Genomic DNA, 53,080 nt, shown 5'->3' on the forward strand with positions numbered 1-53,080 from the left:
GAAATCGAGGAGGCCCTCGACTTTTGTAGGATGGTGGGCATGACCAAACCGCTGCGCCGCGACGCGGCCCGCAATCGCGAGAAGCTGTTGCGCGAGGCGGCGGACGTGTTCACCGCCCAGGGGCTGGACGGCTCGCTGGAGGAGATCGCGCGGCGGGCCGGCGTCAGCATCGGCACGCTCTACAACCACTTCCCGCACCGCGACGCGCTCATCGAGGCGCTGCTGCCGCCGCGACTGGCGGCCATGGACGAGTTCGCCGCTCGCGCCGCGGCCGAACCGGACCCGTGGACGGCGTTCAGCGGATTCCTCGAGCAACTGCTCGAGCAGATGACCGCCGACCGCGGCCTGCTCGAGGCGTTCACCCGCGACCACCCCGCCGCCGCCCAGCTGACCGAGGCGTGTCACCGCGGCCTGTCGCATCTGTCGACCCTGCTGGATCGCGCTCGCCGGGCGGGCGCCGTGCGCGCCGACGCCACCGACGACGACGTGGTGCATCTGGTGTGGGCCCTGTCGCTGCTCGGCGAGGCGACCGGCTCCCCCGCATGGCGGCGCTCGCTGGAGCTGGTCCTCGACGGCCTGCGTCCCACCCACCGATCCGACCGATAGGAACGACACGTGCCATTCGCCAAGGCAGCCAACGGAGTTCGCCTCGCCTACCAGACGGCGGGCAGGGGCCCCGCGCTCGTGCTGCTCGCCGGCCAGGCCAACAACCATCACTGGTGGGACGGCATTCGCGAGGACTTCGAGTCGCGCTACCAGACCGTCACCCTCGACTGGCGCGGCACCGGGGACAGCGACAAGCCCGACGAGCCTTACAGCACAACCGGTTTCGCCGACGATGTGATCGCGGTGCTCGACGATCTCGGCGTCGATCGGGCCGCGGTGTACGGCACGTCCATGGGCGGCCGGGTCGCGCAGTGGCTCGGCGCGCGCCATGCCGAACGAGTGCGCGCCCTGATCCTCGGCTGCACCTCCCCCGGCGGCAGACACGGCATCGAACGCGGGCCGGAGATACGGCAGTCCCTCATCGACCCCGACCCGGCCACGGCGCGGCAGGCCCTGCTGGAACTGATGTACACCCCGGAGTGGTTGGCGCACAACGCCGGTCCGTTCCACACCCTCGGCGACCCGGACATGCCCGCCTACGCCAAACGCCGCCACCTCATGGCCAGCAACCGGCACGACGCCTGGGATGCGCTGCCGGACATCGCGTCTCCCACCTTGATCGTGCACGGCACCGAGGACCGGTTCAACCCGGCGGCGAACGCGCCGCTGCTCGCCGAGCGCATCCCGGGCGCGCGCACCCGGCTGATCCCCGGCGCCCGGCACGCCTACTTCGAGGAGTTCCGGTCGGTCGCAGGCCCGCTGGTCCTGGACTTCCTCGACGAAACGCACCACTAGCCACCACCGAATTGGCGAATTCCCGCCAAAGGGTCTTGACGCGAACGACTTCCCGGGGTTAGTATTTCCCCAGAGGAAAACATTCGAAGTGGTTGTCACCTGAACCCGAAATTCGAATGCCTATTGTGCTGCGCCGATTCTGCGAGTAACTTGAGACGTTGCGCTGGCTGCCTCCTGTCCGACCCCCTCACAAACCTCATCTCGTGCATCACCACCGAAACGTGGTGAGCCTTCTTGCGGTGTGCGGAGTTTCGTTCGGTAGGTGACCACCCGCAATTCATCAGCAGTGTGAGGTCGCGGAAGGACGCACCGTGTCAGTCTCGTCCCAAAAAGTCACCACTACAGCCCAGGAAGTCGCCCCTATCCCGGGCGCCCCGAAGCGGGTGTCCTTCGCCAGAATTCGTGAACCCCTCGACGTGCCGGGCCTGCTCGACGTGCAGACCGACTCGTTCGAGTGGTTGATCGGCGCACCGCAGTGGCAGGCCCGCGCCGCCGCGCGCGGCGAGAGCGGCAGGGCGGGCGGCCTCGAAGAGGTGCTCGCCGAGCTGTCCCCCATCGAAGACTTCGCGGGCACCATGTCGCTGTCCCTGTCCGATCCTCGGTTCGAAGAGGTCAAGGCCTCGATCGACGAGTGCAAAGACAAGGACATGACCTACGCGGCGCCGCTGTTCGTCACCGCGGAGTTCATCAACAACAACACCGGTGAGATCAAGAGCCAGACGGTCTTCATGGGAGATTTCCCGATGATGACCGACAAGGGCACCTTCATCATCAACGGCACCGAACGCGTCGTCGTCGCCCAGTTGGTTCGCTCCCCCGGCGTCTACTTCGATCAGTCCGTCGACAAGACCACCGAGAAGGATCTCTACAGCGCGCGCGTCATTCCGTCGCGCGGCGCGTGGCTCGAGTTCGACATCGACAAGCGCGACACCGTCGGCGTCCGCATCGACCGCAAGCGGCGTCAGCCAGTGACCGTGCTGCTCAAGGCCTTCGGCTGGAGCGTCGAGCAGATCGCCGAGCGCTTCGGGTTCTCCGAGATCATGATGTCGACCCTGGAGAAGGACCACACGGCAGGCCCCGACGAGGCGCTGCTCGACATCTACCGCAAGCTGCGCCCCGGCGAGCCGCCGACCAAGGAGTCCGCGCAGAACCTCCTGGAGAACCTGTTCTTCAAGGAGAAGCGCTACGACCTGGCGCGCGTCGGCCGCTACAAGATCAACAAGAAGCTGGGTCTGCAGATCGACTCCGCCACGCTGACCGAGGCGGATCTCGTCGCGATCATCGAGTACCTGGCGCACCTGCACCGCGGCGACAAGACCATGACCGCCGAGGGCGGGGCCGAGGTCCCGGTGGGCGTCGACGACATCGACCACTTCGGCAATCGCCGCGTCCGCACCGTCGGCGAGCTGATCCAGAACCAGCTCCGCATCGGCCTGTCGCGGATGGAGCGCGTGGTCCGCGAGCGGATGACCACCCAGGACATCGAGGCGATCACGCCGCAGACGCTGATCAACATCCGCCCGGTCAGCGCCTCCATCAAAGAGTTCTTCGGCACCTCGCAGCTGTCGCAGTTCATGATGCAGGACAACCCGCTCGCCGGCCTCACCCACAAGCGCCGGCTCTCCGCGCTCGGCCCCGGCGGCCTGTCCCGGGAACGCGCCAGCATCGAGGTCCGCGATATCCACTTCAGCCATTACGGGCGGATGTGCCCGATCGAGACGCCGGAAGGCCCGAGCATCGGCCTGATCGGCTACCTCTCGGTGTTCGCGCGGGTCAACCCGTTCGGGTTCATCGAGACGCCGTACCGCACCGTGGTCGACGGCCGGGTCACCGACGAGGTGGTCTACATGACCGCCGACGAGGAGGAGCGGTATATCCGCGCCCAGGCCAACTCGCCGGTCGACGCCGAGGGGCGGCTGCTGGAGAGCAAGGTCCTCGCCCGGCGCTTCGGCGACGAGGTCGAGTTCGTCTCGCCCGACGAGGTCGACCTGATGGATGTCTCGCCGCGCCAGATGGTCTCGGTGGCCAGCGCGATGATCCCGTTCCTCGAGCACGACGACGCCAACCGCGCCCTGATGGGCGCGAACATGCAGCGCCAGGCCGTGCCGCTGATCCGCTCCGAGGCTCCCGTCGTGGGCACCGGCATGGAGCTGCGCGCGGCCATCGACGCGGGCGATATCGTGGTCAACGAGAAAGCCGGTGTGGTGGAAGAGGTTTCGGCCGACTTCATCACGGTGATGGCCGACGACGGCGGCCGCAAGAGTTACCGTCTGCGCAAGTTCGCCCGGTCGAATCAGGGCAACTGCTTCAACCAGAAGCCGATCGTCGACGAAGGTGTGCGGGTGGCGGCGGGGCAGGTCCTGGCCGACGGCCCCTGCACCGAGAACGGTGAGATGGCGCTGGGCAAGAATTTGCTCGTCGCGATCATGCCGTGGGAGGGCCACAACTACGAGGACGCGATCATCCTGTCGCAGCGCCTCGTGGAGGAGGACGTCCTCACCTCGATCCACATCGAGGAGCACGAAATCGACGCGCGGGACACGAAATTGGGCGCGGAGGAGATCACCCGCGATATTCCGAACGTCTCCGACGACGTGCTGGCCGACCTCGATGAGCGCGGAATCATCCGGATCGGCGCGGAGGTTCGCGACGGCGACATCCTGGTCGGCAAGGTCACCCCGAAGGGCGAGACCGAGCTGACTCCCGAAGAACGTTTGCTGCGAGCGATTTTCGGGGAGAAGGCGCGCGAGGTGCGCGACACCTCGCTCAAGGTCCCGCACGGTCAGTCCGGCAAAGTGATCGGCATCCGGGTCTTCTCGCGCGAGGACGACGACGACCTGTCGCCGGGCGTGAACGAGCTGGTGCGCGTGTACGTGGCGCAGAAGCGCAAGATCCAGGACGGCGACAAGCTCGCAGGCCGCCACGGCAACAAGGGTGTCATCGGCAAGATCCTGCCGACCGAGGACATGCCCTTCATGCCGGACGGCACCCCGGTCGACATCATCCTCAACACCCACGGCGTGCCGCGTCGGATGAACATCGGCCAGATCCTGGAGACCCACCTCGGGTGGATCGGCAAGGCCGGCTGGAAGGTCGAGGGCTCGCCCGACTGGGCGGCGACGCTACCGGAGGAGCTGCTCTCCGCGCCCGCCGACAGCAATATCGCGACCCCGGTGTTCGACGGCGCGCGCGACGAGGAACTTACCGGGTTGCTCGGGTCCACGCTGCCCAACCGCGACGGCGAGACCATGGTCGGCGCGGACGGCAAGGCGACGCTGTTCGACGGCCGCTCCGGCGAGCCGTTCCCCTACCCGGTCGCGGTCGGCTACATGTACATCCTGAAGCTGCACCACCTGGTCGACGACAAGATCCACGCCCGTTCGACCGGCCCGTACTCGATGATCACCCAGCAGCCGCTCGGTGGTAAGGCGCAGTTCGGTGGTCAGCGCTTCGGCGAGATGGAGTGCTGGGCCATGCAGGCCTACGGCGCGGCCTACACGCTGCAGGAACTGCTGACGATCAAGTCCGACGACATCGTCGGGCGCGTCAAGGTCTACGAGGCGATCGTCAAGGGCGAGAACATTCCGGAGCCGGGCATTCCGGAGTCGTTCAAGGTGCTCCTCAAGGAACTCCAGTCGCTGTGCCTCAACGTCGAGGTGCTGTCCTCCGACGGCGCCGCGATCGAGATGCGCGACGGCGACGACGAGGACCTCGACCGCGCCGCGGCGAACCTGGGCATCAACCTGTCCAGGAACGAGTCGGCGACGATCGACGACCTGTCCAGCTGAGTCCGCGTGCGCCGAGATCGTCTGCCGGGCAGTCGATCTCGGCGCACACTCGGTCACACGTGTACCGCCGCCACGGCGTCGGCCAGCTCCGGGTTCTTCGGCTTGGTGCGCGGCAGGAAGAACGCCGGCACCAGGGTGAGCACGATCAGCACCAGCGCCACGATGTAGGTGTGACTGAAAGCCGTTGCGGCCTGGCTCAATCCGACCTCCACCACGCCGGGCGGCACCTTGCTCGCGAACTCCGGACTGACGTTGGCCGCGATCGCCGGCTTGGCGAACTCCTGGTTGTTCAGGAAGTTGGTCAGCACCACCGAGATGGTCGCGGTGCCGATGGAGCCCGCGGTCTGGTTGACGATGTTCATCAGCGTCGAGCCGCGCGCGACCTGCTGATGGCTCAGAGTCTGGATGGCCGCGGTCATGATCGGCATCATCGTGCAGCCCATGCCGAGGCCCATCACGAACAGCGCGCCGAGCATGGCCGGGTACGGGGTGTCCACGGCGAGCCGGGTGAAGAACACCGTGCTGAGCGCGATCAGCGTGATGCCGACGAGCACGATCTTGCCGGGGCCGATCTTGTCGACCAGCTTGCCCGCGATGGGCATGGTGATCATCGCGCCCAAACCCTGCGGGATGAGCAGCAATCCGGCGGTCAGCGCCGATTCACCGCGGACCTGCTGCAGGTAGGTCGGCAGCAGTAGGGCGCCGCCGAAGAACGCGATGGCGAACAACACCATGGTGAGGACCGCGGTGGTCAGCACGCGATTGCGGAACAGCCGCAGATCGATCAGCGGGTGTTCGGTGCGCAGCGCGTGGAAGACGAACGCGACCATGAGCACGGCGCCGATGATCGCGGGCAGCAGCACCTTCGTCGCGAGCACCGTGCCCTCGCCCGGAATGGAGGACACGCCGTAGAGGAACAGTGCCAGGCCGGGCGAGGCGAGCAGCATGCCGAGGAAGTCGAACGACTCGGTCGGCTCCGGCTTGTCCGCGGGGAACACGATGTAGGCCAAGACGAGCGCGATGGCGCCGATCGGCAGGTTGATCAGGAAGATCCACTGCCAGTGGAACTCGATCAGCCAGCCGCCGAGGATGGGGCCGCAGATCGGGCCGAGCAGCATCGGCACGCCGAGCACCGCCATCACCCGGCCGACGCGCTGCGGGCCGGCCGCGTGCGTCATGATCGTCATGCCCAGCGGCATGAGCATGCCGCCGCCGATGCCCTGGATCACGCGGAAAGCGATGAGCGACTCGATGTTCCACGCGGTGGCGCACAGCACCGAGCCGAGCACGAAGAACGTCAACGCCGCCATGTAGAGGCGTTTGGTGCCGAACCGGTCGGCCGCCCATCCGGTGAGCGGAATGACGGTGGCCAGCGCCAGCGTGTAGCCGGTGATCGTCCACGCCGCGATGGCGTAGCTGGTCTCGAATTCGGCCTGGAAGGTCGGGAGCGCGATATTGACGACGGTGATGTCGAGGATCGACATGATCGCGCCGAGCACGACCACGCCGGCCACCTTCAAGACCGCGGGGTCCAGTTTGTCGGCGGTCGGGTCAGGCGTCGTCGCCTGATTATCCGGAGGTTGAGTCACCGCTTCAGCGTTCCATCTCTTCGCCTCCTACACCAGCATTTTTGCTGGCAATTCGGCAGCACAATTTTCGAGCGCTGTTTTGGATTCGCGGTACTCCCGGTGCCCTCCGTGGTCACGCTCCGCTACCGCCTCCGGGCACGTCGCTCGCACCGCGGCGAGCGCGGCCGAGGTGGCGGCCTCGCTCGCGGGCAACAGCGGCAGCCGAACGGCCGGGCTGGGGATGCGGCCCTCGGCCGCGAGGACCGCCTTGATGACGGTCGGATTGGGCTCGGCGAACAGGGCGGTGGACAGCGCGGCGAGGCGGTGGCCGAGCGAGCGGGCCTGGTCGAGCGGGCCGTCGCGCCAGGCGGCGACGAGGGCGGCGAAGGCCGGGGTGGCCAGGGTCGCGGAGGCGAGGATGCCGCCCGCGGCGCCGAGGGCGAGCAGGGGCGCGAGGTAGAGGTCGTCGCCCGCTAGGACGGCGAAGTCGGCCGGGCGCGTGCGCATCAGCTCGATGGTCGTGTCGTCGACGCTGCCGACGGCGTGTTTGACGCCGACGATGTTCGGGTGTTCGGCGAGTCGGCGCAGCGTCTCCGCGCCGAGGGTGCGGCCCGTGCGATACGGAATGTTGTAGATGACCAGGGGCACGGGGCTCGCGTCGGCGAGGGCGCGGAAGTGGGCGAGCACGCCCGCCTCGGAGGGGCGCGTGTAGTACGGGACGACGGTGAGCGCCGCGGTGATGTGCGGGCTGAGGGCCGCGACCGCCTCGATCGAGTCGGCCGTGCAGTTGGAGCCGGCCCCAACGATCAAGGGGGCGTTGTGTTCTCGGCATGCCTCGGCGCAGATCTCCACCACGCGTGTGCGTTCCGCGGCGCTCAGCGTGGCGGTCTCGGCGGTGGTGCCGAGGGCGACGAGTCCGGTCGCGCCCTCGGTCAGGGCCGAGTGCGCCAGTCCGGACAACGCGTCGGCGGCCAGCCCGCCGTCGGCGGTGAACGGGGTGACGAGGGGGACGAATAAGCCTGCGAGCGTCATGACTACGAGCGTGACGCGATGGAATCGTCAGGTCCAGTTCACGTTTCTACAGTCGAGCATAAGATCTACTGATGCTCGATATCCGCAAGCTGCGGCTGCTGCGCGAGCTGGCGCATCGCGAGACCATCGCGGCGGTGGCCGACGCGCTCGCCTACACGCCCTCGGCCGTCTCGCAGCAGCTGAGCGCGCTCGAACGCGAGGCGGGCGTGCCGCTGCTCGAGCGGACCGGGCGCCGGGTCACCCTGACCCCGGCCGCGCGCACGCTGGTCGAGCACGCGGAGACCATCCTCGCGGTGCTCGAGCAGGCCGCCGCCGACCTGGCCACCTCGCGCGCCGAGCTGACCGGCACGCTGCGCATCGGGGCCTTCCCGACCGCGGTCCGCACGATCCTGTCCCCCGCGCTCGTCGCTTTGAGCCGGGACCACCCCGGGCTGGAACTGATGGTGACCGAGCTGGACCCGGCCACCGCGCCCGCCGCGCTGCGGGCCGAGACCCTGGACGTCGCGCTGGTGCAGGAGTACGACTACGTGCCCGTCGAGCCGGACCCCGCGCTGGACACCGAGCCGCTGCTCGAGGAGACCATCTATCTGGCAGCGCTTTCCGGCGCTCCCTTGGCGAGCCGACGCGAAACCTCCTGGATCGCGGGCACTCCGGACACCCTGTGCCACACCATGACCGTGCGCGCCTGTCAGGCAATGGGATTCACGCCGCGCATCCGGCATCACGCCGATGATTTCGGCACCGTGCTCGCGCTCGTCGCCGCGGGGCAGGGCGTCGCGCTCGTGCCGGAACTCGGCGCGCTGGACTGCCCGCCGGAGGTCACGCTCACGCCGCTGGCGACGCGGCGGCGGACGCTGCTGGCGTATCGGCGGGGTACGGGGGACCATCCTGCGGTGCAGGCGGCGCGGGCGGCGTTGCGCGCGTCGGTTGTTCAGCGTGGGCCGGTTACGTAGCGCGGGTCGGTCGCTCAGCGCGCGTCGGCCATCCAAACATGCGCCGGCCACCCAGTGTGCGTCGGTTGTTCAGCGCAGCAGGTAGCGGCTGGTGGGCACCACGTCGATGTCCCGGTCCGCGCCGAAGCTGCTGACGCTCCGCATCATTCGCTCGATACGGCGCGCGAGTTCGGCGTTGTCGCCCGCGCTGTCGTAGAAGGCGTGCGGGTCGGCCAGGGCCTCGATCGGGAACAGCTCCTCGACGATGGCCGCGACGTCCGGGGCGTCGTCGGTGAATCCTTCGAGCACGAGATTCTGGACGTAGCCGAAGGTTGCCTGGGTGGCGATGGCGACCTCGGTGTGCCGATCGCGCCAGCGGTGCAGCCATTCCTCGTGCGGGAGGTCGGCGGGTCTGCGTAGAAACGCCATATTGGCCAGGCCGGGGGCGCGCTCGCCGAGCGGGACCGAAGGCGGTTCGAGCGGGCGGGCCTCCTCGACGCGCCAGCCCGCGATCCGCGTCGCCACCGAGCCGAGGACATCGGCGACGGCGTCGGCCTCCCCTCGGCCCCGCGTCCACACGCTCACCACCGCCGCCACCGGCTCGTCGAAGGCGGTCAGCCGAAGCATCGCGTCGGCCACCGCCGCGTCGGCGATATTCGCCTGCACGGCAACGGCTCCGGCGTCGGCCAGCCGTGCCGTCAGCTCCTCGGCGAGCAGATCACCGATTCCCCACAGGGCGAACATCACCTTCATCGCGGCCACTTTCTGTAACAGGTTTCACCTCGGCGCAGCCTAGCCGGTCGGGGCGCGACATCGCGCTGAATATTCGCGGCCGCCTCGGGTAAACGGTCGGCACTGACCGAAGGCGGGTGGGCTGTGAAGACGATATCGACCGACATTCCGGCGCGACTGGATCGTTTGCCGTGGTCGCGCTGGCACTGGATGGTGGTGATCGGGCTCGGGTCCGTCTGGATCCTGGACGGGCTCGAGGTCACCGTCGTCGGCAGCGTGGCGAGCCGGCTCTCGGAGCCCGGCAGCGGCATAAGTATCACCGCCGCACAGGTTTCCGGGATCGCGGCGGCGATGTACGTCGCGGGGGCCGGGTGCGGCGCGCTGTTCTTCGGCTGGCTCACCGACAGATTCGGCCGCAAGAAGCTGTTCCTGATCACCCTGGCGGTGTATCTGTTCGCGACGGCGATGACCGCGCTGTCGTTCTCGATGTGGTGGTTCATCCTGTTCCGCTTCCTCACCGGCTTCGGCATCGGCGGCGAGTACGCGGCGATCAACTCCGCGATCGATGAGCTCATTCCGCGAAAGTATCGGGGGCGCATCGACATCGTGATCAACGGGACGTTCTGGCTCGGCGCCGTCGGCGGTTCGCTGCTGTCCATCCTGGCGTTGAACACCAACCTGTTCCCCGCGAACATCGGCTGGCGCTTGACCTTCGCGCTCGGCGCCGTGTTCGGCCTGATCATTCTCGTTGTGCGCAGGCATGTTCCGGAGAGCCCGCGGTGGATGTTCATCCACGAACGCGAGGACGGCGCCGAGCAGATCGTCGACGACATCGAGCGGCAGGTGCGCGAGGACACCGGCCGGGAACTCGAGGACGTGTCGGATCAGCGGATCGAGATCCATCAGCGGCGCACCATCAGCTTCCGCGAGATCGCCGAGGTGATGGTGAAGCACTATCCGCGCCGCGGCGTGCTCGGGCTGTCGCTGTTCATCGGGCAGGCGTTCCTGTACAACGCCATCACGTTCAATTACGCGCTCATCCTGTCGAAGTCGTTCCATGTGGCCGACGATCGGGTCGGCTACTACTTCGCGGTGATCTGTTTCGGCAATTTCCTCGGGCCGCTGCTGCTCGGCAAGCTGTTCGACACGATCGGGCGCAAGCCGATGAACACCGGCTGCTACATCGGGTCCGCGCTGCTGTTGTTCGGCACGGCATGGCTTTTCGCGGCCGGGGCGCTGTCCGCGGTGACACTGACCGCGTGCTGGACCGCGGTGCTGTTCGTCGCCTCGTGCGGCGCCAGCGCGGCGTATCTGACCGTGAGCGAGATCTTTCCGATGGAGACCCGCGCCATGGCCATCGCGTTCTTCTACGCCATCGGCACCGTCGCGGGCGGCGTGACCGGGCCGATGGTGTTCTCCAAGCTGGCCGCCGACGGCGATCCGGGCAAGACCGCGCTCGCCTTCGCCATCGGGGCCGCCGCGATGTTCGCCGCCGGGCTCGTCGAGCTGGCGTACGGCGTACGGGCGGAGGGTCGTTCGCTCGAGGACATCGCGAAACCGTTGAGCGCGACCGCGGCATAGGAGAGCCCACGCCTGCCTCGCCGACGAGCTGTCGGTGTGCGCGGGTAATCTATTCGACCGGAACGCGCTGCCCCAGACCCCGCCAGCCGACCGTTTTCGTGCATCTGACATCGGTCTAGGTTGGAGAGGGGCAGGTTGTTGGATCAGTCTGTGGATGTTCCCGGCGTCGAGCGGGGAGGCGATATACCCGAGTCGCCGGTCGGAGGCGATGTGGTTCGGCCGGTCGCGGAGGTACTCGGCTCGGGTCGGGCGCAGAGCGCGGGCACCTTTCGCTTCTGGCTCGCCGACCAGCGCTGGGAATGGTCCGACGAGGTCGCGCTCATCCACGGTTACCAGCCCGGGTCGATCCGCCCGTCCACCGAATTACTGCTGTCGCACAAACATCCCGAGGACCGCGAGCAGGTGGCGAACACCATCGCCAGAACCGTCGAGACCGGCGAGCCGTTCTGCAGTCGCCACCGGATCATCGACACCAAGGGGCGCCTGCACCACGTGCTGGTCGTCGGCGACGGCATGGTCGACGACGACGGCAGAGTGGTCGGCACCTCGGGGTATTACGTCGACATCACCGACGCGCTTGCCGAGGATCGGCGCCAGACCCTCGACGGCGCCCTGCCCGAGCTGTACTCCGCCCGTGCGGCGATCGAACAGGCCAAGGGCATCCTGATGCTCGTCTACGGGATCAATGCAGACCAGGCCTTCCGTGTTCTGAGCTGGCGGTCTCAGGAGACCGGGACGAAGCTGCGCTCCCTGGCAAACCAGATCGTCTCCGAGATAACCACTCTGGACGGCCCGATGGTCGAGCTGCGCACCCGCTTCGATCATCTCTTGCTCACCGTCCACGAGCGTCTCTGAGACGCGAAATCCGCACTCCTTGTTCAAGGAGCGCGGATTCCGGAAGATGTTGCGGCGCTGGGCCGTTCAGCGCGGGCGGGCGGCGAGGATCTCGGCCGGGCCGACGGTGCGGTCGACCACGGCGCGCGCCAGCTCGGGCAGGCGAATGCGGCTGCGGCGGGCGTGGGCGCGCAGAATCTCGAACGCGGCGTCGGGATCGAGGTCGCCGTGCGCGGCGAGCATGCCCTTGGCCTGCTCGATGACGATGCGACTCTCCAGGGCCGACTGCAATTGACCGTTGACCGCCTTGTGGTCGGCGAGCATGCGGGCCTGCAGAATGGCGATGCTGGCGATATCGGCGAGCGCCTGGCCGACCAGCAGGTCGTCCTCGGTCATGTGCTCCGCGCCGGTGCTGAACAGGTTCAGCGCGCCGACCCGGTCCGCGCGCAGGCGCAGCGGCAGCGCGTAGACCGATTGAAAGCCGTCCAGCAGAGCCTGTTTCGCGAACGCAGGCCACCGATCGCGGGCGGCCTCCAGATCCTCCACGACGACGCGCTCGCTGTCGCGGTAGGACTGCACGCACGGCCCGTCCTGGGCCTGGATCTGGAGCAACTCCAGCCACCGCGTCGCCTCGCTCGTCGACGCGAGCACCTTCAGCTCCCCGTCCTCGCGGGCCAATAGCACGGCGGCGGTATCGACGGGCAACAGATCGACCGCGCGATCCAGCAGCTGCTGCACCACGTCCACCGGGTCGTAGTCCTCCACCAGCGAGTCCGCCAACTGCACGAATGCCTCGACCAGTCGCCGCTCCCGACTCATCACCGTCGTCTCCTTCCAGGGCACCGGGGCCTCGAGGGCGCCCGGCATCTAAGGCCGGGAATGCCCGCACTGCTCGTCACCAATCGGCGCTCGCGGATGGAGCCTTGTCACATCGGGCATTTCGGGCAATCGATCGTGATCCCGCGCACGCTGGTTCGCGGCGCACCTCGATGCTCTGCCATCTCGTCCCCGAGGGCGTCACCGAACTCGACGCTGTCTTAACCGGCACGGAGGACGGTAAGACGGCGCAACTGGAAGTTGAGGAATGGGGCGAGCGACGCGCAGTAGCCCATACGTGGTCTGGCAGGAAACGCAATAGATGGTTTATTGACGCCAAGGCGGGGCGGAGCCAGCATGGGTGGATGCCGAACACCACCCGACTCGTTCAGCTGGTGGTGTTCGAGGGTTTCCAACTGCTGGACCTGTCCGGTCCGGCCGATGTGTTCCATGCCGCGGCCCTGCTCGGCGGCGAGCCGCTCTACGAGGTGGAGGTGGTGGCCACCCGGCGCGGACCGGTGCGGGCGATGAGCGGGCTGGAGGTCAACGCCGCTCGCGCGCTCGGCGAGGCGGACGCGGTGGACACCCTGATCGTCACCGGCGGACTGACCAGCGGTGCGGCCACGGCGGATACCGTGCTGCGCGACGGGATTCGGGAGACCGCGAGCCGGGCGCGCCGGGTCGGCTCGGTGTGCTCGGGCACGTTCCTGCTGGCCGAGGCCGGGCTGCTCGACGGCCGCCGCGCCACCACGCACTGGGCCGGCAGCAGCGGGCTGATCGAGCGGTATCCCGGGATCCTGGTGGAGCCCGATCGCATCTACGTCCGCGACGGCGACATCTGGACCTCGGCCGGCGTCACCGCGGGCATCGACCTCGCGATCGCCATGGTGGCCGACGACCACGGCGCCGACCTCGCCCGCGAGGTGTCCCGGTGGCTGGTGGTCTACCTGCATCGCCCCGGCGGCCAGAGTCAGTTCAGCGCGCCGATCGCCGCGGGGCCGCCACGCCGGGAACCGTTGCGGGCGTTGCAGGTCTGGATCGAGGAGAACCTCGCGGCCGACCTCACCCTAGAGGCGCTGGCCAAGCAGGCCGACATGAGCACGCGCAACTTCTCGCGGGTCTTCGCCGCCGAGTTCGGCACGACACCGGCCCGCTACGTGGAGCTGGTGCGGCTCGCGGCGGCGCGGCGTCTGCTCGAGACCACCGACTATCCGTTGCACCGCGTGGGCACCACGGTCGGCTTGCCGCGGCCCGAGACGCTCTACCGGACGTTTCAGCGCCAGCTCGGCATCTCCCCCGGCGAGTATCGGGGACGCTTCGCCCGTCCCCGATCGTCCTGACTGGCCGAGATCGCAATAAAAGTGTCGTAGCGCCGAGGGGAACGCCGACGCACGATGGCACGGAGGACGACTCGACCTCCACCTGCGGCAGGACCGGCCGGACACCACAAGGGGTGCACTCCATGCAGATTGCCTTCGTCACCTATCCCGGAATGACTGCGCTCGACGCGATAGGCCCGTACGAGATCCTGCGCACGCTGCCCGACGCCGAGGTGCGGTTCGTGTGGCACGAGACCGGGCCGATCGCGACCGACTCCGAGGTGCTGCTGCTCGGCGTCACCCACACGCTCGCCGAGACACCCCGCCCCGACATCGTCGTGGTGCCGGGTTCGGGCACGGCGACGGCGACGACGGCACGGGACGAGGCGCTACTGGACTGGCTGCGGTCGGTGGAGAAGACCGCGACGTGGACGGTGTCGGTGTGCAGCGGCTCGGTGATCCTGGGGGCGGCCGGTCTGCTGAATGGGAAAGACGCCACCTCGCACTGGCGCGCGCTGGACCTGCTCCGGCCCTTCGGCGCGCGGCCGCGGCCCGACGAGCGGGTGGTCCGTGTGGGGCACATCGTCACCGCGGCGGGCGTGTCGGCCGGGATCGACCTCGGGCTGTTCCTCACTGGCGAGATCGCGGGCAGGGAGTACGCGGAGGCCGTTCAGTTGTCCATCGAGTACGACCCGCAGCCGCCGTTCGATTCGGGGCATACGAGCAAGGCCACGACGGCGACCAAGGCGCGGGCGCACAAGATCATGATGCGGCACGGGATGTTCCGGCCTGCCGAGCTGTCCGCCGGTACCCGATTGCTGTGGGACGCGTCGCTTGATCGACTGCGGCAGAAGGGGTTTCAGCGTCACCGCGCTCGCGCCGGCTCGTGATCCCGGCGCCGGCGTGCTGTCCGTTCCCGCCGATTTCCGCCTGAGATCTTTTACTGCTTTCTTCTGCCGCTGACTCGTCGGTGAATTGCTCCCGCATGGCTAAGCTGGTTGCCGGCCCATGTCGCGCTGGTGATCCGATCGGAGAAGGGTGAGCATGATGGGTTCGACGACGGGGAATTCCACGACCGAACCACGCGCGGCGGGTGAATACGCCCTCGTCGAACCTCCGGACGAAGAGATCCGGGTGCTCGCGCTGAATACGTGGCACAGCGGCAGCAAGGTCGCCGGCGGCGTCGAGCTGCTCGCCGATCTCGTCCTCGCGACGCGGTCCTCGGTCGTGCTGCTCTCGGAGGCGACCGAGGCGACCACCACCGTCGCCGCCGAACTCGCGCGGCGAGGGCACGAGTACAACGCCGTGCCGTCGCACGACACCGGCGTCCTGTCGGTGTTCCCGATCGAGGACAGCGCGGATCTGCGCTGGATGGTCAAGGCGCGCTTGAACATCCACGGCAGGCGACTCACGGTCTACTCCGCGCACCTGGAGTTCCGTTGGTACGCCTCGAATCTGCCGCGCGGCTACGGACCCGGCACACCCGCGCCGGGCGAGTTCTCCGAGTACGGTTTCGAGAAGCTGCCCGGCGGGCCGGTCACCGAGCACGCGGCGATCCAGCGCGTGAACGCGGCCTCGGGCAGGCCGGACGTCATCAGCACCTTCCTCGCCGACGCGAAAGCCGAACTGGCGGAAGGGGCCTCGGTCATCATGGGCGGCGACCTGAACGAGCCGTCGCTGCTCGATTGGACGTCCGCGACCGCGAAGATGTTCGACCACAACGGCGTCGTGGTGCCGTGGGAGACCACCCGACGCCTGCACGAGGCCGGCTTCACCGACGCCTACCGAGCGATATACCCCGACCCCGCAACCCATCCCGGACTCACCTGGCCCTCCGACAACCCCGAGGTGGACGTCGCCGACCTCGCCTGGGCCCCCGAAGCCGACGAACGGGACCGCGTCGACTACATCTTCACCAACGCCCCCGCCCTACACCTCACCGACGTCGGCATCGTCGGACCCCGCGGCTCCATCGTCCGGGGCACCCGGCAGGAGGACATCACCGAGGACCATTTCGCCGCCACACCCCCGCGCTGGGGCAGCGACCACAAAGGCATTCTCGCCACCTATCGACTCGCCGACTAGTCAATTCCGCGCGGCGCGAATACGGGCGCTCTGCCGATGGGATTTGTTGTGGGTGCCGCACTGCGCCATGCTGCACCAGCGGCGTGAATTGTTCTTGGACGTGTCGTAGAAAAGCCAGCCGCAGGATCCGTCGTGCCCGGGGCATTGGCGAATGCGCTCGAACGAGCCTTGCCGCAGCAGATCTACCGCGGACAGCACGATCGGGCCGAGCGCCGCCGCGACGGTGATCCCGGGCCAGGTCAGCTCGGCTCGGCGGGGTTCGACGCGCAGCACGGCGTCGCGCAGCAGGGCGGTGTGGCTCGCGAGAATCGTGGCGACATCGTCCGGGTGGGGGTCGCGCGACGCGGCGACGGCGGCGAAGGTTCGATAGATCGCCTCGCGAACATCGAGGCAGTACGCGAAGGTGATCGGCCCGGTGTCACGCTCCAGCGCGGCCACGCTGTGCGGGGCGATGAGGTCGGCGTCCGCACACCAGCGCAGGAAATCCCGCATGCTGCCGAGAAAATCCGCCGAGCTCTTGTCCGGACGCGAATAGCGAGGTCCCACGGTATTCGCGAAGTCCAGGCACAACTGTCCCCCTATTCTTTCCAGCTCCATCGGAGTACTCCTGCCGGATTCGCTCATCGGTGCGCCTGTGGGTCGGGTGGAGTGTAGGCATCGCTTCGACGCGGGCAGAACCAGAGGGTCGCCGCCACCACCATCGACAGTACGGCGAACGCGATCGGGATGTCGAACGAGTCGACGAGGATGCCGAACACCGCGGGCCCGGTCGCCGAGCCCGCCGCGAGCGCGAGGACGACCACGCTGAACCCCACGGTCGGGCGGTCCGCGAACGCGCGGGCGCTCCACAGCGCGACCAGCGCGCCCGCCACCATGAAACCCGCGCCGAAGAGCGCCGCCGCCGCGACGAACATCGCAAAGGTGGGCCGGCCCAGGGCGAGTATGCCGCAGGACAGCGCGGTGCAGAGCTGAGCCGTCACGAATGTCTTTGCCATTCCCCATCTTTCGACCAGCGCGCCGGTCGCGACGCCGATCACCCCGGCGACGCCGATCAGCGTCCAGAGCAGCGGGGCGCCCTCGGTGGAAGCACCGGACACCGCCATGCCCGCGTAGGACCAGTAGACCGCGCCACCCAGGCCGACCGAGAACGACGCGCCGAGCAGGCGGCGTTGCCCGGGACGGCGCAGCAGCGCGGACCAGCGCAAGCCCGTCGCCCCGTCGCCCCTCGCCCCGGCGCCGCGCGGACCCGGATGAGCCGTCGCCGGTAGGACGCGAAAGTTCCACGCGGAGACCGCGATCGCGCAGGCGGCGGCCGCGAGCCAGATGCTTCGCCAGCCCGAACCGGCGACCCACAGGACCGCGGGTCCCGCCACCATCACGCCGAAGGTCGTCCCGGTGCTGATCATCGCCAGGGCGTGCCCACGAGCTGCCGGCCGGGTGGCCACCGCCACCGCGTCGGAGTACGGCGCCCACACCCAGCCCGGCGCCGTACCCGCCAGCGCCACGCCGATCGCCAGGACCGCGGTGCTGTGCGCGGTGGCCATCAGCACCATCCCGGTGGCCGCACAGAGTCCGCCGATCAATACGGGGACGCGCGGGCTCCGGCGACCCGAGAGACGGGCGACCACAACGAGCACAAGGAGTTCGGCGAGGTAACCCGCGCTCGAAACCGCGCCGAGAACGCCTGTGCTGCCGCCGAATTCGCGTCGCAGCTCGGGCAGGAACAGGCCGTAGCCGTAGCGGCCGTAGCCGTAGACGATCGCGAGCGTCAGTAGGCCAGGTATGCCGATTCTGAAGGGACCGTGTTGATTCGCCGACTCGGTGTCGGAGGTTGTGCTGTCGCGGGCGGGTGTGGCGACGGAGCTTCGAGCGCAGTCGCGGTCGGCCATGGTGCTCCTCGACGCGTTGATGAACTTACCTGCTAAGTGTGTTTTGCCGGTAACTATCTCTTGTCTAGCATCGGCTCCGGTGCGAAGCAACCCCAATGTCATAGCCAGGGCTGTTCATTACGGCTCACAGCTGCCAACATCGACCGCGGTACTGGACTTTCGGACCTACCTCTATAGTGTCGATAGACGGTTGACAGTCCGGGTCGAACCGGCAAAAGTCAGCAAAAGCGTTGCCGCACAGAAACAATCCCGGGCAGCGGGACGCGGCCCATCGGTGAATCGTGCCTCTGGTAGCCGACGTGCGTCCGGTAGCTGAAGGCCCACGCCGGCGCGCCGGTACCTGGTTCGCGGGTAATGCGCGCACACGGACCACCGTCGAGGCCCCGAGTGGACCGGTCGGCCTCTCAGCCGTGGTTACGTGCAACGATGGCGCGGAGGGGGGCGTTGTGCGCCCTCACAGAAGACTGTCCACGGGTCGATTTCGGCACGCGGTTCGCCCTACTCTTCACGGGTGTCGAGACATTTGCAGGCGAGTCGCCGTGGGGCGCTCACTTGGGGGGCCGGGGCAGCGGCCACGCTGATCACCGGAGGACAGGCCATGGCAGACCCTGGCACCCAGGCCGGCGCCACCCGCTACCGCGGATACTCGGCGCAGGACCGAGAGCTGCCGTACGCCCGCTTCATGGCCGAACACACCACGCCCGCGCACACTTCGGTGCTCGCGGCCCACGCGGGACCGCCGACCTCGCCGGCGCTGATCCCCGAATTCACCGCACTGCCACTGGATCTCGCGCCCGGCGCGCGCTCGCCCGTCGAAACCGGTTACGGGCAAACCGCACACGGACAGGTGTGGGCCGCGGTGCACACCGACATGCCGGGCGTCACCGCCGCGATGTGGGACTGGTGGTTCGCCTGGCATCCGATCGAATCCGCCCGCTACAAGCTCTGGCACCCCGACGCGCACCTATACGCCAGCACCTCCGCCGACCGCAATGCCGAGCCGATTCCCTACCGCGACAAATACATCGGCACGACCTCCTACGTCGACGAGTACATCGGCCCGAAGTTGCAGCAGCTCGCCATCGCGTTTCGCGATCCCACCCTCGAGGGCTTCCAGGTGCCCGAGGGACACACGGTGATCCTCGCCCGGGTGGGCAGCATCGTGGCGCCCGTCGACCTCGGCTGGCTCGCCCACCAAGTGCGTCCCACCCCGACCGGCTGCGAGATGCGCAGCCGCTTCTATCTCAATGTCTACGGGCTGCATACTCCCGACCTGCCGCAGGCCGTCGAGGCCGTAAAGCGCGGCGCGGCAATAGATCCCGCCGACCTCGTCCTCGGCGTCGACCTCGCCCGCGACCTGATGCTGCACTGCGGCCAGGAAATGCACCACCTCGCCGAGTTCCTCCCCGACCTCTACACCGCGTTCAGCGACTGAGCCGTTCCGCGCACCCGGGCATCTACCGTCCTCGGACCGACCACTCAGCGGAACCGATCGTGGTCTTGCCAACTCACTCCGCAATGGATAGGACTATCGGCGTGGCTGAACCTCGAAGCATCACCGGAACCGTCGTGGCCATCTGCTCGGTCGTGGTGGCTGTCTGCGCCGTCCTCGTCACGGTGAAGCTGTTGGGCGCCGATTTCACCGCCGCCCAACAGCCCAGAGTGTTCGACCAGACGGCACTGGAACAACAGGTGGCGAACCGCCTACAGGGTGTCGGCGACGATTCCCCCGGCCGAGTAGGCTGCCCGGCCGCCGTCCCGGTCCGCGCCGACACCGAGTTCAAGTGCCACGTCTGGCGTCACCTCCACTCCGACGATGTGCAGGTCACGGTGGTCAACGACCTGGGGGAAATCTCGGTAAAACATTCGTAGCGTGGGTAGCCGACGCCGGCGAAGTCGAGAGTCTGTTGATCTGCCCGATCGCGCAATGCCTTGGTGGCCGCGAGGTGGATGCCGGACGGACACGGGCCGACTCAGGGGTCGATCAGCTCGTAGCCCGCAGCGTCGACGGCCGCGCGGACATCGGCGAAGTCGAGGTCGGCGGCGCTGGTTACGGTGACGGAGTCGGTATCCACGTCTACGGCGACAACGGTCACACCTGATAGTTGTTCGAGCGCTTCGCCAACGGATGTGGCGCAGTGGTCGCAGGCCATGCCGAGGACGGTGAAACGGTGTTCGCTCATGATCGCTCGCCTCGCGGGCGCTGATCGTCGGCGGCTACGGTTCGAGTGAGCATATTCGCTCGCCGCATTCGTCCGTCTGGTGTGAACTGCCCGAAGAAGCAGACTTCGATGGCGAGTTCTCTACCCCGTTGTGTGACGTGGAGGGTGTATCGGGCGGCGATCCGGTTGTTGTCGGCGATCGCTTCGTGTACGTCGATTCGGCTGCTGGGGCGGTTCTTTCGCACCGGTCGGGTGTGTGCGATCAACTTGTCGCGATCCATCCGGTGACCATCCGCGATCTGCACGATGTCTGGGGCATGGAACTGGTCGACTACGGCGGCCGGGTCTGCGTCGTCGGCCAGCAGGTGCTCGTTGAACGACGTGAAGAAGTCGGCGATGAACTGTGCTGGATCGGTGTCGGTGAAGGCGGGCACGAGTCTCCTGACAGGCGTAGCCGAATTATATCTTACGAGATGTAAGATATAAGCCCACAAGTGCTTTGACAAGATGTAAGAGATAAACAGGACGGATCGATGGCTCGCAAGCAACGTGCAGACGCCCACCGGAGTCGAGCGGCGATCCTCGACGCCGCCGCACGGATCCTGAACGAACAGCCCGACGCCAGCGTCGAAGCCCTCGCCACGGGCGCGGGGGTCACCCGTCAGACGGTGTACGCGCATTTCCCCTCTCGTGAGCGGCTACTGGCGGCGGTCTTGGACAGGCTCACCGAACTGACCGTCGCGGCGATGGACGCCGCGGATCCGGACGAGGGTCCGGCCGTCGAGGCACTGCTGCGCGTATTCGACGCTGCCACACGAGAATCCGAGCGCTACCCCGTCCTCCTCCAGCGGATCAACGCGTTGCCCAGTGCCGCGCGGGAAGACCGCGGCCGACACGCACCGATCATGGCCCGCATCGAGAAGGTGATCCGACGCGGCCAGGAGACAGCCGAATTCGACGGCACGCTCCCCGCCGACTGGCTGGCCACAGTAACGATCCACCTCGCCCACGCCGCAGCCGACGAGCACAGCAGCGGCCGAATGACGAGATCAGACGCCGACCACGCCTTCACCACAAGCTTGCTGCGCATCCTCGCGCCGGCTCGCGATCCCCGCGCGGAGTCACCCGACCCACCGATGGACCCGAAAACGCTGACGACATGATCTCCTGGACAACCATCCCAATAACGCCCCCTCGGCGTTCACGCGTGCCGAAAGGCCTTGTCGGCGTAGCTGTCTGAACGGTTGACAAACGCGCGACCAGCGGCTGTGTACCGACATTCAGCTGGTGGTGAACAAGCGAGCGCGGGCGGCCGTCAGCGCGACCGCCGCGGCCGCGTCGGCGGTGCTGTCGCCGACAGGCTCGCCGGTGATCAGGACACGGAAATAGATCGGCGCCACAAGCGCTTTCACCATCTCGGCGGGATCCGTACCCTCAGGAATCTCGCCGCGGGTGATTGCGCGCGTCACCACCGGCAGTGTTTTCCGAATGCGGTCGCGGAAGACGTGTCGAGCCGACAGTGGTGGCGCCGGCAGGCCCGCGGCGGTGGAAACCATCACGGCCAGCACTGCCCGGCCGGAGGCGCTGTTGGCCCATGCGACGAGGCTACGGGCGAGCGCGCGCAGGTCTTCGTCGACCGAACCGGTGTCGGGGATGGGGATTTCGGTGGTGAGGCTGTCGGTCAGCGCCTCGGCGATCAAGGTCTCGCGATCGGGCCATCGACGGTAGACGGTGGTTTTGTGCACTCCGGCGCGCTGGGCGGCGTTGTCGATCGTGAATGCGGCGTAGCCTCGTTCGCTCAACTCGTCGATGGTTGCCGCGAGCACGGCGGTGCGGACCTTGGGTCCACGGCCGGGGGACGCGGTGGGACTCATTGCAACTCCTAGTTGCGATATCTGCGACATGCGGGCATGCTGACAATATCGCAACTCGGAGTTGCGATAGAAGTGGAGTGTCGATGCTGTCGAAATCCGTTCGGGGAGGCGCGTTGTTGTTCCCCGGTTTGCTCGCAGGCGCGTTCGGATACGGCGCGGTGAACGTGCTGTACGCGTTTCGTGAAGTGCCCCTTGATGTCCGGTTCACCTTCCACACCGCGCTGATGCGGGTCAACGGGCCGGTCATGCAGTCGCTGATGGGTCTGGCGGTGCTGAGCACCCTGCTGCTTGCGGTGCGCTCGAAGCATCGGCGACGGTGGATCGCCGCGAGCGCCTCGGGGCTGGTCATCGCCTCGTTCGTGGTGACCCGCTGGGGAAATGTGCCGATAAATCAGCAGATCAAAACCTGGCGGGTCGACGCGCTACCCGCTGACTACACCGACATCCTGCGCCGATGGGAATTGTTCCACTTCACCCGAACAGGTTGTGCCCTGATCGCTTTCGTCCTGGTGATCACCGCCGTAATGGGTTCCCTCACCGCCGACGACCGCCACGCGCGTGCCCGCATCCACCCTTCCCCAGCACCGGCACATCCATGATTCGCCGATGGCCGCGCCGGTCAACAGACACCGTGAGTGTCATCGCTCAGTCGAAGTGCTGCTCGCCGTCGTAGACACCCTCGGAGCCGGGCCTCCAAGCCAGAGAGTCAGGATATGCCGGATCAGAGAGTCAGCAAGACCTTCGTGGCCCGTCGCTCATCCATCGCGCGGTAGCCCTCGGCGGCCTCGGCGAGCGGCAGGGTGAGGTCGAAGACGTCGCCGGGGGTGATTTCGTCGCGCATGATCCGGTCGATCAGGTCGGGCAGGAAGCGTCGGACCGGGGCCGGGCCGCCGAGCAGGTGGATTTCGGCGAAGAACAGCTCCATGCCGTCGAGTTTCACGTCGTGGGCCACGCCGACGTAGCCGAGGTGCCCGCCCGGGCGGGTGGAGCGGATGGCCTGCTCCATCGACTGCTGGGTACCGACCGCCTCGATCACCGAGTGCGCGCCGAGCCCGCCGGTGAGCTCCTTGATCCGGGCGACGCCTTCGTCGCCGCGTTCGGTGACGAGGTCGGTGGCGCCGAATTTCCTTGCCAGGGCCTGACGTTCGGGGTGGCGGCTCATGGCGATGATCCGCTCGGCGCCGAGTTCGCGGGCCGCGAGCACGCCGAGCAGCCCGACCGCGCCGTCACCCACCACCGCGACCGATTTACCGGGCCCCACCTCGGCCGCGTCCGCGGCGAACCAGCCGGTGCCGAGCACGTCCGAGGCCGCGAGCAGGTGCCGAATCTGCTCCGGAGTCGGCTCGCCCGGCACCCGAACGAGCGTGCCGTCTGCGAGCGGGACGCGAGCACGCTCGGCCTGCGTGCCGATCCCACCCATCGGCACCGCGTGCACACAGCGCGACTGGAACCCCGCCCGGCAGATGTCGCACGTGTTATCCGAGGCAAAAAACGACCCGACCACAAAGTCCCCCACCCGCACCCTCTCCACCGCCGCACCCACCTCCTCCACCACCCCGACATACTCATGCCCCATCGGCGTCGGCCTTCGCAATTCCTCCACCCCCCGGTACGGCCACAAATCCGACCCACAAACGCAGGTCGCCGCGACCCGAATGACCGCATCCGACGGCTCCACAATCCGCGGCTCCCCCCGCTCCTCCACCCGCACATCCCCCGGCGCATACATAACCACTCCACGCATAACAATCCTCTCCTCGACCGTCGGCGTCCGCTACCACTCAACCGCCCGGTAATTCCCCCTCAGCCCCCACCCAACCGATCGACCGCCTCGGCCCGAGAATTCGCGATCGCAACCCCAACGCCTCCAGGACTACGTGCAAATTTCCTTATCGATCGGCTGAAGGGCGTCATTTGGGGCGCCTGTGGCACAACCGAAACATGGTGCGTGTGACAGCTTTTCACGCTGATTGACCACTGACTAGAGGGTGCCGAGGTCGTTTGCATCGACGGCCTCGGCACTCTGCGCCGACCGGAGGCTGCGCGTCGTCTCCATCGACGTCGCCCGCCGGATCGGCACCGAGTGACCGGCGGCGAGCAGTCGAGGACGCGGTTTACGGATATTTCGAACGCAACAGCCGCATAGTTTCTGGCTCGCCGCACATGCAATTGCGCGTGTGGGAGGGGCGGAAGGTGTGCGGCTGTTCGTGCACCGTGGGCGTTAGGGGTGCGGTGCGAGGCACTGTCGTGCGAATAGTCGATACCGCGTGCTGCGGAGGGGGTCAGGATTGGGCGTCGAGGCTGGGCCGGGTGGCGTGGCGGTTTGGACCGGACGCCGGGGCAGCAGATGACCTCGTCGAAGGGTGGGACCACTCCGAAGTACTTCTACAAGAATGCGGTCGCGACACCCAGCGGTGTGGACTGCAAATACATGCACGCGACGTTCTTCGGCGTGTTCCCCGTCGAGTCGACGGAGCACTACAGCTGGTCGCAGGTGTGCGACGGTATGCGCATGGGCAAAGACGGATGGTGGGACGGCGAGTTCCCGCGCTGCGGGCATTGACAGCTGACTGGAATGGATGTGCGGTCGGGGCTCTGTGAAGGAATCCACCGTGGACCTGCCTCGACGTGCCGCAGCAAAATGGCGTTTTTGCCGCCTCGCTGAGCTTTCATGGACGCCAGGTTTGTTGGCGTGCGCGGAAGGCGGCGTTTTTGGCTCGGTTTTGGCAGGCGGTTCCGCAGAAGCGCTTGGTGCCGTTGCGGGTGAGGTCGAGGTAGACGCGGTCGCAGGTTGGGGCGGAGCAGACGCCTATGCGGTCGGCGTGCTCGCTGCCCAGGACGGAGGCGACGGCGACTGTGACGGCCGCGCCGATGGCCGGCACGCGGGGGGCATCGGGGGTGTGGAAGCGTAGATGCCAGGGTCGGCCGGGGTCGCGGGTCAGTACGGGTCTGGCGTCGTACTCGTGCATCATGGCGTTGGTGCGCTCGGCCGCGGCATCCATGTCGCCGGAGGCGACGGCGGCGAAAACCTGCCGCAGTTGCGCGGCCACTCGCGCTAGGCCGGGAGCATCGGCGGGCGTGGCGTGGAAACCGGCGATGGGAGGCACCACGCCGCTGATCCGGTCCCGCAGTTCGCGCTGACCGGCGGCGGCCGGATACGCCCTGCCGCGCCGCTCGCCCGGCACGACGGCATTGATCAACCGCACGGCGAACTGCACCGCACCCAGCGTGTGACTGTCTAACCTCACTTGACCAGTCCCCCTTGCCTTTCTAGCGTGATGACTGTTGTTCCAGTTTAAGACAGTCATGAAAGGTTCGAGTATGTCTCCGACGACCACGACCGCCCTCGCCTGGATCGAACGCTGGGACCGCCAGCAGGACAGCGCTTTACCCGATCGGGAAACGCTGTTCACCGTCATCACGGATGCCGTGGCGTCCGCCGTCGGCCGGCCCGATCCGATCGTGATCGACCTGGCCTGCGGCCCCGGCTCCCTCGGCGCCCGCATCCACCGGCGACTCCCCGCCGCCCGCATCATCGGCGTGGACGCCGATCCGGTCCTGCTCGACCTGGCCCGCGCCGCCCACGACTTCGAGTTCGTAGACCACAACCTGGACGACCCCGAATGGGTTGCCGCACTGCATCTCTCGGAACCGGCGGACGCGATCGTCAGCACCACCGCCCTGCACTGGCTACGCACGAACACTCTCGCGCGCGTCTACACCGAGGCGGCCACCCTTCTCCGCCCCGGCGGCCTACTCCTCAACGGCGACGACATGATCGCCGCCTCTCCCGTCATCGATCGGCTGGATCTCGAAATCACCCGCCGCAGAATGGAACACGCCCAACCCGCCGACGACTGGCAGACCTGGTGGACCGAGATCGAAGCCGATCCCGAACTGGCCACGGCCACCGCAGACCGCCGCACCCGCACCTGGCACCGCCCCGAAACCCACGAACCACCCCTCGACCTCCACCTGAACCTGTTGCGCGAAGCCGGTTTCCGAGACGTGGGACAGATCTGGCAGTACGGCCGCAGCCGGGTGATCGCCGCGATCAAGTCACCGTAGGGATTTTCAGGGCAGCATGGGCTTGGTGTCGTCGACGCCGAAACGTTCGGGCCGATACCAGGATGCGTCGCGGGCGGTGGCGTCGACCTGGTCGGCCACACCGAGCACGAGCGCGAAAAGCGCCATGCGGACGGGTATTCCGTAGTCCGTTTGGCGGAAGATGGCCAGGGCGGGGTGGCGGTTGAGGTCGTTGGACAGTTCGCTCGGATTGTTGCGGCTGTCGCGCGGCAGCGGGTGCATGAGGACGGTACCCGGCCGACAGACGCGGTCGTACAGCGCGGCGTCGATCGCGAACCGATCCTGTACCCCGTCCAGGGTGAGCCCGGCGGGCAGTCGCTCCTGCTGAATTCGGGTGGCGTAGACGACATCCGCGTTCCGCAGGCCGTCGGCCAGTTCCTCGGTCTGCTCGACGCGATGACCGCGTTCACGCAACGCGGCGACCAACGGCTCCGGCAGTTGCAGCTCCGGCGGGGCGATGCAGACGAACCGGATCTGATGTTCCAGGGCAAGCAGTTTCGTCAGCGAGTGCGCCGTCCGCCCGTATTTCAGGTCTCCGACCACGGCGACGGTGGCCCCGCCCAGCGACCCCGGCCGCTTTCCGAGTTCCCGGCACAGCGTGTAGAAGTCGACCAGCGCCTGCGTCGGATGCTCACCCGGCCCGTCGCCGCCGTTGATCACCGGCACCCGTGTCGCCGCGGCGAACTCCCCTACCGCGCCCGCCTCCGGGTGCCGCACCACCATCGCGTCGACGTACCCGCTGACGACCCGGCTGGTGTCGTAGATCGACTCGCCCTTGGCCATCGACGAGAACGCGAAACCCGTTGTCTCCACGATCTGCCCGCCGAGCCGGTGAAACGCCGCACCGAAACTCAACCGGGACCGGGTGCTCGGCTCGAAGAACAGGATGCCGCAGATCGCGCCCTCCAGCACCCGGGTGACCCGCTGCCGCCGGGCATACGGCAGCATCCCATCGGCCACCGCGAACAACCGCTCCACCTTGACCACATCGAACTGATCGACACTGATGACGTGCTCACCGGCGAAATCCATGAATGTCCCCGTTCTGTCAGAGCGGAACTCTATCAATGAGATCGAGCGGCCCCGGTCTCCTCCAGCCCGCGATTCACGGCGGGCCAAGGCTCGCTCGCCATCCGCCGGGTCGCGGTGCCCGCGACGACGAACGCGGCGGCGAAGGGAAACCAGGCCACGGCGCCCCACGCGGCGAGCAGGGTCACGATAGCCGGGCCGACCGAATGCTGCACGCCGACACCGATACTGAACACCGCGAGGTGCGCCCCGCGCTCGGTGCTCGGCGCGTGCTCGTAGGACAGCTCCCAGGACCCGGCGATCTGTAGCGACTCGCCGAGCGTCAACGCCACCACCCCGGCGACGAGCGCGACGCCACCGTGCACGGGCGGCAGCACGGCGACGGCCGCGAAGCACGCGCACGCCACCGCCAGCAGCACCCCGGCGACCTCCTCGGCCCGCGCCGCGCCGCGCATAGTCGCCGCCCACCGGCTCAGCCGCCGTTGCAGCACGACGACGAGCACGGTGTTCACCACGTACATCGCGGGCAGCACGGCCGGGGCGATCCGCGTCTGGTTGAGCACGTACAGCGGTAGAGCCAGCTGAAGAATGGTGTCGTGCATCAGCAGCACGACGTTGAGCCCGGCGAGGGCGAGGTAGCGCGGCCGGACCCGCCTGCGCGGTCGCTCGCCCGGCTCACCCTTCGGCGCGCAGGTGTTGCGCACGCCGGCGAGCAGGAGACCGGCCAGCGCGAAGGAGACCGCGTTGCCGATCGGCAGCACGTCGTAGGCCGTCGCGGTGCCGACGGCGATGGCCGCGCTGGTGACCAGCCCGCCGAGCGCGAAGCCAGCGTTGCGCATCGCCCGCACGTAGCCCATGGTCTCGTTGCGACCCTCCGCGCCGACGGCCGCGCCGACCATCGCCTGAAACGCCGGTGACGCAAGCCTTTCCAGCACGGTCGCCAGGGTGATCACCGCGGCGAATCCTGCGACGTTGTCGACGAAGAGGAACAGCGGGTAGAGCACGGCGCGACCGAAGTGGGTGATGCGCACCATCCGCTGGTAGCCGAAGCGATCCGACAGCATGCCGAGCGGCGTCACGGCGGCGAGCGACACGGCGCCGGCGATGGCGAGACCGCCCGCGATGACGGCGATGCTCAACCCGAGCCGCTCGCTGAAATACACCGCGGCGCCGGAGGCGAACACCCCCGTGCCGACCGCGTCCGCCAACGCGGAACCGGCGATCCGGCCCGCGCCCGGCGGCGGCAGGACCACCTCTCGCACCGCCCGCCAGCGGGTCACTCGAGCACGACCTCCAGCCTCCGCACCGCCAGTTCGGCTGCGGCACCGGCCGTTTCGACGTCGTCGGCCACCGCGGTGCAGAACGCGACCCGATCGTCGGAGTCGCGCATCGGCGTCACCAGCGGCTCGCCGGGTTCCTTGAGGACAGTACAGCCGGTGACGTGCTCGACCGCGGCGGCTTCGTCGCGATGATCCACGCGGACAAGGCGACCCGACGCGGGTGGGACCCGGTACCGGATGGCGCCGGCCCGCGACGGGCGACCGGGTTCGGCGAGCAGCGCGTCGAGCACGGGCAGCACCCGCTCCCCCAACGACTGTCGCACGGCCAGCTCGACCAGATCGATCCCCGTCGCCGCCCGCAGCAGCTGTGGGATCTGGTCGCCGCCGGCCCGGGTGTGCGTCTCCACGATCCGCGGCCCGTCCGCCGTGCGGATCACTTCGGTATGCGTGGGGCCGAAGGCGATTCCGAGCGCGTCGAGGACCGAGCACACGTAGTCGGCCACCGGCTCGTCGGCGGCCGTCGCCTCGCGTACCCCGTGCCCGATCTCCACGAAGTCGGCGTCGATGAATTTGCGCGTGATCCCGACGACCCGATGAATCCCGTTCTCGGAGAACGCCTCCACGCTGATCTCCGTACCCTCGAGGTACCGCTCCACCAGCCGGTCGCCGTCCAGCTGCGCCAGCGCGGCGTCCAATTCGGCCGCGCTCGACACCCGGACGATGTTCTCGCTGCCGGAACCGCTGCGCGGCTTGAGAATCAGCGGCAGGCCGAACTCGTCGGCGAAATGCTTCAGGTCCTGCGGCGAATCGATCGGGGCGGCCGGGGTGTCGTCCACCCCTTGTTCCCGAAGGCGTTGCCGCATAAGCGTTTTGTCGTAGACCCGGTCTATGACGCTCGGCGCGTGGAAGGGCATCCCGAACGCGTCCGCGATCGCCGCCGCCCGGCGCTGGTCGTACTCGCCGAACGCGCCGACCGCGTGGATCGGCTCACGCTCGTGCACGGCCCGCGCGAGCGCGACCCACTCATCCGTGGCGGCCCGGTCGTCGAGCGCGAGGACGCGCGCGCACTCACCGGGGTGCAGCATCCTGCGCAACCGAGGCACCGCCACCATGGCGGTGATGCGCAGATCGGGCCGCCGCTTCCGCAGTATCGGGGTCACATCGCGCGCGCCCCCGATCAGCAGATAGTGCCGGATCATCGCAGCACTCCGGGAGACACGGTGACGGCGGCGAACGTGCGCCACAGCCAGCTTTCCAACGTGGCCGGGTCGGGCCCGGCGATCATGCCGGAGAAGGCGAGATGCTCGGGCCGGTAACCGGGCGCGGTCGTGGTCGGCACGCCCTCCGGGTGAATCTGATACTTCACCAGCATGGGGTCGGCGAGCACCTCCGGCGGCACCGAGACCGAGACCGGCGCCCCTGCGTAGACATGCCCCGGAAAGAGGAAGTCACCGTAGTACGTGCCGGGGGTGGGTTCGCGGATCAGATCGGTCGCCAGCTCGCCCCGGACATCGGTCGCCATATCGACGGTGTCGAGGTGAACCCCGGTGCGCCGGAACAACATCTCGCCCAGGTGCCCACCGCCGCCGCGCGCGGCGACCTCGAGGAAGACGGGGCCGTCCGCGGTCAGGATCGCCTCCAGGTGGAAGGTCAGCGTCTCGCCGCCGAGGGCGCGCACGCACCGGCACGCCCACTCCGCCAGCTCGGGCGCGTCGTACTGCACTGTGCCGGAGGGCTTTCCGTGCTCGTAGTCCAGACAGGTCCCGACGTAACGCGCGACCTGCACGGCCACCGGCTCGCCACGGAAAAGGAATCCGTCGATGGCGCAGACCGGTCCGTCGAGATACTCCTCGATCTCGTACTGCTCGGCCAGGACGGGTTCGCCGCCGCGCTCGGCGATCAGCGCGCGGGCGGCGGCGTAGTCGTCGCAGACCACCACGCCCCGGCTGGCATTCGCGGCCCTGGGCTTGACGACCACCTTGCCGGACCACGGAATCCGTTCCGGCAGCGCGGTGACCGGATACCACCTCGGCACCCGAATGCCCGCCCGGTCCAGGATCTCCTTCATGACGACCTTGTCGCGGAACTGCAGCGCCACCGCGGGCCGCATGCCGGGGATGCCGAACTCCTCGCGCAGCACGGCCGCCGGCAGGATCAGCAGCTCGCGCCGGGCGAAGATCCGGTCGACCGGCCGCTCCCGCAGCCACGGCCGAAGCTGGTCGGCCACCGGCGAATCCGGCGCCAACTCGAGCTTGCCGCAGCGGACATGGGCCGGAATATTGTCGAGGTCCTCGGCGGGCCCGGCGTAGACGACGTCGTGCTCGTCGTGGTCGAAGGCCCGGTCGTAACCGACGCGCTCGAACTTGTTCTGATGCAGGACAAGGATTCTCATGCCGGGCTCACCAGGGCAGCGAGCAGGTCTTGACGGTGGTGTAGTTCCGCATGGCCTCGACTACCCCCTCCTTGTCTCCGAGCCCCGAATCCTTGAGCCCGCCGAACGGCATCGATTCCAAACGGTAGCCGGGAACCTCGGCGATATTGACGTTTCCGGCGTGCAGGCCGGTGACGAAGTCGAACGCGCGGTTCAGGTTCCGGGTGAGCACGCTGGCCGAGAGCGCGTACCGGCTGGAGTTGGCGATCCGGATGGCGTCGGCGTCGTCGGCGAACCGCACGATCGGCGCCACCGGGCCGAAGACCTCGTCGGTGACCAGCGCCATGCCCGGCGTCACCCCGGCCACCACGGTCGGCGTGTAGTGCGCGCCGGAACGTATTCCGCCACAGGCTATCTCGGCTCCCTCATAAGTACCGGCAGCCACGGCGTCCTCGATATGCTTCGCCGCCGCTTCATCGATCACCGTGCCGATGTCGGTGGCCGGGTCGAGCGGGTCGCCGGATCGCCACCGGCGGGTCTGCTCGACGAGCAGCTCGGTGAACTCTTCCGCGACGGCGTCCTGGACCAGCACGCGCTTGATCGCGGTGCAGCGCTGACCCGAGTTCCCGTACGCCCCACGCGCGACGAGCTCGGCCGCCGCCGCGAGATCCGTGTCGTCGCAGACGATGGCCGGATCGATCCCGCCGAGTTCGAGGATGATCCTGCGGTATCCGGACCGGTCGGCGATGCGCTTGCCGATGGTGCTGCTGCCGGTGAACGCGACCATGCTCACCCGCGGATCGTCCAGCAGCGCACCGACGAGCTCGGCCGGGTCGCCGGTGACCACCTGGAGCATCTCCGGCGGCAGCCCGGCCTCGTAGAGGGTGTCGGCGAACTTCAGCGCCGAAAGCGGCGTCTTCTCCGAGGGTTTGAGCACGACCCGATTGCCGCTCGCGACGGCCGGAACCACCTTGTGCGCCACCTGATTCAGCGGATGGTTGAACGGCGTGATGGCACAGACCACGCCGAGCAGCGGCTCGGTGACGGTGAAAATCTTTCGCGCGCCGCCGCTTCGAGTCACGTCGGCGGGGTAGACGCCGCCGTGCTCGACGAGTACCTGGTTCGCCGCGCACTGCAGGACATCGCAGGTGCGGCGGACCTCGTGCGAGGTGTCGCGCAGGCACAGGCCGGACTCGAGCGTGATCAGCCTGGCCCACTCGTCGGCGTGCGCCTCGATCAATTCCCTTGCGCGCACGAGGATCCGGTGCCGCTCGTACCGGCTGAGCGAGCACCTGAAGCCCTCGGCGAAGTCCAGCGCCTGCCCGACGTCCGCCGCGCTCGCCCGCCCGACGGTCCCGATCACCTCCCCGGTGTGCGGGTAGCGCACGTCGATCGAGGACTCGCAGAGCAGCCGTTTGCCGCCGATCCGCGGCCCGTCCTCGCGGACCGCGGAGACTTCCTGGCTCATATCACCAACTCCACCAATCGTTCACAGGCGGCCGGGTCGCCGGGCTCGAGGATCGTCTCGAGCGGCACGCCGAGCCGGTCGGCTAGCGAGCGCGGGTTCTGCTTGAGGCTGCCGATCCGCAGCGGCGGGCTGCCGAGCGCGTCGAGCCGCCGCAGCCCGTCGCACGCGCCCATGGCGTCGTTGGTCATCAGCACGCAGGATGCGTTCAGCTCCGCCATGATCTCCAGCGCCTCGGGCGCGCGCGCCTCGAGCAGATCGCCGCCGATCTCCACGACGACGAGGTCGGCGCGGTCGGCGCAGTGCCGGATCAGCGTGCGCAGCATGGCCTGGAACCGCTCGATCTCGACGTGGTAGGTCGAGGCCATGCCCGCGTCCACGAAATCGGCCACCACGTCGTAGTTCGCGTCGCGGTAGTGCAGGCGGTCGCGGGCCCGGCCGGTGCCGCACGCCTTGATGGCGGCGACGCGCGCGTTCGGCCTGCATCGCTTCGCGGCGATGGCGAGATGGCAGACCAGGGTGGTCTTGCCGACCTCGGCGGAGGTGCCGCAGACGAACAGCACCGGCTTGTCCACCGGGCCGGGTTCCGCGTCGACGATCGGAATCACCGGCGCGTCAGCGATATTCGCGACTCGGCCGGTGCCGGGGAAGCCGACGACCTCGACCGGCAGTGCCCGCGCGCCGTAGTACGCGGGCACCGCGACACAGGTGGCGACGAGCCCGCCCTGGGCGACGAGGTCGAGCCGGTCGCCCGCGGACAGCGGTCCCTCCGGGACCTCGCCCACCAGGTTCGTGCCGGAGCGGCGGGTGCCGAGCAGCGCGACGAACACGTCACCGGGGTAAAGCCTTACGGCCGCACCCGTTTCGTCCTCGACGTGGTCGTAAGCGCCCTTGCCGTCCAGGCAGCGCACCAGGACGAGATCGCCGTCGCGCGGCTCGGGATTCACCGTGGCCAGCGTCTCCCGGCCGTCGAGCAGGGCAGGCCCGTTGCGCACGCACGAGCAGATCAGCTTGACGTTCTCGCCGGCCACCTTCGGTCGCAGTGGGTTCATACCGGCGAATCCAGCGCGACGAGCTGCACGGAGGAAACGTTGCGCTGCTCCACCCCCTTGAGCGAGGCGACGGCGCTGTCGAGCGAGCCGACCGCCTCGTCGGCGTCGCGTTTGCCGAGCATGTCGTCGAGCTCGCCCTGCAGGCGCGCGCACGCGGCGGCGAGATCCTCTGGGGCGGAAGTCTGTTCGGTCATTGCGTGTTCTCCCTTCATTCGACGGTGACGCTCCACAGCTCGCGGGGGTTGATCTCCTCGCCCCGCGTGCCGACGATGTCGCGGCGCCCGTGCGCCATTCGGTTGTTGTCGATCATCAGCAGATCGCCCGACGCCATCGGGAAGCACGCCTGGAAGGCGTGGTCGGCGGCGTTGGTCACGAGGTAATCGACGGCCTCGGCGTAGGCGTCGTAACCCTCGATCTGGTCGGCGAGGTCGGGCAGCTTCTGCGTGATGTCCTGCTTCAGGCGCACGCCGACGTCGTAGGCGTCGGCGGCGTCGGGCAGCTGGTAGCACAGCGGGAGATCGGCGAACTCCTCGCGAACGTTGTTGGCGGCGAAGCGGATCGAGGTCTTGGTGAGCCGATCGAAGTGCCTGGCGAAGGTGTCGCCGTCACGCTCGGCGAGGCGGGTGAACAGGTGCCGCCAGCTCAGCACCAGCGACTCGCCGCGCCGGCCCTCCGGTGTGTCGCACCAGCCGGGCTCGACCATCAGCATGCCGAAGTACGCGGGCCGCGGCGTGCGCCAGGACCGCGCCGAGTGCGGGCGCAACTCGCCCTCGGAGTAGTGCACCGACTTGCGGGTGTACTGCCCCGCCGGCTTGAACTTGACGCGGTTGATCTGCGGGTGCGGATCGTCGTCGGCCAGCTCGCTGCGCGAGGAGTAGTTGTCCAGGGGCTTGCCGAATCCGCGCAGGAACTCGAGGAACTTCTCCGGCTCGGTGGGAAAGCCGCGGACCAGGCAGACGCGGCGCTCGTCGAGCACCGCGCGGGCGGCGGAGACGGCGTCGGCGACCGTCTTTCCCTCGGCGGACACGGCGGCGCTACGGATGGTCTCACTCGAGATCTCGGGGGCCGAATCAACGGGCATTTTCGCGTTCCTTCCTTGCGTGCAGCATCGTGGTGGCCAGCGCGACGCGGGTCAGTTCACCCGCGTCCTCGCGTTCGGCGCGGTCGGACAGCAGGATCATGGCCTTGTCCGAGTGTCCCTGGCGGACCAGGAGATCGGCGAGCTCGACGGCGACCTCCTCCTGACTGTCGTTGCCCGCCAGGCTCTGCCGGTAGAACACCTCGGCCAGGGCGGGGTCGCCGAGCTCGCGATCGGTGAGCCGCGCCAACCTCCCGAGGGTGTAGGGGTGGTTCGGACGTCCGGCGAGCGCGCGCAGCATCAGTTCCCGGGCCCGCCGCGGATCGCCGCGGTGCTGCCAGACGAGCAGCGCGTAGTTGCACAGCGTCCGGGGGTGGCGCGGATCGAGCTCCAGCGCACGGCGGTAACGCTGTTCGGCGTAGTCCGGGTCGCCGTGCTTGTGCAGGGCGGAGAGCGCGAAGTTGCTGTGGGCGCGCGCGTGGCGGGTGCCGGCCGTGACGGGGCGTCCGGCCTTGCGCTTGACATCGTCGGGCTGCCAATGGGTTTGCTCGGTCCAGAGCGCGAGCAGCCGGTAGTCGTCGGCGTGGTCGGGGAAGCGCGCCCGCATCTCCGCGAGCCCGATGGGGTCGGGCCGGTCGGCCAGGTAGCCGAAGCGCTCCATGGTCTCCCACTCCGACAGCGTGATCAGCTCCTGGAGCTCCTCGGGGTAGTTCGGCCGGGTGGTCGTCGCGTTGACGACCGGGCCGCCCCGCAGCGCGGATTCGTCGAACTCCTCGCCGATGGTGCGCAGGAACTTCGCGAAGTCGTCCACCAGATGCTCCTGGTGGCCGATGAAGTCGATCTCGGCATCCGGCGGGCCGACGTAGGAGCGGTAGATATTGCCGAGCGCGCCGGGCAACACCGAAACAGCCTTGCGGACAAAGGTTTCGAAATCGTCGCTGGCGCAGTGCTCGTCGAGCGGGTACTGCGGCCGCCAGCCCTTCTCCATTCGATAGGCCCAGTACGAGCGGTACCACTCGATCGGGTTGCGGACGAAAGCACCGATGTACGAGTATTTCTCGCGATCGTAGGACGCGAGCAGGTCGTGGTCGCGCATCGCGGGATCGCCGATGTACTCGACCTCGATCCCGAGCTCGTCCAGCTTCGACCGGATCCAGGTGCTCCCCGTCTTGGGCACCAGCAGTAGTAGAGCGTTGCTACGGACGAACCGTAAGGCCATCTGAGCCTCCTTCGGCTGTGGCGAAATGGTCGGTGACGTGGGTCCGGAACCGGAGCGCGAGGTCGGGCAGCCGGTCCTTGGGCCGGGGCGGCTTGGTCGCGGTACCCGGCCGGATGAGGCAGTGCACGAGCACGCAGCCGTCCTGGTGCTCGACGGCCTCGCGCAGCGCGGTCCGCACGGCCTCGATCCCGTCGCAGCGCCAGGCCGCGCGGTAGCCGCAGGCCAGCGCGGCCGCGGCGAAGTCGACGGCGCCGCCGTTGGTGCGCTGCCCCCCGGTGGATTCGTGGCGGCCGTTGTCGAGCACGACGTGCAGGAACGGCGTGCGGACGTGGCGGGCGACGGTGGCCAGCGAGCCCATGCGCATCAGCAGCGCGCCGTCGCCGTCGAGCACGGTCACCGGCAATCCGGTGACCGCGAGCCCGGCGCCGAGCGCGGGCGCGCAGCCCATCGAGCCGACGAGGTAGAACTGGTCGTCTCGATCGTCGAGGCCGTACAGCTCCCGCGACGTATAGCCGGTCGTGGCGACGGTCGGGCGCGGGACGCCCAGCTCGAGCCAGCAGGCGAGCACCTCGGCCCGGCTCGGCCGCGACCCGGCGCGCAGTTCGCGCACGGTGGCGCGCGGAAGTTCTTGCGGCTCAGCGACTTCGCACGAGGGCACGGCGTTGTCGAAGACGCCCTTCTCCAGGACCAAGGCCGTGGACAGCCGTTGGTCGCAGTGCTCGAACGCCTCGGTCAGCTGCCGCGCGGCTTCGGTCTGGTCGGCGGCGAGGTTCTCGGTCCGAAGGCCCATCAGGCGCAAAAGGTCCGGGGTGATCTGGCCCATGAGCGCGTGCTGCGGCTCGTCGGTGCCCGCGGGCCAGCCGCGGCGCGAGACGCCGAGCACCACCGGGATCTCGAACGGCTGGGTGAGCGAGGTCAGCGGATTGACCATATTGCCGAGGCCCGAGTTCTGCGCGAGCACAAGACCTCGCGAGCCGGCGAGCCAGGCGCCCGCCGCCAACGCCACCGCCTCGCCCTCGGCGGTCGCCGGGAAGTAGGGCCGGGTGCCGTCCTCGAGCATCGAATACAGGCCCGAGACATAGGAACACGGCACACCGGTGATGCAGCCGATCCGGTGACGCTCGAGTTCGTCCAGGAACCAACCCGGGTTCAGCATGACACCTCCCGTTTTTCGCGTGCGGCAAGACAATTCGGAGTGCGGAGAATCCGCATACCCGCCGGATCGGGCGGTTCGTCCGCCCCTAGCAGGTGACGGGCGAGGAAGCCCGCGATCAGCTCGTCGCGGGCGAGTTGGTTGGCGGCGCCGACGATTTCGTGCCCCTCGTCGGTGAACAGCGCCAGGGTCGCGCTCCGATCGGCGCGGGCCAGCGCCAGGAACATCCGGGTCGACATCTCGACCGGCACCCGGGCGTCGTTGGCGCCGTGCACCAGCAGCACCGGGCAGCGCATCGCCGCGGCGTGCCGGACCGGCGAGTACCGGGTCAGCTGCGCGCGCTGGTCGCTCAGCGCCGGATCGCCGATGCGGCGGCGGACCATCGGCGCCGCCGTGCGCCACGGCGCGGGCAGATGCTCGACGAAGTCCACCAGGTCGGTGAGCGGCGATGTCGCTACGACGCAATCGAACTCGCGACCGGAGGTGGCGGCGAGTTGCAGCACGGCGTAGCCGCCGTAGCTGCCCCCGACCAGGGCGACGCGCGCCGGATCGGCGTAGCCGCGCCGGATCGCCCAGTCCAGGGCGTCCTCCAGATCGTCCTGCATGCTCGCGCCCCACTGCCGGTCGGCCGCGTTCACCCAGCCCGCGCCGAAACCGATCGAGCCGCGAAAGTTGGGCTCGATCACGAAGTATCCCTGCTCGGCCAGCCACGCCCGCCGGGGCTCGAACTCCCAGCCGCTGCGCCGCCAGGGTCCGCCGTGGACCAGCAGCACGGTGGGTTTCGGCCCATCGCCGCCGCGCCGACCGGAAAGGTAGGTGATCGCGCGCTGGCCCGTACGCATCGGCACGTCGGCCGCGCGGCAGAAGATCGCCGAGGGCCGCCGGGCCGGGCGCGCCTCCGTCAGCGGCCACAGCTCGTCGCGGGCGGGCTCGTAACCGTAGTAGCGCGCGTCCGCGTCGGCCCGATGTTCGGCGACGAGCCAATAGCGGTCGCCCAGTCGGCGTTCCAGGATCACCGGCTCGGCGCCGAGCCGCCCGCGCAGCGCGCGCAACGGCCGCTCCAGCGGCGGCGCGAGCGCGACCATGCGCCGGCGGAAGCGTTGCACCTCCAGGTATTCCGGTCGCCCACGCACCGAGTCTTCCAGCACCCGGGCGATTTCGGCGCGCTCGATGGCGAACACGGTCTCCGCCTTCGCCGCGGGCGCGTCGTCGCGGCAGCGCAGCGCGACGAGCCGGGTGCCCGTATCACCCTGCGGCATAACGAAATAGGCCAGCTCGCCGTCGCCGGAGAAGTGACTGAACCGGGTGACCAGCGCGGCCTCGTGCGGTATATGGAGGAACAGCCGCGACGACGCTCGATGATGCCGGAGATCGCGGGAGCCGTCCTCGTTCACCGTCTCGGTGAGCCGCGGCCGGAACTCCGCGTCGAAATAGCAGGCCGCGAAGCCGGTATTGCGCAGCACGCGGGTGCGCTCGCCGGTGCGCAGGTCGAGGACGTCGTAGTCGTGGTGCTCCGGGTCCCGCGCGTTCGTCGCGATGAGCACCTCGCCCGGGCGCCGGGGGCTCGACGCGGCGATCTGCAGCTGCGCCCCGGATTCCTTGGCCGACAACGCCCATTCGCCGTCCCGCAGCCGGTACAGCGACCACTCCTCGTTGCCGGCGGCGTCCGCCACGGCCAGCCCGGTGCCGGGCAGGTGGGTCCAGCTGAACGCGCGCACGCGCTCCGGCGCACCCGCGATGGTGGCCTCGACCCGGCGGCGGGCGACGTCGAACAGCACCAGCCGGGGCGTCGCGTCGCCGCTGGACAGCCACGCGATCTGCCGTCCGTCCGGCCGCATGGTCGGCGGACCGTTCAGCTCCCCCGCACTCATCGAATCACCGCTCGATCATGCACTGCCGCAACGGTTTCGAGCACCGCGTCGGCATGCGGCTCGCACGGCACGGTGAACCGCAGCCCCACCGGGAAATCGGCGGGGTAGTTCTTCAGGTCGTGCAGCAGCCGGACCGGGTAGCCCCGCTCGGCGAGCCGTGCCGCGAGTTCCTCGGCCAGCGGCGTCTCCAGGCACAGGTAGTTCGACTGCGACGGCCATACGAAAAGATTGGGGATCTCCCGCAGCGCGGCGATCATCCGATCCCTGGCCTGTCTGGCCGCGTCGATACTCTCCACGACGCTCTTCGGGTGTGCGAGAAGATGACTCGCCGCCCGCTGCGCGATGCCGGAGACCGCGTTCGGTATCAGCGGAATGGTCGCGCCCGCCGCGAAAGCGGCGGAGGCGGCGAAGCCGATCCGCAGGTTCGCCAGACCCCACGCCTTCGAAAACGTCCGCACCACATAGAGGTTCGGGTGATCGCGGATCAGGCTCAGCGCCGAGTAGTCGGCGAAATCCACGTACACCTCGTCGAGGACGACCACGCCCCGCGCCCGCTCGAGCAGGCTCGTGATCGCGGCGAGAGCGAACTGGTAGCCCAGGGGGTTTCGCGGCGAGGAGAGGGAGATGATCGCCTCCGGCCGATCCAGGTAGGGCTCCAGCGCGGGTAGCAGCTCCTCGGGTTCGCGGACGACGGCCGCCTCGCGATGCCAGCCCGCCTGAGCGCAGATCGTCGCGGTGAGATGGAATCCCGGCGTCACGTCGACCACCAGTCCGCGATAGTGCTTGCGCAGCAAGACCTCGATCAGCTGCGTGGCCCCGGCCGCCACCCGGACAGAGCCGTCGGGCAGCCCGTGGTACCGCGCGCACGCGGCGGCCACTGAGTCACACCAGGTTTCGTCCTTGGTCGTCAGGTCGACCGCGCCCATGGCTGTCACGATGTCGGCCGTGTGCGCGACCGGGTCGAGGAACTGACTGCCGGTCCAGGTGAGATCCACCGTCATCGGAATCTCCGCTTTTTGCCGCCGGGCGGGGTGATGCGCGAGCACAGCTCGAACTCGACGTCCTGATCGGGCAGCAGCTCGTCGACCGCGGCACGCAAGCTGCGGCGCAACGTCTCCGGTTCCTGATACCCAGCGTCGGGCATCCAGCGCAGCAGCGCGCCGTCCAGCCTGGACACGATCTGGAAGTCGCCCATGCCGGGCAGGGAACCGAATCGTTCGGTGAGATCGCGCGTCGGCAGGCGGCGGTCGCCGAAGCTGAGCGTGCGCGGCTCGCGCCCCCACAGGCGCCGCAGCCGTTGACTGCCGCCGGCGTCGGTCTCGAGCTCGGCCCGATCGCCCGTGCGGTAGCGCAGGAAGACGGTGTCGCGGTAGACCAGGTTGGTGAGCACCAATTCGCCCACGCCCGAGTCGCGGACGACCCCGTCGTCGGTGAGCACCTCGAGCCGCACGTTCTCGGGGAACACCTGGTAGGTCTCCTCGCCCGGCCGGGTCGCCGCGATCAGGCCGCCCTCGGTGGAGGCCAGCGCGTCCACGACCGGCGCGCCGTAGTAGTCGGTCAGCCGGGCGCGGTCGTCGGCGTGCAGCGGTTCGCCGCTGACCAGCACCAGCCGCAGCGACCACGGCGGAGTGGCGAAGCCCTGGGCGATCAGCGCCGCGCGCAGATCGAGCAGGTAGGTCGGCTTGCCGTAGAGGATTTCGGCGCCGAGCCTGCTGTAGGTGCGGGTCGACTTGGCGGACAGGTCGAGCTGAATGCGTGCGTACAGACCGTAATTCAGCGACGGCAGCGGCCGGACGAAGGTGTCGCGACCCGGCTTGTTGCTGACGAACAGCACCGCCAGCTCGCCCGCGCGGAAGCCGTCGGGCGGCAATCCGGCGAGATCGCAGATCTGGGTGAAGAAGTGGTAGTTGACCGCGTACCAGGAGGCGTCGTCGAGCGTGACCGTCAGCGGGTTGCCGGTGGTGCCGCTGGAGGTGAGGCAGTATTTTCCGGTCGAGGCGGCGGAGGTGAACTCGGCGACGTCGTTCTCGTAGGCGGTGCGATCCACCACCGGCAGGTCCGAAAGCTCTTGCGTGCCAATGCCTTGGTAGAAGGGCACCGTGTCACGCACATGGGCGAGCAGGGTTTCGGCCGGGTCCTCCGTCGACTGCACGGCCGACCAGGCCTCGCGCAGGCGCAGGACATCGTCGACCGTCTCCGCCGCCCTGGTGCGGGCGCCGTTGTTCGCCACGGCCTCCCGGCTCGGCGGAACGTAGCGGCTGTAGCGCGTCTTCGCCTGATCCAGCTCGGCATTGTTGGCCAGCTCGAAAACCTGGGACAGCTCGGCGATCTCGCCCTCGAGCCCCCGCATGGTTCTTTGCTGCGCCAGCTGGGTGCACAGCCGCCGCATGGCGGCGATGGCCGCGCGCAGGCTCTGATTCGCCCAGATGGCGACGGAGACGCCGGCCTCCTCGAGCACCGACGCCGGGACGTCGGCGTATTTGGTCGGCACGACGGCGACCGGTGCACTGCCGTCCCACTCGGCCATGAAGGCGAGGATCTCGTCGGGGTTGGTCTTCTTCGAGTGGATCAGCACCGCGTCGGCGCCGGACTCGGCGTACATCCCGCAACGGTCGAGTGCCTCCGCCAGCGGACGCCCGGCTACCAGCGCCTCGCACCGCGCCACCAAAAACACATCCGCCGCAGTGTCTTTCGCGGCCTTCAGCCGGCCGCAGAATTCACCGGGCTCGGCCAGGGCCTGTCCGTCGCCGAGGAACGAATTCGTCTTGGGGAACAGCTTGTCCTCGATGCAGGCGCCGCCGGCGCCGATCCGCCGCAATCTGCGCACCGCGAGGCGCACATTGTTGAAGTCGCCGTAGCCGGTATCCATGTCCACCAGCGCAGGCACGGCAATCCGGTCGGAGAGCATTTCTATGCGCTCCATGACCTGAGTCCACGACAGCTCATTCGAGTCGCGCAACCCATTTGTGGCCGAAAGACCGAGCCCGGACACCCATATGCCCGGAAAGCCTGCGTCCTGTGCAATTTGTGCAGAAACCGCGTCGTGTGCGCCCATCAGGAAATCGAGACCGGCACGTTCGAACAGGCTCGCCAGAGCACGAACTTTCTCCATCACACCTCCATAACCCCAGATGTGAGGTCAGCTGATACATCCCCCGGAAGAACTGCAGAGGGAAAGGTAACGTGATCTTCGACCGGCGAAGATCAGTTTCCCGCCGCTTAACCCCGTGTTGGCACAAGGATTCCTCCGATTCATCCAGATGTCAACCAAGTGAGGCACACTGCCGGAACGGCCGCCGGTGTCAACCGACGGCGCGGAACGAAAGCGTCAGTGCCCCAGGAAAAGGGGGCAGGACGGAGCCTCCAACAGGGCCTTCGCGGGCGAGTCGATCATGAGATACGTTCCGGCAACTGTTCACCAACCTTGTTCGTACAGTGGGCTTTTCGTTCGCCTTCGTACGCCGTCCGGCCGCCGTCGCGCGTCGTCCGCGTGCATAGATGCCAAGTGATTGTGTTGCTACGCAAGCGCATACGAGAACCGTTTCGATCATCGTGCCGAACGCCGTGCGCGCACGTCAGCTAAAGCGGAGCGTTTATTCCGTTGATGACCAGTCGAATTCGTCCGCATGACTAATGTCGGCAACACCGTCACGCGCCTCGTCCGCACGTGGTAGAACAGCTGACATCGTCTCGTGGCGTCCTGCGCCGGAAAAGGCCTCGCCCCACACCGGTGACATGCGGGAGTTCGCAAGGGGGAACAATGATCTTGAAGTACGAATTGTCGTATGCGCAACGGCTGGAAGCCGAGGCGGTACACATTTTCCGCGAAGTGGCGGCAACGCTGCGCCGCCCCGCGCTACTATTCTCCGGCGGCAAGGACTCGATGGTTATGCTGCACGTCGCGCGGAAGGCGTTCTGGCCCGCGCCGCTGCCATTCCCGGTGCTGCACATCGACACCGGGCACAATTTCGACGAGATCCTCGCGTTCCGCGACGAAATCGTCGACCGGTACGGCGTCCGGCTGCTGGTGGCCCGCGTGCAGGACGATATCGACGCCGGCCGGGTCGCCGAGGACAGCGGCCCGCAGGCGAGCCGCAACCGTTTTCAGTCGGTCACGCTGCTCCGAGCGATCACCGAGCACCGCTTCGACGCGCTGTTCGGCGGGGCCAGACGCGACGAGGAGAAGGCACGCGCGAAGGAACGCGTCTTCAGCTTCCGCGACGCGTCCGGCCAGTGGCACCCGCGCGACCAGCGCCCCGAGGTCTGGGACATGTACAACGGCCGATGCCGCGCCGGCGAGCACATCCGGGTGTTTCCGCTGTCCAACTGGGCCGAGTACGACATCTGGTCCTACATTCGTGATGAAGACGTTCCACTGCCGTCCCTGTACTACGCCCACCGCCGACCAGTGGTTCAACGGGACGGAATGCTGCTGCCGCACACCAGATTCCTGTCGCTGCTGCCCGACGAGCAACCGTTCGACGCCACGGTGCGATTCCGCACGGTCGGCGACGCGACCTGCACCGGCTGCGTGCGCTCGACGGCAACGACACCGCAGGACGTGCTCGTCGAACTACAGACAAGCCGGCTCAGCGAACGCGGCGCGACCCGAGCCGACGACCGCATCTCCGACACCGGGATGGAAGACCGCAAGAAAGAGGGGTACTTCTGATGCCGGATCTCCTGCGACTGGCCACCGTCGGCAGCGTCGACGACGGAAAATCGACGCTGATCGGCCGCCTGCTCTACGACTCCAAGGCGATCCTCGACGACCGGCTCGCCGCGCTGGAACAGGAGGGGATCGCGCAGGGCCGCGACGTCCCCGATCTCGCGCTGCTCACCGACGGCCTGCGGGCCGAGCGCGAGCAGGGCATCACCATCGACGTCGCCTACCACTACTTCGCCACGCCGCGGCGCCGGTTCATCCTCGCCGACACGCCGGGCCACGTGCAGTACACCCGGAACATGGTCACCGGCGCCTCGACCGCCGACCTCGCGCTGGTCCTGGTCGACGCCCGCAACGGGCTGACCGAGCAGTCCCATCGGCACGCGTTCATCGCGAGCCTGCTCGGCGTGCCGCACTTCGTGCTGTGCGTCAACAAGATGGACCTGGTCGACTGGTCGCAGGCGCGGTTCGAGGAGATCCGCGCCGAGTTCACCCAGTTCGCCGCCAAGCTCGACATCCACGACCTCGCCTTCGTCCCGGTCTCCGCGCTACACGGCGACAATGTGGTGCAGCCGAGCATCGAGATGCCGTGGTACGAGGGCACTTCCCTGCTGCACCACCTCGAGGAGATCCACGTCGCCTCGGACCGCAATCTGATCGACGCCCGGTTTCCCGTGCAGTACGTCATCCGTGCGCGACGCAGATCCGGCGACTTCCGCGGATACGCGGGCACCGTGCGCGGCGGGGTGTTCCGGCGCGGCGACGAGGTGCTCGCGCTGCCCTCGCGCAAGACCAGCCGGATCGAGGCGATCTTCGGCCCCGGCGGCGCCGCGCAGGACGAGGCCTTCACCCAGCAGGCCGTGGTGCTACAGCTGGCCGACGAGATCGACCTCGCGCGCGGCGACCTGCTCTGCCGCTCCGGTAACCGGCCGCAGACCGCGCAAGATCTCGACGCCATGGTCTGCTGGCTGTCGGACGCCTCGGCGCTGTCGGAGAACCGCAGCTACTCGCTTCGGCACACCACGGCCGCGACGCGAACGTGGGTGCGGCGCGTGGACTACCGGCTCGACATCACCACGCTGCATCGCGACCAGGCGGCTACCACGTTGGCGCTCAACGAGATCGGGCGCGTCCGGCTGCACACCTCGACGCCGCTGCTGTTCGACGCCTATCGCCGCAACCGCGACACCGGCGGCTTCATCCTGGTCGACGAGCAGACCAACAACACCGTCGCCGCGGGCATGATCATCGGCCCCGCGCCCACCGCGGGCAATGTCGTCTGGCACGCGGGCGACGTGCGCCGGGAGGAACGGGCGGGCGCGGGCGCGACGATCTGGCTGACCGGGCTCTCCGGCGCAGGGAAGTCGAGCATCGCGGTCGCGCTCGAGCAGGCCATGGTTCGCTCCGGCCGGCCGGCGTACGTGCTCGACGGCGACAACCTGCGCCACGGGCTCAACGCCGATCTCGGCTTCAGCGCCGCCGCCAGGGCCGAGAACGTCCGCCGCACAGGCGAAGTCGCGCGGATGTTCGCCGACGCGGGCGTGGTCGCGATCGTCGCGCTGATCAGTCCCTACCGGGACGACCGGGATCGGGTGCGCGCGCGGCACGAGGCGGCCGGGCTGCCGTTCGTGGAGGTGTTCGTCGATACGCCGCTGAACGTCTGCGAGGCGCGCGACCCGAAAGGCATGTACGCCAAGGCACGAGCCGGCGAGATCAGCGGGTTCACCGGCGTGGACGACCTTTACGAGCCGCCGCTGCGCGCGGAGGTCGTGCTGCGGCCGGAGAGCGGCGACCCGGTCGCCTTGGCGGCGCGACTGCTCGACGCGCTGAACGAGCTCACCGCCTGAACACGGCCAGGTGGCCGAGGGCGACCGAAACGCCCAGTGCCGCAACGACCGTCCACACCACGGCGCGTCCGGCCGAGACGAACATCAGCTGGCCGATCGGCGCGCCGACGGCCAGACCCAGATTCCACATGAACCCGTAAGCCCCTTGGTACGCACCGACTTTGCCGTCGGGGGCGCGGGCGGCCATGAAGTCGGCGGCCAACGGCACCTGCATGATCTCGCCCACCGTCCAGACGATCACGGTGATCGCGAACCACCACGCATTGGTGGCGAAACCCGTTGTGCCCAAGCCGAGGGCGATCAATGCGGCGGAGGTCGCCGCGGCCGACGCGAAGGACATTCCGGTCACGGCGGGCGTGATCACCGGCTGCAGGACCACCACCAGGACTCCGCTGAGCGAGAGCACCAGGCCGAGTTCCGTCGGCGTCAACCCGCGGTCGGTCATGTCCAGGGGCAGCGCGCCCTGCTTCTGCATGTAGAGACAGGACAGGATCAGGCTCGCCACCAGGAACCACGCCACGACCGGCTCGGCGTACGGCGCGCGGATGCCGCGCAGAATTCCCGCGCCCCTGGGGTTTTCGGGTCCGGAGACCTCGGGCAGCGTGGTGGCGAGGACGGTGAACAGTGCCGACGTGACCGCGCCCAGCACGAAGATGCCCGGGGGCCAGAACTGCACGAGGGGACCGGCGACCAAGGGCGAGAGCGAGCTGCCGATGTTGCGCGACCAGTAGAGCCGTCCGTACCCGGCCACCCTCGCGTCGGGCGGCATCAGCGCGGGGACCAGCGCGTTCGCCGCCGGCCTCGGCACGGACGCGCACGCGGTGCTGAGCAGGACCAGCGCGGTCACCGCCGCGACGCCCTGCACGGCGGGCAGCGCGGCGCACGCGAGGACGCCGACGGCCTGGGAGTACCCGATCGTCCGGCGGGGGCCGTAGCGGTCGGCGAGCACGCCCCCGGCCAGCGAGGCGACCGTCTGGCCCACGCCGCTCGCCGCCACCACGGCGACGGTCCCCACTTGGTTCCCCAGTTGAGTGACGCTCGCGTACAGCAGCAGGAACGGTGGGGTGGGCATGCCCAGACGGTTGAAGAGGATCCCGATCCATAGGAGGCGGAACGACCGAGCACCCGAGCCGCTCCTCGCCAGCACCCCCACTCCGATGAGTATGCCGTAGGGACGGGGTTTGGTTAGCAAGTTGCACAGAATCTTTCGGTTCGGCGCTGTTGTGTCCGGCGCGAAATCGGTGACCAGGATTCGCAGGAACAAATCAGGATTCGCCGACGCTCCGATATTCTCGTGGCACGAACATGTTTCACCGCGTTCTACGCCGCCGATCACCTCGCCGACGCGAAAACCCGGTGATACGAAGGCCTTTCGCCCGATTCGCACAGGCTCATGCCTGCGATTCGACACCAATATGACGCGCGCATACCACCAAGTCGTATACAACAGAGTAATGACAACTTCATTCTTGGATCGCGCTAATGCCGTCCTCCGGGAAACCCCTGTGGTGGACGGGCACAATGATCTTCCCTGGGCCATGCGCACCAAAGCGGGATACGATCTCGACGCCATCGATCTGGCGGCCGATCAGCGGTCACGACTACACACCGATCTCGATCGACTGCGCACCGGCGGCGTCGGCGCGCAGTTCTGGTCGGTGTACGTCCACTGCGATCTGGCGGGTGACTCCGCCGTCAGCGCCGTGCTCGAGCAGATCGATTTCGTCCGGGCGCTCACCGACCGATACCCCGATCGGCTGCAACTGGCCACGACGGCGGACGAGATGGAGGCCGCCCGTGCCGCGGGCCGGATCGCCTCGCTGATGGGCGCCGAGGGCGGCCACTGCATCAACTGCTCGCTCGCGACGCTGCGCACCCTGCACCGACTCGGCGTGCGGTACCTCACCCTCACCCACAATCACAATGTCCCATGGGCGGATTCGGCCACCGACGAGCCGAAGGCGCACGGGCTCACCGAGTTCGGCGCGGAGGTAGTGCGCGAGATGAACCGCGTCGGCATGCTCGTCGACCTCTCCCATGTCGCGCCCGACACCATGCGCGCGGCGCTGTCCATCTCCGAAGCGCCCGTGATCTTCTCGCACTCCTGCGCCCGCGCGCTCTGCGACCATCCGCGCAATATCCCCGACGACGTCCTGGCCGAGATTCCCGCCAACGGCGGCCTCGCGATGACCTCCTTCGTCGGATACTTCCTGCTGCCCGCCGCCAAGAAGTGGGCCGAGCTGGCCGACGAGAACGGACGCGCCCACGGCTACCATCGCCTGGACCGATCGCCGGCCGCGACGCAGTGCCGCCAGGCCTTTCAAGCCGAGCATCCCCGCCCCGAGGTGACCCCGGCGACGGTCGCCGACCATCTCGACTACGTCCGCGAGGTGGTCGGCATCGACCACATGGGTCTCGGCGGCGACTTCGACGGCACCAACTATCTCCCCTCCGGCCTGGACGACGTCTCGGGCTATCCGAACCTCGTCGCCGAACTCCTCAGCCGCGGCTGGTCCGCGTCCGATATCGGAAAACTGACCTGGCACAACGCCGTTCGCGTGCTGCGCGACGCCGAGGACGTCGCGAGGGATCTGCAGGGCAAGCGCGGCCCGTCCCTCGCCACGATCGAACAGCTCGACGGGTCCGCGCCGTGAGAGCCACAAATCACTAACCGTTGCAAAACACTAACGGTTAGCGTTAACGTAGGGGCATGAAAGCTGTTCGCTTCGCCGAGTACGGCGGTCCCGAGGTTTTGGAGCTCACCGACGTGGCCGAGCCGCATCCGGGGCCTGGTCAGGTACGTGTCGCCGTGCGGGCGGCGGGGGTGAATCCGCACGATTGGCGGGTTCGGGAGGGGCAGTTCCGGCGGATCAAGCCGATCGAGTTGCCCGCCGGGGTGGGTCAGGACGCGGCGGGGGTGGTGGACGAGATCGGGGAAGGAGTCGAGGGGGTCGAGGTCGGCGATCAGGTGATGGGGCGGGGCTCCAGCACCTATGCCGAGTTCGCGGTGCTGAACTCCTGGGCGCGACTGCCGGACGGGTTGTCCTTCGCCGAGGCGGCGGGCTATCCGTCCGTGGTCGAGACGGCGCTGCGGGTCCTTCGCATGGTCGGCGTGCAACCCGGGCAGACGCTGCTGGTCAGCGGTGCGGCGGGCGGCGTCGGGTCGGCGGTGTTGCAGATCGCCCGCGATCGCGGCATCGCGGTGATCGGGACGGCCGGCGCGGCGAATCAGGAGTACGTGCGCGGCCTCGGCGCCGTGGCGACCACCTACGGCGAGGGCTGGGTCGAGCGGGTCCGTCAGCTCGGGCGGGTCGACGCCGCGCTCGATCTCAATGGTGCGGGCGTCGTCCGCGGGTTGCTCGAGCTGACCGGCGACCCGGACAAGGTGGTCACCATCGCCGACCTGGAGGCGTCGATGCTCGGCATCCGATTCGCCGGCGTCGGCGGCAGCATGCCGGCGGCGCTCGCCGAGGCGGTCGATCTCATCGCACGGGGGAAACTGCACATTCCGGTGGCCCAATCCTATTCGCTCGCCGACGCGTCCGCGGCGCACGCGGACAGCCGAGCGGGCCACACCCGCGGGCGTCGAGTGCTGCTCGTCTGACGCCAAACTCACTGTCGCCCAGCATACTTCGAGGACACTATTGTGTACCGACCCCGCATAGACGTCGGCGTCCAGATGACCACCCGAGACGGCGTCACCCTCACCGCGGACCTCTACCGACCGGCCGACGACGGCCGATGGCCGGTCCTGCTGCACCGAACCCCCTACGACCGCACGGATTCCTATCGCGTCTCCGGCATCGTGGCCGACCCGCTGTGGCTCGCCCGCCAGGGCTTCGCGGTGCTCGTCCAGGACACCCGCGGCCGGTTCGAGTCCGGCGGCGAATTCGATTTCATCACACAGGAATACAACGACTCCTCCGACGCGATCGACTGGGCCGCGGCGCAACCGTGGAGCGACGGCAACGTCGGCATCTACGGCTCGTCCTACCTCGGCATGGCCGTCCTGCAGGCGGTCGCCGCCCGCAATCCGCGCCTGAAAGCGGCTGTCGCGCTGGTCGCCACGGCCGACATGCGCCACACCGCGCGGCCCGGCGGCGTGTTCGAATTAGGCTTCCTCACCACCTACGGCCTCGTCCTGTGCCTCGAGAGTCTCGACCACTCCTCGTTGGACGCGGGCGAGCGAGAGCACGCGCGAAAACTGCTCGCGCAGGCCCTCGCCGAACCCCGCGCCACAGTCAGCCGGCTGCCCCTGACCGACATCGCCCCGCTCGACGACGATCGGCTCGCCCCGTTCTGGACCGACTGGCTGCGCTCACCGCACGACCCGTTCTGGAACCGGCCGACCCTGCTCACCGAGCCCGAACGCGTCACCATCCCGTTCCTCCAGGTCGCCGGCTATCAGGATTTCACGAGCCCCACCCAGTTCCGCCTGGCGGCCGAGCTGGCGGGCAACGAGAACGCGAGCCTCATCGCCGGGCCGTGGACCCACTTCGGCACGTACCTGCCCAACGGCCAGGCGGGCGCGCGCGTACTGCCGAATGCCGCTGCGGGCGTGCCGGTGTGGAATCCGGTGCTCGCCGCGTTCTTCGATCGTCACCTGCGCGGCGGCGACGGCGCGGCCTACCCCGCCGCCGATCGCTACCTCTCGGGGCGGGTCACCTATTTCGTCGGCGGCTCGAACACGTGGGAGCACGCGTCGGCGTGGCCACCCGCCTCGGCCGCCGAGGAGTGGTCGCTCGCCTCCGGCGGCGACGCGCGCACCGCGGCGGGCAATGGGCGACTGAACCCGCCGGGCGTGCGGAGCGAAGCCTCCTCCTCCGATACCATCACCGCCGACCCGCACGACCCGTTCCCCACCCACGGCGGTGCGGTCCTGCTCGAACGAGACCCCGCGGCGGCGCCGCAGGGGATTCAAGATCAGCGCGCCGTCGACGGCCGCGCCGACCTGCTCGTGTACACCAGCGATCCGCTGACCGAGGAGGTGACGATCGCCGGGCAACCCGAACTGATCACCTTCCTTACCAGTAGCGCCCCCGACGGCGACGTGTGCGTGACCCTCGTCGACGTCGAACCCGACGGCTACGCCCGCAATGTCGCGGACGGCGCGCAGCGTGCCCGTTATCGCCATGGCGGCGACACCGATTGGCTCGACGCGACCGAGCCGAGCCGGGTGACCGTCACCCTGCACGATGTCGCGCACCGATTCGGCGTCGGTCACCGCATCCGCGTGCAGGTCGCCGGGTTCGACTTCCCGCGTTTCAGCCGAAATCTGCACGCGCGCACCGTTCCCGAGTTCGGCACCCTCGACGAGGCCGTCGTCGCGCGACACACCGTGCACCACGGGCCGGACACACCGTCCACGCTGCGCCTGCCGGTGCTCGGCGACTAACCGACAACCAGAAGGAACTCCCCTTGTCCGACATCGTGGTACTCGCCAGTCTCCAAGCCAAACCCGGACGCGGCGACGAATTGCTGGCGCTGCTCGCCGAACTCGTTCCCCCGATCCTGCGCAGCGAGCCAGACCTGCATCGGTACGCCTTCTATATCGAACCCGGCTCGGACCCGCTGCGCGTCACCGTCATCGAGAAGTACGCCTCCGCCGCCGCCAAGGAGGTGCACGACAACGGCGCGCTGACCGATTATCTGCCGCGCCTGCTGGATTTGATCGACCCTGCGCCCCAGGTCGTCGAGCTGCGCCCAGCACCGCTGGTGGTCGATCTAGGAGAGGACGAGGCTGCCAGGTTGACGATCTAGCGTCCGCACTTCGGAGAGAGGAGCGAGACCACGGACATCCGTTCGGCCGGCGCGGACCAGCGTCGGCTCGTCGCCGGCGCCATCCCCGCCCTCGCCCTGCTGGCCGTGGCCCACGCAAGGGCGGGAGCCGCCGAACCCTGCGGGCTACAGGGTTGCCCCACGTGTACGCCCGAGACGGAACTGTGCTGAGCCGCCGGAACGAACGGCGTTGATACCCAGGACAATTGACACACCGCAGAGGCCGCCGCGCATACGTTTGCGCGGCGGCCTCGTCGCCGACACGACCGGCTGGATTCAGGCGCTGCCCGTAATACTCGTCGTCAGCGTCACTACTTTCACGAAACGCTCTCGCTGACAGCGATGTTCGAGAACTTCGGGATGGCGTAGGCCGCACCGAGGTCTTTGTCCCGGCTTTGCTCGCGGCAGTCCGAGCCGTGGTCATCTAGCATCCGGTCGTACTCGTCCGGTGCGGCGTGTGGGGATTCGAGAAGGCCGGTGCGTGATAGGCTGCGGACATCAGCCGATCAGGCGCTACAGTGTTCAGCTCGCTTCCTCCCGTACCTATCTATATCAGGAGGCCTTCGCATGAAGAACGACAAGAAGCCTTGGCAGCGGCCGGATTTCGTCGCTTACCGCACGGCCATGGAGGTCACCGCCTACGCAGGCCGTAGCTGAGCGGCGGCGCACCGACGGACGCACCTCCTCCGACGATGTCCGCAACCCTTGCGCCGCCGTGGAGTGCGGCGGAGTTCCGGGCGGCGCTCTACGCGCTCGAACCCTCGTACTGGGACCGGCACCCCTTCCACCAGCGCCTGCACGAGGGCGGGCTCGACAAGGAGGAGCTGCGGCTGTGGGCCGCCAACCGCTGGTACTATCAGCGGTCCCTGCCGCAGAAGGACGCCGCGATCGTCGCCAACTGCCCGCTGCCCGAGGTTCGCCGGCAATGGTTGCCGCGCATCGTCTATCACGATGGAGCGGACGGTTCGCCGGGCGGCGCGGAGAAGTGGCTGCGGCTGGCCGAGGCGGTCGGCCTCGACCGCGCCGAGGTCGTCTCGGAACGCCTCGTCCTGCCGGGCGTGCGTTTCGCGGTGGACGCCTACCTCGACTTCGCCCGCCGCCGACCGTGGTTGGAGGCCATGGCCTCGGGTCTGACAGAGCTCTTCTCGCCCGGCCTGCTCGCGCACCGCCTCGGCCGCATGCGCCGGCACTATCCGTGGATCGCGGAGGACGGGTTCGCGTATTTCACCGCGCGCCTCGCCATGGTCGAGGCCGAGGGGCGGTCGCTGCTTGATCTGGTGGTCAAGCACGCCACGACCCGCGCGCAACAACAAGCCTGCGTCGACGCACTGGCCTTCAAATGCATAGTCCTGCAAGCGATTCTCGACGCACTCGACTATTACGCCCTGAGCCGGAGCACACCCGCATGACCGGCTCGAAGCTGCCACGACTGCGGCCCGGCGTCCGGCTGACCCACGATCCGGCGCACGGCGAGCTCGCCCTGCTACCGGAGGGCGTGCTCGTCCTCAACGACACCGCCGCCGCGGTCCTCGCACTGTGCGACGGAGCGTCACGCGTCGACCACATCGTGGAGCAACTCCGCACGGAGTACGAGGGCGTCAGCGCCGCCGACGTCACCGAGCTGCTGGACCGGCTCGCACAGCGTCGAGTGGTGACATTCGATGACTGAACCACCGGTGTCGCCGCCGCTCGGCATGCTGGCCGAGCTGACCCATCGCTGCCCGCTGCACTGCCCCTACTGCTCGAACCCGCTCGAACTCGTCCCGCGCACAAAAGAACTCACCTTCGAGCAGTGGACCGAGGTGCTCACATCCGCCCGGGAACTCGGCGTGGTGCAGATGCATCTCTCCGGCGGCGAACCGCTGGCCCGCCCCGACCTTCCCCAGTTGGTCGAGCACGCACGGCGACTCGGCGCCTACGTCAATCTGGTCACCAGCGGCGTCGGCCTGACCGCCGCGCGGGCCGAGGAACTCGCCCGCCGCGGCGTGGACCATGTTCAGCTCTCGCTCCAGGACGCGGACCCCACCACCGCGGACGCCATCGCCGGGGCGCGCGTGCACGTCGCCAAACGCGCTGCCGCCGAGGCGATTACAGCCGCAGGGCTGCCGCTCACCGTCAATGTGGTCCTGCACCGGCGGAACATCGACCGAGTCGAGCAGATCGTCGATTACG

50 protein-coding genes are annotated in these 53,080 nt (G+C 68.5%); 25 read left to right on the plus strand and 25 right to left on the minus strand.

Annotation, left to right across the window (positions count from 1 at the left end):
* Nucleotides 1-39: 39 nt before the first annotated feature.
* The 3 genes from ON39_RS42260 to rpoB all read left to right on the plus strand — a co-directional run bounded on the left by ON39_RS42260 (nucleotide 40) and on the right by rpoB (nucleotide 5,189).
* The gene (locus tag ON39_RS42260; protein ID WP_051187813.1) at nucleotides 40-606 is read left to right on the plus strand and encodes a TetR/AcrR family transcriptional regulator; all 567 of its coding nucleotides are present in this window, start codon (nucleotides 40-42) and stop codon (nucleotides 604-606) included.
* A gap of 9 nt (nucleotides 607-615) precedes the next feature.
* Nucleotides 616-1,401: an alpha/beta fold hydrolase gene (locus ON39_RS42265; protein ID WP_040742688.1), complete on the plus strand. Its 786-nt coding sequence runs from the start codon at nucleotides 616-618 to the stop codon at nucleotides 1,399-1,401.
* Nucleotides 1,402-1,712: 311 nt separating this feature from the next.
* Nucleotides 1,713-5,189, plus strand: coding sequence for a DNA-directed RNA polymerase subunit beta (gene rpoB / locus ON39_RS42270; protein ID WP_040742689.1), 3,477 nt, complete (start codon nucleotides 1,713-1,715; stop codon nucleotides 5,187-5,189).
* A 53-nt stretch (nucleotides 5,190-5,242) separates the two neighbouring features.
* On the opposite strand, the gene ON39_RS42275 is transcribed toward rpoB, so the two are convergent.
* Entirely contained in the window at nucleotides 5,243-6,778 is a 1,536-nt protein-coding gene (locus tag ON39_RS42275) for a DHA2 family efflux MFS transporter permease subunit (RefSeq protein ID WP_040742690.1), read from the minus strand.
* Nucleotides 6,779-6,805: 27 nt separating this feature from the next.
* Nucleotides 6,806-7,789 (minus strand): 4-hydroxy-tetrahydrodipicolinate synthase, encoded by a 984-nt coding sequence (gene dapA, locus ON39_RS42280; protein ID WP_083895037.1) that lies wholly within the window; start codon nucleotides 7,787-7,789, stop codon nucleotides 6,806-6,808.
* 71 nt (nucleotides 7,790-7,860) lie between these two features.
* Between dapA and ON39_RS42285 the strand changes: the two genes are divergently transcribed.
* On the plus strand, nucleotides 7,861-8,742 hold the full coding sequence (locus tag ON39_RS42285; RefSeq protein WP_040742691.1) for a LysR family transcriptional regulator: 882 nt from the start codon (nucleotides 7,861-7,863) through the stop codon (nucleotides 8,740-8,742).
* 69 nt (nucleotides 8,743-8,811) lie between these two features.
* Here ON39_RS42285 and ON39_RS42290 read toward each other — a convergent pair whose 3' ends face one another.
* The gene (locus ON39_RS42290) at nucleotides 8,812-9,474 is read right to left on the minus strand and encodes an EthD domain-containing protein (RefSeq protein WP_040742728.1); all 663 of its coding nucleotides are present in this window, start codon (nucleotides 9,472-9,474) and stop codon (nucleotides 8,812-8,814) included.
* A 123-nt stretch (nucleotides 9,475-9,597) separates the two neighbouring features.
* On the opposite strand from ON39_RS42290, the gene ON39_RS42295 reads away from it, so the two are divergent.
* Both ON39_RS42295 and ON39_RS42300 read left to right on the plus strand, forming a co-directional pair.
* Nucleotides 9,598-11,034 carry an MFS transporter gene (locus ON39_RS42295; RefSeq protein WP_246003135.1) on the plus strand — a complete coding sequence of 479 codons (1,437 nt, stop codon included), beginning with the start codon at nucleotides 9,598-9,600 and terminating at the stop codon, nucleotides 11,032-11,034.
* A 210-nt stretch (nucleotides 11,035-11,244) separates the two neighbouring features.
* Complete coding sequence (locus ON39_RS42300; RefSeq protein WP_040742729.1) at nucleotides 11,245-11,889, plus strand: PAS and ANTAR domain-containing protein; 645 nt, start codon at nucleotides 11,245-11,247, stop codon at nucleotides 11,887-11,889.
* Nucleotides 11,890-11,955: 66 nt separating this feature from the next.
* Here the strand turns inward: ON39_RS42300 and ON39_RS42305 are convergent, their stop codons facing one another.
* Nucleotides 11,956-12,687: a GAF and ANTAR domain-containing protein gene (locus ON39_RS42305; RefSeq protein ID WP_040742730.1), complete on the minus strand. Its 732-nt coding sequence runs from the start codon at nucleotides 12,685-12,687 to the stop codon at nucleotides 11,956-11,958.
* 362 nt (nucleotides 12,688-13,049) lie between these two features.
* On the opposite strand from ON39_RS42305, the gene ON39_RS42310 reads away from it, so the two are divergent.
* The 3 genes from ON39_RS42310 to ON39_RS42320 all read left to right on the plus strand — a co-directional run bounded on the left by ON39_RS42310 (nucleotide 13,050) and on the right by ON39_RS42320 (nucleotide 16,088).
* The gene (locus ON39_RS42310; RefSeq protein ID WP_040742693.1) at nucleotides 13,050-14,024 is read left to right on the plus strand and encodes a GlxA family transcriptional regulator; all 975 of its coding nucleotides are present in this window, start codon (nucleotides 13,050-13,052) and stop codon (nucleotides 14,022-14,024) included.
* A 122-nt stretch (nucleotides 14,025-14,146) separates the two neighbouring features.
* Nucleotides 14,147-14,893: a DJ-1/PfpI family protein gene (locus tag ON39_RS42315; protein WP_040742731.1), complete on the plus strand. Its 747-nt coding sequence runs from the start codon at nucleotides 14,147-14,149 to the stop codon at nucleotides 14,891-14,893.
* 154 nt (nucleotides 14,894-15,047) lie between these two features.
* Entirely contained in the window at nucleotides 15,048-16,088 is a 1,041-nt protein-coding gene (locus tag ON39_RS42320; RefSeq protein WP_169335968.1) for an endonuclease/exonuclease/phosphatase family protein, read from the plus strand.
* Here the strand turns inward: ON39_RS42320 and ON39_RS42325 are convergent, their stop codons facing one another.
* Nucleotides 16,089-16,685, minus strand: coding sequence for a CGNR zinc finger domain-containing protein (locus ON39_RS42325; RefSeq protein WP_169335969.1), 597 nt, complete (start codon nucleotides 16,683-16,685; stop codon nucleotides 16,089-16,091). It abuts the gene before it with no gap.
* A gap of 23 nt (nucleotides 16,686-16,708) precedes the next feature.
* Entirely contained in the window at nucleotides 16,709-17,977 is a 1,269-nt protein-coding gene (locus ON39_RS42330; RefSeq protein ID WP_051187808.1) for an MFS transporter, read from the minus strand.
* A 598-nt stretch (nucleotides 17,978-18,575) separates the two neighbouring features.
* Here ON39_RS42330 and ON39_RS42335 point away from each other — a divergent pair.
* Together ON39_RS42335 and ON39_RS42340 are read left to right on the plus strand one after the other, a co-directional pair.
* Entirely contained in the window at nucleotides 18,576-19,412 is an 837-nt protein-coding gene (locus ON39_RS42335) for a DAPG hydrolase family protein (protein ID WP_040742695.1), read from the plus strand.
* A 101-nt stretch (nucleotides 19,413-19,513) separates the two neighbouring features.
* Nucleotides 19,514-19,849 (plus strand): DUF4333 domain-containing protein, encoded by a 336-nt coding sequence (locus ON39_RS42340; RefSeq protein WP_157195631.1) that lies wholly within the window; start codon nucleotides 19,514-19,516, stop codon nucleotides 19,847-19,849.
* Between the two features lie 101 nt (nucleotides 19,850-19,950).
* On the opposite strand, the gene ON39_RS42345 is transcribed toward ON39_RS42340, so the two are convergent.
* Both ON39_RS42345 and ON39_RS51045 read right to left on the minus strand, forming a co-directional pair.
* Nucleotides 19,951-20,160, minus strand: a complete 210-nt coding sequence (locus tag ON39_RS42345) for a heavy-metal-associated domain-containing protein (RefSeq protein WP_040742697.1) — start codon at nucleotides 20,158-20,160, stop codon at nucleotides 19,951-19,953.
* On the minus strand, nucleotides 20,157-20,573 hold the full coding sequence (locus ON39_RS51045; RefSeq protein WP_040742698.1) for a nuclear transport factor 2 family protein: 417 nt from the start codon (nucleotides 20,571-20,573) through the stop codon (nucleotides 20,157-20,159). The genes ON39_RS42345 and ON39_RS51045 overlap by 4 nt, the downstream gene beginning before the upstream one ends.
* 99 nt (nucleotides 20,574-20,672) lie before the next feature.
* On the opposite strand from ON39_RS51045, the gene ON39_RS51050 reads away from it, so the two are divergent.
* Nucleotides 20,673-21,302, plus strand: coding sequence for a TetR/AcrR family transcriptional regulator (locus tag ON39_RS51050; RefSeq protein ID WP_051187809.1), 630 nt, complete (start codon nucleotides 20,673-20,675; stop codon nucleotides 21,300-21,302).
* A 117-nt stretch (nucleotides 21,303-21,419) separates the two neighbouring features.
* On the opposite strand, the gene ON39_RS42360 is transcribed toward ON39_RS51050, so the two are convergent.
* Nucleotides 21,420-21,965 carry a TetR/AcrR family transcriptional regulator gene (locus tag ON39_RS42360; protein WP_040742735.1) on the minus strand — a complete coding sequence of 182 codons (546 nt, stop codon included), beginning with the start codon at nucleotides 21,963-21,965 and terminating at the stop codon, nucleotides 21,420-21,422.
* 131 nt (nucleotides 21,966-22,096) lie between these two features.
* Between ON39_RS42360 and ON39_RS42365 the strand changes: the two genes are divergently transcribed.
* Nucleotides 22,097-22,612: an anthrone oxygenase family protein gene (locus ON39_RS42365; RefSeq protein WP_040742736.1), complete on the plus strand. Its 516-nt coding sequence runs from the start codon at nucleotides 22,097-22,099 to the stop codon at nucleotides 22,610-22,612.
* Between the two features lie 122 nt (nucleotides 22,613-22,734).
* Here ON39_RS42365 and ON39_RS42370 read toward each other — a convergent pair whose 3' ends face one another.
* Complete coding sequence (locus tag ON39_RS42370) at nucleotides 22,735-23,757, minus strand: zinc-dependent alcohol dehydrogenase family protein (protein WP_040742699.1); 1,023 nt, start codon at nucleotides 23,755-23,757, stop codon at nucleotides 22,735-22,737.
* 603 nt (nucleotides 23,758-24,360) lie between these two features.
* On the opposite strand from ON39_RS42370, the gene ON39_RS42375 reads away from it, so the two are divergent.
* Nucleotides 24,361-24,576, plus strand: a complete 216-nt coding sequence (locus ON39_RS42375) for a hypothetical protein (RefSeq protein ID WP_040742700.1) — start codon at nucleotides 24,361-24,363, stop codon at nucleotides 24,574-24,576.
* Nucleotides 24,577-24,682: 106 nt separating this feature from the next.
* Here ON39_RS42375 and ON39_RS51055 read toward each other — a convergent pair whose 3' ends face one another.
* Complete coding sequence (locus ON39_RS51055) at nucleotides 24,683-25,261, minus strand: CGNR zinc finger domain-containing protein (protein ID WP_246003133.1); 579 nt, start codon at nucleotides 25,259-25,261, stop codon at nucleotides 24,683-24,685.
* A 73-nt stretch (nucleotides 25,262-25,334) separates the two neighbouring features.
* On the opposite strand from ON39_RS51055, the gene ON39_RS42385 reads away from it, so the two are divergent.
* Nucleotides 25,335-26,081, plus strand: a complete 747-nt coding sequence (locus ON39_RS42385; RefSeq protein WP_040742703.1) for a class I SAM-dependent methyltransferase — start codon at nucleotides 25,335-25,337, stop codon at nucleotides 26,079-26,081.
* 6 nt (nucleotides 26,082-26,087) lie between these two features.
* Here the strand turns inward: ON39_RS42385 and pyrB are convergent, their stop codons facing one another.
* The 13 genes from pyrB to ON39_RS48340 are packed head-to-tail and all read right to left on the minus strand — an operon-like array spanning nucleotide 26,088 to nucleotide 41,729.
* Nucleotides 26,088-27,131 carry an aspartate carbamoyltransferase gene (gene pyrB, locus ON39_RS42390; protein ID WP_051187811.1) on the minus strand — a complete coding sequence of 348 codons (1,044 nt, stop codon included), beginning with the start codon at nucleotides 27,129-27,131 and terminating at the stop codon, nucleotides 26,088-26,090.
* 32 nt (nucleotides 27,132-27,163) lie between these two features.
* Nucleotides 27,164-28,408, minus strand: a complete 1,245-nt coding sequence (locus tag ON39_RS48335; RefSeq protein WP_040742705.1) for an MFS transporter — start codon at nucleotides 28,406-28,408, stop codon at nucleotides 27,164-27,166.
* A complete protein-coding gene (locus tag ON39_RS42400; RefSeq protein WP_040742706.1) occupies nucleotides 28,405-29,607 on the minus strand; it encodes an ATP-grasp domain-containing protein in 1,203 nt (400 codons plus the stop codon). Before ON39_RS42400 ends, ON39_RS48335 begins: the two co-directional genes overlap by 4 nt.
* Nucleotides 29,604-30,800 carry an ATP-grasp domain-containing protein gene (locus ON39_RS42405; protein WP_040742708.1) on the minus strand — a complete coding sequence of 399 codons (1,197 nt, stop codon included), beginning with the start codon at nucleotides 30,798-30,800 and terminating at the stop codon, nucleotides 29,604-29,606. The genes ON39_RS42400 and ON39_RS42405 overlap by 4 nt, the downstream gene beginning before the upstream one ends.
* Before the next feature lie 7 nt (nucleotides 30,801-30,807).
* Entirely contained in the window at nucleotides 30,808-32,247 is a 1,440-nt protein-coding gene (phnY, locus tag ON39_RS42410) for a phosphonoacetaldehyde dehydrogenase (protein ID WP_040742709.1), read from the minus strand.
* The gene (locus tag ON39_RS42415; RefSeq protein ID WP_040742710.1) at nucleotides 32,244-33,296 is read right to left on the minus strand and encodes a hypothetical protein; all 1,053 of its coding nucleotides are present in this window, start codon (nucleotides 33,294-33,296) and stop codon (nucleotides 32,244-32,246) included. Before ON39_RS42415 ends, phnY begins: the two co-directional genes overlap by 4 nt.
* The gene (locus ON39_RS42420; protein WP_040742711.1) at nucleotides 33,293-33,490 is read right to left on the minus strand and encodes a hypothetical protein; all 198 of its coding nucleotides are present in this window, start codon (nucleotides 33,488-33,490) and stop codon (nucleotides 33,293-33,295) included. The genes ON39_RS42415 and ON39_RS42420 overlap by 4 nt, the downstream gene beginning before the upstream one ends.
* A 14-nt stretch (nucleotides 33,491-33,504) precedes the next feature.
* Nucleotides 33,505-34,377, minus strand: a complete 873-nt coding sequence (locus ON39_RS42425) for a TauD/TfdA family dioxygenase (RefSeq protein ID WP_040742712.1) — start codon at nucleotides 34,375-34,377, stop codon at nucleotides 33,505-33,507.
* Entirely contained in the window at nucleotides 34,367-35,593 is a 1,227-nt protein-coding gene (locus ON39_RS42430; protein ID WP_146251326.1) for a tetratricopeptide repeat protein, read from the minus strand. The genes ON39_RS42425 and ON39_RS42430 overlap by 11 nt, the downstream gene beginning before the upstream one ends.
* Nucleotides 35,571-36,749 (minus strand): phosphonopyruvate decarboxylase, encoded by a 1,179-nt coding sequence (gene aepY, locus ON39_RS42435; protein WP_040742714.1) that lies wholly within the window; start codon nucleotides 36,747-36,749, stop codon nucleotides 35,571-35,573. Before aepY ends, ON39_RS42430 begins: the two co-directional genes overlap by 23 nt.
* The gene (locus ON39_RS42440; protein ID WP_085998363.1) at nucleotides 36,743-38,617 is read right to left on the minus strand and encodes an alpha/beta hydrolase family protein; all 1,875 of its coding nucleotides are present in this window, start codon (nucleotides 38,615-38,617) and stop codon (nucleotides 36,743-36,745) included. The genes aepY and ON39_RS42440 overlap by 7 nt, the downstream gene beginning before the upstream one ends.
* Nucleotides 38,614-39,618 (minus strand): aminotransferase class I/II-fold pyridoxal phosphate-dependent enzyme, encoded by a 1,005-nt coding sequence (locus ON39_RS46555; RefSeq protein WP_146251325.1) that lies wholly within the window; start codon nucleotides 39,616-39,618, stop codon nucleotides 38,614-38,616. The genes ON39_RS42440 and ON39_RS46555 overlap by 4 nt, the downstream gene beginning before the upstream one ends.
* On the minus strand, nucleotides 39,615-41,729 hold the full coding sequence (locus ON39_RS48340; protein WP_085998364.1) for an isocitrate lyase/phosphoenolpyruvate mutase family protein: 2,115 nt from the start codon (nucleotides 41,727-41,729) through the stop codon (nucleotides 39,615-39,617). Before ON39_RS48340 ends, ON39_RS46555 begins: the two co-directional genes overlap by 4 nt.
* A gap of 648 nt (nucleotides 41,730-42,377) precedes the next feature.
* Between ON39_RS48340 and cysD the strand changes: the two genes are divergently transcribed.
* Together cysD and cysC are read left to right on the plus strand one after the other, a co-directional pair.
* Entirely contained in the window at nucleotides 42,378-43,289 is a 912-nt protein-coding gene (gene cysD / locus ON39_RS42455) for a sulfate adenylyltransferase subunit CysD (RefSeq protein WP_040742716.1), read from the plus strand.
* Nucleotides 43,289-45,130, plus strand: coding sequence for an adenylyl-sulfate kinase (gene cysC, locus ON39_RS42460; RefSeq protein ID WP_040742717.1), 1,842 nt, complete (start codon nucleotides 43,289-43,291; stop codon nucleotides 45,128-45,130). Before cysD ends, cysC begins: the two co-directional genes overlap by 1 nt.
* On the opposite strand, the gene ON39_RS42465 is transcribed toward cysC, so the two are convergent.
* Nucleotides 45,120-46,703 carry an MFS transporter gene (locus ON39_RS42465; protein ID WP_373283789.1) on the minus strand — a complete coding sequence of 528 codons (1,584 nt, stop codon included), beginning with the start codon at nucleotides 46,701-46,703 and terminating at the stop codon, nucleotides 45,120-45,122. The genes cysC and ON39_RS42465 overlap by 11 nt on opposite strands.
* On the opposite strand from ON39_RS42465, the gene ON39_RS42470 reads away from it, so the two are divergent.
* The 8 genes from ON39_RS42470 to ON39_RS42500 form a co-directional block, all read left to right on the plus strand.
* The gene (locus ON39_RS42470; RefSeq protein WP_040742720.1) at nucleotides 46,585-47,784 is read left to right on the plus strand and encodes a dipeptidase; all 1,200 of its coding nucleotides are present in this window, start codon (nucleotides 46,585-46,587) and stop codon (nucleotides 47,782-47,784) included. The genes ON39_RS42465 and ON39_RS42470 overlap by 119 nt on opposite strands.
* A 56-nt stretch (nucleotides 47,785-47,840) precedes the next feature.
* Nucleotides 47,841-48,734 (plus strand): NADP-dependent oxidoreductase, encoded by an 894-nt coding sequence (locus ON39_RS42475; RefSeq protein ID WP_040742721.1) that lies wholly within the window; start codon nucleotides 47,841-47,843, stop codon nucleotides 48,732-48,734.
* 75 nt (nucleotides 48,735-48,809) lie between these two features.
* On the plus strand, nucleotides 48,810-50,525 hold the full coding sequence (locus ON39_RS42480; RefSeq protein WP_040742722.1) for a CocE/NonD family hydrolase: 1,716 nt from the start codon (nucleotides 48,810-48,812) through the stop codon (nucleotides 50,523-50,525).
* Nucleotides 50,526-50,548: 23 nt separating this feature from the next.
* Nucleotides 50,549-50,890 carry a putative quinol monooxygenase gene (locus ON39_RS42485; protein WP_040742723.1) on the plus strand — a complete coding sequence of 114 codons (342 nt, stop codon included), beginning with the start codon at nucleotides 50,549-50,551 and terminating at the stop codon, nucleotides 50,888-50,890.
* A 585-nt stretch (nucleotides 50,891-51,475) separates the two neighbouring features.
* On the plus strand, nucleotides 51,476-51,565 hold the full coding sequence (gene pqqA / locus ON39_RS47955; RefSeq protein ID WP_083895042.1) for a pyrroloquinoline quinone precursor peptide PqqA: 90 nt from the start codon (nucleotides 51,476-51,478) through the stop codon (nucleotides 51,563-51,565).
* 35 nt (nucleotides 51,566-51,600) lie between these two features.
* Complete coding sequence (gene pqqC / locus ON39_RS42490; protein WP_040742724.1) at nucleotides 51,601-52,317, plus strand: pyrroloquinoline-quinone synthase PqqC; 717 nt, start codon at nucleotides 51,601-51,603, stop codon at nucleotides 52,315-52,317.
* Nucleotides 52,314-52,577: a pyrroloquinoline quinone biosynthesis peptide chaperone PqqD gene (gene pqqD, locus ON39_RS42495; RefSeq protein ID WP_040742725.1), complete on the plus strand. Its 264-nt coding sequence runs from the start codon at nucleotides 52,314-52,316 to the stop codon at nucleotides 52,575-52,577. The genes pqqC and pqqD overlap by 4 nt, the downstream gene beginning before the upstream one ends.
* Nucleotides 52,570-53,080, plus strand: a 511-nt coding sequence (locus ON39_RS42500; protein WP_040742740.1) for a radical SAM protein, incomplete at its 3' end; no start/stop codon positions are given. The genes pqqD and ON39_RS42500, both read left to right, overlap by 8 nt.

This window comes from Nocardia tenerifensis NBRC 101015, assembly GCF_000308715.1.
In the GTDB taxonomy this organism is placed as follows: domain Bacteria; phylum Actinomycetota; class Actinomycetes; order Mycobacteriales; family Mycobacteriaceae; genus Nocardia; species Nocardia tenerifensis.

Coding starts and splice junctions, on each gene's coding strand:
- ON39_RS42260 (WP_051187813.1), top strand. CDS start 40: ATGACCAAACCGCTGCGCCGCGACGCGGCCCGCAATCGCGAGAAGCTG.
- dapA (WP_083895037.1), bottom strand. CDS start 7,789: ATGACGCTCGCAGGCTTATTCGTCCCCCTCGTCACCCCGTTCACCGCC.
- ON39_RS42285 (WP_040742691.1), top strand. CDS start 7,861: ATGCTCGATATCCGCAAGCTGCGGCTGCTGCGCGAGCTGGCGCATCGC.
- ON39_RS42290 (WP_040742728.1), bottom strand. CDS start 9,474: ATGAAGGTGATGTTCGCCCTGTGGGGAATCGGTGATCTGCTCGCCGAG.
- ON39_RS42305 (WP_040742730.1), bottom strand. CDS start 12,687: ATGAGTCGGGAGCGGCGACTGGTCGAGGCATTCGTGCAGTTGGCGGAC.
- ON39_RS42310 (WP_040742693.1), top strand. CDS start 13,050: ATGCCGAACACCACCCGACTCGTTCAGCTGGTGGTGTTCGAGGGTTTC.
- ON39_RS42315 (WP_040742731.1), top strand. CDS start 14,147: ATGCAGATTGCCTTCGTCACCTATCCCGGAATGACTGCGCTCGACGCG.
- ON39_RS42320 (WP_169335968.1), top strand. CDS start 15,048: ATGATGGGTTCGACGACGGGGAATTCCACGACCGAACCACGCGCGGCG.
- ON39_RS42325 (WP_169335969.1), bottom strand. CDS start 16,685: ATGGAGCTGGAAAGAATAGGGGGACAGTTGTGCCTGGACTTCGCGAAT.
- ON39_RS42330 (WP_051187808.1), bottom strand. CDS start 17,977: ATGGCCGACCGCGACTGCGCTCGAAGCTCCGTCGCCACACCCGCCCGC.
- ON39_RS42335 (WP_040742695.1), top strand. CDS start 18,576: ATGGCAGACCCTGGCACCCAGGCCGGCGCCACCCGCTACCGCGGATAC.
- ON39_RS42345 (WP_040742697.1), bottom strand. CDS start 20,160: ATGAGCGAACACCGTTTCACCGTCCTCGGCATGGCCTGCGACCACTGC.
- ON39_RS51050 (WP_051187809.1), top strand. CDS start 20,673: ATGGCTCGCAAGCAACGTGCAGACGCCCACCGGAGTCGAGCGGCGATC.
- ON39_RS42365 (WP_040742736.1), top strand. CDS start 22,097: ATGCTGTCGAAATCCGTTCGGGGAGGCGCGTTGTTGTTCCCCGGTTTG.
- ON39_RS42370 (WP_040742699.1), bottom strand. CDS start 23,757: ATGCGTGGAGTGGTTATGTATGCGCCGGGGGATGTGCGGGTGGAGGAG.
- ON39_RS42375 (WP_040742700.1), top strand. CDS start 24,361: ATGACCTCGTCGAAGGGTGGGACCACTCCGAAGTACTTCTACAAGAAT.
- ON39_RS42385 (WP_040742703.1), top strand. CDS start 25,335: ATGTCTCCGACGACCACGACCGCCCTCGCCTGGATCGAACGCTGGGAC.
- pyrB (WP_051187811.1), bottom strand. CDS start 27,131: ATGGATTTCGCCGGTGAGCACGTCATCAGTGTCGATCAGTTCGATGTG.
- ON39_RS42400 (WP_040742706.1), bottom strand. CDS start 29,607: ATGATCCGGCACTATCTGCTGATCGGGGGCGCGCGCGATGTGACCCCG.
- ON39_RS42405 (WP_040742708.1), bottom strand. CDS start 30,800: ATGAGAATCCTTGTCCTGCATCAGAACAAGTTCGAGCGCGTCGGTTAC.
- phnY (WP_040742709.1), bottom strand. CDS start 32,247: ATGAGCCAGGAAGTCTCCGCGGTCCGCGAGGACGGGCCGCGGATCGGC.
- ON39_RS42415 (WP_040742710.1), bottom strand. CDS start 33,296: ATGAACCCACTGCGACCGAAGGTGGCCGGCGAGAACGTCAAGCTGATC.
- ON39_RS42420 (WP_040742711.1), bottom strand. CDS start 33,490: ATGACCGAACAGACTTCCGCCCCAGAGGATCTCGCCGCCGCGTGCGCG.
- ON39_RS42425 (WP_040742712.1), bottom strand. CDS start 34,377: ATGCCCGTTGATTCGGCCCCCGAGATCTCGAGTGAGACCATCCGTAGC.
- ON39_RS42430 (WP_146251326.1), bottom strand. CDS start 35,593: ATGGCCTTACGGTTCGTCCGTAGCAACGCTCTACTACTGCTGGTGCCC.
- aepY (WP_040742714.1), bottom strand. CDS start 36,749: ATGCTGAACCCGGGTTGGTTCCTGGACGAACTCGAGCGTCACCGGATC.
- ON39_RS42440 (WP_085998363.1), bottom strand. CDS start 38,617: ATGAGTGCGGGGGAGCTGAACGGTCCGCCGACCATGCGGCCGGACGGA.
- ON39_RS46555 (WP_146251325.1), bottom strand. CDS start 39,618: ATGACGGTGGATCTCACCTGGACCGGCAGTCAGTTCCTCGACCCGGTC.
- ON39_RS48340 (WP_085998364.1), bottom strand. CDS start 41,729: ATGGAGAAAGTTCGTGCTCTGGCGAGCCTGTTCGAACGTGCCGGTCTC.
- cysD (WP_040742716.1), top strand. CDS start 42,378: ATGATCTTGAAGTACGAATTGTCGTATGCGCAACGGCTGGAAGCCGAG.
- cysC (WP_040742717.1), top strand. CDS start 43,289: ATGCCGGATCTCCTGCGACTGGCCACCGTCGGCAGCGTCGACGACGGA.
- ON39_RS42470 (WP_040742720.1), top strand. CDS start 46,585: ATGACAACTTCATTCTTGGATCGCGCTAATGCCGTCCTCCGGGAAACC.
- ON39_RS42465 (WP_373283789.1), bottom strand. CDS start 46,703: ATGGCGTCGAGATCGTATCCCGCTTTGGTGCGCATGGCCCAGGGAAGA.
- ON39_RS42475 (WP_040742721.1), top strand. CDS start 47,841: ATGAAAGCTGTTCGCTTCGCCGAGTACGGCGGTCCCGAGGTTTTGGAG.
- ON39_RS42480 (WP_040742722.1), top strand. CDS start 48,810: ATGACCACCCGAGACGGCGTCACCCTCACCGCGGACCTCTACCGACCG.
- pqqA (WP_083895042.1), top strand. CDS start 51,476: ATGAAGAACGACAAGAAGCCTTGGCAGCGGCCGGATTTCGTCGCTTAC.
- pqqC (WP_040742724.1), top strand. CDS start 51,601: ATGTCCGCAACCCTTGCGCCGCCGTGGAGTGCGGCGGAGTTCCGGGCG.
- pqqD (WP_040742725.1), top strand. CDS start 52,314: ATGACCGGCTCGAAGCTGCCACGACTGCGGCCCGGCGTCCGGCTGACC.